The organism is Nostoc sp. NMS8, assembly GCF_017115045.1.
Classification (GTDB): Bacteria; Cyanobacteriota; Cyanobacteriia; order Cyanobacteriales; family Nostocaceae; genus Nostoc.
In genome coordinates, this window is sequence record NZ_JABXKK010000039.1 from 12,940 (window position 1) to 67,305 (window position 54,366).

Sequence of the window (54,366 nt, forward strand, 5' to 3'; positions counted from 1 at the left end):
CTTGGTTGCCAACAGATTCATGCACCGACTGAACTATTTTTGCAGAATCCTCTTTTATGGTTGGATTGGATAGAGCAGTATCAAGCCACGAATACTTGGGCACCTAACTTTGCTTATGGGCTAATTAACGACCGGGCGCAAGAAATAAGCAAGCGCAGTTGGGATCTCTCTTCCATGCGATTTATTGTCAATGGTGGCGAGGCAATTGTAGCCAAACACGCCCGTAAGTTTTTGCAGTTGCTTGCCCCTCATCGGTTGTCTGCAACTACCATGCATCCAGCTTGGGGTATGTCTGAAACCAGTTCCGGCGTGATTTTTTCTCATAACTTTTCTTTAGACTCAACCACAGATGATGATTCATTTGTGGAAATAGGAGCGCCGATTCCTGGGTTTGAGGTGCGGATTGTAGATACACACCAACAACTTGAAAAAGAGCAAAGAATTGGAAGCGTACAGGTTAAAGGAACTTGCCTTACCTGTGGTTACTATCAAAACCCAAAAGCTAATCAAGAAACTTTCACCGACGACGGTTGGTTTAATACGGGAGACTTGGGATTTTTAGACCAAGGGCGTTTGTCGATTACTGGTCGTCAGAAAGATGTAATTATCATAAATGGTATTAACTACTACAGCCATGAAATCGAAGCAATAGTTGAAGAGCTATCTGGTGTAGAAGTTTCATATACTGCTGCCGTTGCAGTGCGTGGTGCTTTTGATAACACTGATAAATTAGCAATCTTTTTCAGTTCAGTTATTGCTGATCGAGCAAACCTTGTTAAACTCACTGGGGAAATTCGTAGCCAGGTTGTAGAAAAGATTGGCATCAATCCTGATTATCTGATTCCTGTTGAAAAAGAACAAATACCTAAAACTTCTATTGGCAAAATCCAGCGATCGCAACTGAAAAATTCCTTTGAAGCTGGTGAATTCCATCATATCCTGAAACAACTTGATATTTTACTCGCTAATGCCAACACCATTCCTGACTGGTTCTACCAAAAAGTTTGGCGCTGTAAAAAAGCTACGATATTGAATCCTAACCCTTGGACAAACCTGACTCTAGTATTTCTCGATGAATTAGGATTAGGGATTTTCTTATGCCAGCAACTAAAACAACAAAATCTGCCTTATGTGTGTGTTTCCTTGGGTTCAGATTTTGCTCAAGTCAGCGCCAACCATTATACTTTAGCTCCCGAAAATCCAGATCATTATCAGCGTTTGCTCTCGACCTTAAAAGCAGATAATCTAGCGATCGGACAGATTATTCACTTGTGGAATTATCAGGAATATAGTGGTGAAATCAACAGTTTAGAAGCGCTTGAGGTGATACAAGACTTAGGAATTTATAGCTTGTTGTTCCTCGTTCAAGCCTTAGCAAAAATTCAGGGTTCTGAACATACAGTTAAATTGTTGTTTGTTTCCAGCTACACCCAGTCCACACAGCCAACAGACAAAGTAGCTTATGAAAAATCGCCAGTTTTAGGTGTCGTTAAAACCATTCCCCAAGAAATATCTTGGTTGAACTGTCGTCATCTCGATTTACAGCCAAACCAGGTAGAAGAAAATGGCAATTTTATCCTGCAAGAACTCCAGATTGTATCAAAAGAACAAGAAATTGCTTACCGTGATGGAAAGCGTTTAATTGCAGGTTTGGAAAAAGTAGATTTCCAAAAGCACTCAAAGCAAGAACTTGTCTTCAAACAAGGAGGAATGTATTTAATCACTGGCGGACTTGGAGGCGTTGGCGTTGAAATTGCTAAATATTTGATTAAGTCTTTTAACGCCAAATTGCTTTTAGTCGGTCGGACTCCTCTACCTGAGCAAAACCTTGTATCCAACATCTCTACAGCCATATCGGCAAAAATTCAGGCTTATCAAGAATTAAAACAGCTTGGGGACGCAGTGATTTATGAAGCAGTGGATATCTGCGATCTCAGCAAATTACAACAAGTGGTAGAACAGACCAAGTTACGGTGGGGATGCAAGTTGGATGGGGTAATCCATTTAGCAGGAGTTTATCACGAGCATTTACTCTTAGATGAAACGCGGCAGAGTTTAACCGCTATGCTTCGTCCCAAAGTATTCGGTACTTGGGTACTACATCAGATGTTGGTTAACCAAAAACAAGGAGTTTTCATTAGCTTTTCATCTTTGATGAGTTTCTTTGGTGGAGCTACTATTGGCGGTTACACTGCTGCTAATACTTTTCTAGAAAGCTTGAACCAATACCAGCGCAGTGTTGGTTTATTGCAGAGTTATTGCTTCGCTTGGACAATTTGGCGAGAAATAGGGATTAACAAAGGTTATCAAAGGCAAGACCTAACCCGCGCTCAAGGTTACTATGACATGAAACCTCAGCAAGGAGTGTATTCTTTAATAGCTGGTTTATGCCATGACCAAACACCGCTGTTTGTCGGTTTAGACGGCAGCAATCGCAAAATTCGCCGCTTTTCTGCGGAGTTTAGTGAGTTAGAGAAATTAACTGCCTATTACACTAGCAGCAACGATTTAGAAGTTCTGCGTATATCAGATGTGATGGTGCAAGATCGCTTCCAAGCAACCGTCGAATGTGACTTTGTGCGAATCCCAGAAATGCCACTGACTGCAAGCGGGGAAATCGATCGCAACTTACTGACTAAAGGCATAACTCACACAGGTGACGGTTTAGGCACAAAAGAATTTGTCGCTCCTATAAACGAGATGGAACGACAGATTGCTCAAAGCTGGCAAGAAGTTTTAGGAATTGAGCAAATCAGCATTCACGACAACTTCTTTGAACTGGGGGGAAATTCATTGCTTGCCTTCCAAGTTATTGCTCGTTTGCGCGAGTCTTTCTCTATAGAGGTGTCCGTAAATCGTTTTTTTGCATCTCCTACTGTATTTGATTTGCAACAGAGCATTGAAGCGTTGCGAATTGCAGCTCAAGAGTGGAATGTATCTATTGACTACGCAGAAGAAAACATAGAAGAAGGAGTCCTATAAATGACAACTCTAGAATTTGTTTCTTACTTGAATAGTTTAGGCATCAAACTTTCCCTTGAAGGAAATCAGCTAAGTTATCGCGCTCCCAAGGGAGTGATGAACCAAGACCTGAAAAAAGAACTGTTGGGGCGCAAAACAGAAATTATTGCCTTTCTCGAAGAAGCGAAGAATGCAATACCCTGCAATGTTGAGCCGATAGTGCGTGTGGAGCGATCGCGCGGTTTACCTTTATCCTTTGCCCAAGAAAGAATGTGGTTTGTCTCTCAAGCAGAGAACAAGACATCATATTATAACACTAATTTCGGGTTAAATTTTCAAGGTGCGTTGAATATTCCAGCTTTAGAGTGGAGTCTCAACGAAATTATTCGCCGTCACGAAAGTTTGCGGACTACATATCCTGCAAAAGATGGTAAACCTGTGCAAGTGATTGCCGAAGACTTCAAAATTACCTTGCCAGTGATGGATATGCAAGGTTTACCAGCAGCAAAGCTGCAAGAAATCATTGACGAAGAAGTTAATCAGGTTTTTGACTTAAGTAACGGCCCTTTGTTGAGAGCTAAATTGCTGCGCTTAGGATCGCAATCTCATACGCTGATTTTGACTATGCACCACATCATTATAGATGGCTGGTCAATGTCGATATTCTTTAAGGAACTGTCTACCTTTTATCGCAGCTTCATAGAAGGAAATCCTGTATCCCTGCCTGAATTATCCATCCAATACGCTGATTTTGCAGTTTGGCAGCGACAGTGGTTGACTGGGGAAGTATTAGAAAAACAACTAAACTACTGGAAACAACAGTTAGCTGGTGCTACACCCTCCATAGAAATACTCCCAGACAAACCACGCCCTTCAGTCAAGACTTACCAAGGTGATAGCAAGCAATTTGAAATTGATCGCAATTTGACCGAGCAACTCAATAGCTTAAGCCAAAAACTAGGAGTATCTTTATATCAGATATTACTTAGTGCTTACGTAATATTACTTTATCGTTATAGCGGACAAGAAGATATATCTGTTGGCTGTGCGATCGCTAACCGCAATCATCGGGTTTTTGAACCAATTGTCGGCTTTTTTGCCAACACTTTGGTACTACGTAACCAGATTCAAGGAAACCCTACTTATTCTCAGTTCCTCACTCAGCTACGGCAAGTTGCAATGTCTGCTTATGCTCACCAGGATGTTTCGTTTCAACAAGTAGTAACAGCCTTGCAACCAAAACGTTCTCTAAGCTACGATCCTCTCTTCCAAACCATGTTTGTCTTAGAGAATTTCTCACTAGATGCATTGGAGTTAGCTGATGTCACTTTGACTCCGCAAATGCTAGATTCTGCAACATCTGGCAGCGATTTGGGCTTGTTAATTTGGGAAACAAAAAACGGACTGCTGGGTTTGTGGCAATATAGCAGCGGTTTGTTTGAGGCAGATACCATTGCCAGGATGGTAAATAATTACCAGACTTTACTTGCAGCTATTGTTGCTAATCCCGACCAACCTATTGGTGAATTACCTTTGCTAACAGAGAAAGAACAGCATCAACTGTTAGTAAAATGGAATCTTCAACTAAATGAATTTACGGCAAATCAATGTATCCATGAGTTATTTGAAAAGCAAGCACAACTCCAACCCAATGCAGTAGCAGTAGTTTGGCAAGACCAGCAATTTACCTACCAAGAGTTAAACGCCAAGGCAAATCAACTCGCGCACTATTTGCGAAAACTAGGGGTTGGCCCAGAAGCTTTAGTTGGCATTTGTGTAGAGCGATCGCTTTTAACGATCATCGGGTTGTTGGGTATTCTCAAGGCAGGAGGTGCATACGTGCCTTTAGACCCATCTGAGCCAAACGAGCGATCGCGATTGATTTTAGGAGAAACTCAGTTATCAGTGTTGTTGACTCAAGAGCATCTAGTACAACATCTTCCAGAACATCAGGCGCAGGTAATTTGCTTAGACTCACACTGGGAGGTGATTGCACAACAAAGCGAGGAAAACGTGCCTCATCAAACAACACCCGCAAACCTTGCCTATGTCATATACTCGTCAAAGCGAGGGATTTTAGTAGAACATGGCGCAGTTAGTCAACGTCTGAATTGGCTGCAAAAAACCTTTGCTTTGTCACAGTCTGATGTAGTGCTGCACAAAGCTCCTTTAACTCAGGATACCGCCGTTAGGGAAATCTTTTGGCCTTTGGTTGTGGGAGGACGTTTGCTCATTGCTGCCAACAATCAAGACAATCCAACAGACTTACAGCATTTGATTGTTAGTCAACAAGTGAGTGTAATTAATTTTGTTCCCGCTGCGCTATCAGCTTTGATTACCTACTTGAGTAAAGAGAAAGTAGAATTGCGATCGCTACGTTTAGTGTTGTGCAGTGGCGAACCCTTGCAACAATCGGTAGTTGAAGCGTTCAGAGGGCATTTCACAGCTGAGTTACACAATCTTTATAGCTTACCTGAAACTGCGGGAGAATTGACAAGCTTAAAAGTTCAATCCCTCGGCACACAACCAACTCTGCCCATTGGTCATCCCACTTACAGGTCTGTTTACATTTTGGATCGGTACTTGCAACCAGTACCAATCGGGGTGAAAGGGGAAATTTATGTCGGCGGCACAAATTTAGCTAGAGGTTATCTCAACGCTGATGAAGAAATAGGGCAACGCTTGATCAAAAATCCCTTGGAACAAACCTCTGAGCAGTGGTTGTTCAAAACAGGTGAATTGGCACGCCGTCTTAACGATGGAACCTTAGAACTACTAGGGAGCATAGAGAGGCAGACTTGGATTAAAGGTTATCGGGTAGAACTTTCAGAAGTAGAAACAGCCTTATTAGCGTCTCCTGCCGTAGATGATGCTTGGGTGCTGGTGCAGGAAACAGAAACAGCAGGGCCACAACTAATAGCCTACGTAGTTTTGTCAGGAGCTTTCTTTCCAGAGCAACTACAATCCCACTTGCAAACTATTTTACCGACTCACTTACTCCCCTCTGCCTATGTACCGATATCTGCTCTACCCCTCACACAAACTGGACAAGTAGATGAACAAGCTTTATCCCGTCTAGAAGTTATTGACTTTGATTTGGTGCAAAGATGGGAAGAAAAACTGCAAGCATTGCCGGAAATAGATAAAGTAGCAGTGGTGGTTCAACAGCAGGTTCCTTCCCTCCTACCGCTCCATTTGTCTGATTTGCTTCTTGATAATCAAGTTACCACCCGCGAAAAAAGCGATCGGCAAGTCCTCACGTCAGCGTATCTAAAGGAGGTGAGCAACAATAAATCAGGGTCAAACAGACTAGCTATTAGTCATGGTGAACCACTACATCTAGATGAAAATGTCCCAACTTTACTACAAGCCCTACACCGAGCAGCTAAAGATAACCCAACCAAAGGAATTGTTTACATCCAATCAGATGGCAACCAACGCAGTCAATCATATGGGGATTTGCTCTTGGAGGCGCAGCGAATTCTCGCAGGTTTGAGAAAGCTGGGTTTAAAGCCTCAAGACAAAGTAATTTTCCAGTTAGAGGAAAATCAAGATTTCATCTCAGCGTTCTGGGCTTGCGTGTTGGGGGGCTTTGTGCCAGTACCGATCGCGATCGCTCCAACTTATGAGCGAGGTAGCACCAACATTAGTAAGCTGGAAAATGCTTGGCAGATGCTAGGACGACCAACGGTGCTGACTACAGCAAAGCTAGCTTCAGCAATTCGTTCTTGGTCAAAGGTATTAAACTTAGAAAACTTTCAAATTGAAGCTATCGATGAATTACGCCGTTATCAACCCGACCAGAATTGGCATGTTAGCCAGCCAGAAGATTTAGCAATCTTGCTGTTGACTTCTGGCAGTACGGGCATTCCCAAAGCAGTCATGCAGAGCCATCATGCTTTGTTAAGCCGTTCAGCTGCTACCGCGATCATGAATAATTTTAGTGGTAATGATGTCTCCTTGAATTGGTTAGCACTAGACCATGTAGGAGGTTTGGTGATGTTCCATATTCGGGATGTCTACCTTGGTTGCCAACAGATTCATGCACCGACTGAACTATTTTTGCAGAATCCTCTTTTATGGTTGGATTGGATAAAGCAGTATCGAGCCACGATTACTTGGGCACCTAACTTTGCTTATGGGCTAATTAACGATCGCGCACAAGAAATAAGCAAGCGTAGTTGGGATCTCTCTTCCATGCGATTTATTCTCAATGGCGGCGAGGCAATTGTAGCCAAACACGCCAGAAAGTTTTTGGACTTGCTTGCCCCTCATAAGCTCTGTGCAACTGCTATGCATCCATCATGGGGTATGTCTGAAACCAGTTCCGGCGTGGTTTTCTCTCACAACTTTTCCCTGTCCTCAACCACAGATGATGATTCGTTTGTGGAAGTGGGAGCGCCTATTCCTAGTTTTCAGGTGCGGATTGTAGATGCACAGGAGCAGGTTGTGGAAGAGGAAACAATTGGACGTGTGCAGGTCAAAGGAGCTTCAGTGACTTGTGGTTATTATCAAAACCCGGAAGCTAACCAAGAAGCTTTCACTGAGGATGGTTGGTTTAATACGGGAGACTTAGGATTTTTACACCAAGGGCGTTTGTCCATTACTGGTCGCCAGAAGGATGTAATTATCATTAATGGTATTAACTACTACAGTCATGAAATCGAATCAACAGTTGAAGAGCTTTCTGGCATTGAAGTTTCATATACTGCTGCCGTTGCTGTCCGTAGTGCCTTTGACAACACTGATAAATTAGCAATCTTTTTCAGTCCAGTTATTGCTAATGAAGCAAATGTTGTCAAGTTGACTCAGGAAATGCGTAGCCAGGTTATTGAAAATATTGGCGTTAATCCAGATTATCTGATTCCCGTTGAAAAACAGATTATTCCTAAGACTACCATTGGCAAGATTCAACGTTCCCAACTCAAAGAGCGTTTTCAAGTCGGTGAATTCAAAGACATTCTCAAACGGCTTGACATCCTCAAAGGCAACGCCAACACACTTCCAGACTGGTTTTACCGCAAGATTTGGCAATCCAAGCAAGTAGTAAAGAATAGCGATCGCCTTCAGTCAGGTTCTTACCTAGTTTTCCTCGATCGCTTGGGATTAGGGCAATTGATTTGTAGAGAACTGAATCAACCTTGTGTTTGTGTGGAAGCTGGTTCAAAATTTGCCAAACTGAATAGTGAGGTGGGAGGCGATCGCATCCTTCACTATTGCATTAATCCTGATGAACCCGATGACTATCGCCTTTTACTAGAATCTTTAGCAGCCGATAACTTCCACATCGCCCAAATTCTGCACCTATGGACTTATGACGAGTATGCCGGAGAAGTTTCTACCTTAGAATCCCTGGAACAAGCCCAAAAGCAGGGAATCTACAGTTTGCTATTTTTGGTGCAAGCTCTAGCTAAAATTCAAGGTTCTGAACATTCGGTTAAGTTGCAAGTTATTTCCAGCCATGCACAGTTTACCTCAGGTGCCGATAAAATTGCTTATGAAAAATCTACTCTCATTGGATTTTTGAAGACAATTCCTCTGGAGTTGTCTTGGTTGCAATGTCGCCACATCGACTTAGAAGTTGAATCTGTGGAAGTGAATGCACAGCATATTCTGCGAGAACTTCACGTTTCTAGCAGTGATACAGAAATTGCCTATCGTCACAATCGGCGTTTGGTATCATCTCTTGCCAAAGTAGATATGTGTCAGCAACCAACTCAGGAGATTCCCCTGAAGCAGGGCGGAACTTATTTGGTAACAGGGGGATTGGGTGGAATAGGTACATATCTGTGCCAATTTTTAATCAAGGAGTACTCTGCAAAACTGATTATTGTAGGTAGAACAGAGTTACCAAATCGAAGTGAATGGTCGAAGTATATTGGCCAACAAACACATATTGGGAAGCGGATTAAAAATTATCAAGCAATTGAAGAGTCTGGTGGTGAATTTATTTACCAAGCTATCGATATATGTGATTTGGATGGGTTACAAAAAGCTGTTGCCCAAGCTGAGACAAAGTGGAATCAACCGCTCTCAGGGATTATCCATTTAGCAGGTGAAGGTAATTTAGAATACCACTGGAAAGTCATTGATAACCACTACATCACAGTGGAAACTTTGCAGACCTTTGATTCTATGTTGCGACCCAAAGTTCATGGTACTTGGACACTCTATCAACTAATTAAGAATCACCCTCAAACGGTTTTTATTTCTTTCTCTTCAATAAATAGTGTATTTGGAGGGGCTAGTTTTAGTGCATATTCTGCTGCCAATAGCTTTTTAGATAGTTGTTCTTTGTATCAGCGCTCTCATTTTCATCCTCAGACCTACTGTTTAAACTGGACAATGTGGGATGAGGTCGGTATGAGTCAGGGAAATCCAGTATATGCAAGAGATGCTGCTCGTAGTATGGGGTATCATATCATCTCCAAAGAGCAGGCATTAACTTCCTTAATCGCTGCTTTATATCGTAATCAGACACAGTTGATTGTCGGTTTAGATAGCAGCAATCGCAACATTCGACGCTACACGCACAACGAATTTTATAGCATTCAGAAATTAGCTGCTTACTTTACCAGCGATCGCAATGATTCCTCTATTGATAGCTTCTCAGAAATTGTAGTGCGCGATCGCTTTGGCACTAAAAGCATCTGCGATTTTGTAGAGCTTGAAGAAATGCCATTAACCGAAACAGGAACAATTGACCGAGAGCAACTGCTGACTTTAAGCACTCAGGCTAGTCAACAACCTAGTAAATGGGTAGCACCCCGGACAGAAATTGAACGTCAGCTTGCTAGTATCTGGCAACAAATTCTTAGTGTCCCACTCATCAGCATTCACGATAATTTCTTTGAATTGGGGGGACACTCCTTACTGGCGACTCAGCTAATCTCTCGCGTGCAAGATGTCTTCCAGTTGCAGTTACCACTAGGCAGCTTATTTGAGAATCCAACAGTGGCACAACTGTCTAGTGTCATAGTACAAAAACTAGCTGAACAAACAGATGATGATATCTGGGCACAGTTAGAACAACTTAATGAAGAGCAAGTAAAAGTAATGCTTACAGCCGTAAATACTTGAGCCTTCCTTCAAACAAATAAGACTTACACACATTCTACAATTCTTCTCCTTTGGAAACGCTAGCGCGAACGAGACGCTGCGTGTTGGTGTTCCCTGCGTCTTCTTTGCGAGAGGAAAGTGTTGGCAGAAGCTTCTCGTAGAGAATGCGTAAGTCCTGACAATAATCCAACAGACAACAATACTTTAGTATTTTGACTTTTTCGCCAATCTTTGAATTCACAGAGGATACTCACTTGACCAATATCTCTAAAAAAATTGCAGAGTTATCTCCAGAGAAATTAGAACTTCTCTTAAAACTACGTGACAAAAAACAAGAAAACTCACAAAAAAAAGGAATAACCCCTCAAAGCAGAGAAACCGGCTTATTTCCTCTATCCTTTGCTCAACAACGCTTGTGGTTCATAGACCAGTTGATACCGGTTAACCCGTTCTACAACATACCTTTTGCATTTCGTCTTGTTGGGAGCTTAGATATCTTAGCTCTCAAGCGCAGCTTTAATGAAATCATTCGTCGTCACGAAACCTTGCGTACCTGCTTTCAGACAATTGAAGCAAAGCCGAGGCAGCTAATAGCCTCCACCTTGGAGTTAACACTTGCCACTATCGACCTGCAAGATTTACCTCAAGGAAAACGCGAGGATGAAGTCCGCAAACTGGCAACCATTGAAGCCTCCCAACCGTTTGATTTAACTCAGCTACCCTTGCTGCGTGTGAAGTTGTTGCGCCTAGCACCCACTGAGCATGTGTTGCTGTTGGTCATGCACCATATCATATCAGACGGCTGGTCAATAGGAGTGTTCAGTCACGAACTCGCTGTACTCTACGAAGCCTTTGTAACTGGCAAGCCTTCACCCTTACCAGAACTTCCCATCCAGTATGCTGATTTTAGCGTGTGGCAGCAGCAGGGTTTACAACAACAAGTACAAACTGAACAACTGCAATACTGGCGCAAACAGTTAGCAGATATTACTGTACTACAGTTGCCCACCGACTACCCGCGATCGCCTGTACAGTCTTTTGCTGGTGGCATAAAAATTCTGGAACTCCCCCAAAATCTGAAACAGGCGCTAGTGCAACTCAGCCAGCAACATGATGTGACTCTTTTCATGACCTTGCTTGCTGCTTTCAAAGTCTTATTGCATCGCTACACGGGTCAAACAGATATTGTAGTGGGTTCGCCAATTGCCAACCGTAATCATAGTCAAATAGAAGGGCTAATTGGTTTTTTTGTCAATTCTCTAGTGATGCGAACCGACCTTGACGGCAACCCTAGCTTCAGCGATTTGCTTACCAGAGTGCGGAAAATAGCTTTAGATGCCTATGCTCATCAGGATTTACCATTTGAAAAACTGGTGGAGGAACTGCAACCTGAGCGCCATCTGAGTCAAAATCCATTGTTTCAGGTGACATTTGCAGTACAGAATGTACCAGCCCAAGAGTTACAACTAAAAGGGTTGCAATTAAGTCGGGTAGAGTTCGAGTACAACATGACGCGTTTAGACCTAGAATGGCACATTTTAGAGCATTCTCAAGGGCTTCAGATCATGGTAGCTTACTCAACAGATTTGTTTGCTCCAGAAACTATTGATCGCATGACGGGGCATTTTCAGACATTACTTGAAGGAATTGTTGCCAACACACAGCAGCAAATTTCGCAATTGCTCCTGTTAACCACAGTTGAGCAACGACAGTTACTTGTCAATTGGAATGATACTCAGGTGGACTTTCCTCAGGATAAGTGTATTCATCAGTTGTTTGAGGAGCAGGTTCAACGCACCCCGGATGCGGTGGCAGTGGTGTATGAGAATCAACAACTCACCTACTATCAGTTGAATTGCCGCGCTAATCAATTGGCGCACTACCTGAAATCTGTGGGTGTGAAAGCCGATGTGCTGGTAGGTATTTGCGTCGAGCGTTCTTTAGAAATGGTTGTAGGACTAATTGGCATTCTCAAGACTGGTGGTGCTTATGTGCCAGTTGATCCCGATTATCCTCAAGACCGCTTGAGCTTCATCCTAGAAGACACTCAAGTTTCAGTGCTGTTGACCCAACAGCGACTCGTTGAGAGGCTACCAGAGTCTGGAGTGCAGCTTGTCTGTTTGGATACTGATTGGCAAATCATTTCCCAGTCGAGTCAGGACAATCCAATCACTGCTGTGCAAGCTAGTAACTTGGCTTACGTGATTTATACTTCCGGTTCTACAGGTCAGCCGAAAGGAGTGATGCTCTCTCACCACAGCCTTTGCAACCATATGTTCTGGATGCAAGCAACATTCCCCCTGACTCAAACAGATAAAGTGCTACAGAAAACTCCCTTTAGCTTTGATGCGTCAGTTTGGGAATTCTATGCCCCCTTGTTGGTGGGTGGACAGTTGCTAGTGGCTAAACCAGGAGGTCATCAAGATACTACTTACCTGTTAAAGCTAATTTCTGAAGAGAAAGTCACCACTGTTCAATTTGTCCCATCCTTGCTGCAAATGCTTTTAGAACAGGGAGGAATCGAAACTTGCCACTTTCTCAAACAAGTCTTCTGCGGAGGTGAAGCCTTACCTGTTGCTCTGCAAGAGGGCTTGTTCAGCAAACTAAATGTGAATTTGCACAATCTCTACGGGCCGACGGAAGCTTGTATTGATGTAACCTTCTGGACTTGCAAACAGGGGATTAATCGACAACTTGTCCCCATTGGGCGGGCGATCGCTAACACGCAGATCTACATCCTAGACCAATACCTGCAACCAGTGCCGATTGGTGTACCAGGAGAGTTACACATCGGTGGTGCTGGGTTAGCACGAGGCTACCTCAACCGCCCAGAATTAACACAAGAGAAATTCATCCCCAACCCCTTCAGCACTGACCCGGATTCCCGGCTTTACAAAACTGGGGATTTAGCACGCTACTTAAGTGACGGCAATATCGAATACCTAGGACGTATCGACCATCAAGTTAAGGTGCGGGGCTTCCGCATCGAATTAGGTGAAATAGAAGCACTACTGAATCAAAATGGCGATGTGCAGGCATCTTGTGTTATTGCTCGTGAAGATACCCCAGGAGAGAAGCGCTTAGTTGCCTACGTGGTGCCGCATCAGCACTGTACACCCCCAATCAGCGAACTACGTCACTCCCTAAAGGAAAAACTCCCAGAGTACATGGTGCCAAATGCTTTTGTCATGTTGGAGTCCCTGCCATTAACTCCCAATGGGAAAGTAGACCGCCGTGCATTAAGACCACCAGATATAGACAGCGAACTCAAAAACAAATATATAGCCCCGCGCACCCCCTTTGAAGAAATACTGGTACAAATTTGGGGACAAGTTCTAAAAGTAGAGCAAGTGGGAATTCATGATAACTTCTTTGAACTTGGGGGACACTCACTACTAGCAACGCAATTGGTTTCACGCATTGGCAACATTTTCAAAGTAGAACTACCGTTGCGTGAGTTGTTTGCCACAGCGACAGTTGCCGAATTGGCGCGATCGATTCAGCAGTTGCAGCAACAAAACTTAGAACTGACATCCGTGCCCATTTTACCAAGGGCAAGGGATGCAGAATTACCACTGTCATTTGCCCAAAATAGGCTGTGGTTTTTAGATCAGTTCGAGTCGAACAGTGCCTTATACAACATACCTTTAGCTTTCTGTCTAGTAGGAACTCTTAATGTTGCAGCCTTAGAACAAAGCTTACAAGAAATTATTCATCGCCACGAAGCGTTACGCACCAATTTAATTACAGTTGATGGAAAACCTTCTCAAATCATTCAAACACAAACGAATTGGACACTATCAATTGTTGACTTGAAGCATTTATCTACAACTGAACAAGAAATTGCTTCTAAGCTTTTAGCGCAACAACAAGCTATTCAACCTTTTGGTCTGGCAACGGAAGCATTAGTTAGAGCGACATTAGTTGTGCTTAATAACACAGAACACGTGTTGTTAGTTTCTATGCATCATGTTGTCTCTGATGGTTGGTCAATGAGTGTGTTTGTGCAAGAATTATCAGCCCTGTATAATGCTTATTCTCAAGGTCAGCCCTCTCCGTTAGCGCCACTGCCAATTCAGTATGCAGATTTCGCCATTTGGCAGCGACACTGGTTACAAGGAGATGTACTGCAAAGCCAACTGAGTTACTGGCAACAACAACTGGCAGATGCACCAGCTTTATTGTCGCTCCCCACAGACCGGCCCAGACCATCTGTGCAGACTTTCACCGGGGCATATCAAGAGTTTGCACTCTCTGTTGAGCTAACTAATGGATTAACACAACTTAGTCAGCAGCAAGGAGCCACTTTGTTCATGACACTGTTGGCAGCGTTTGATACATTACTTTACCGCTACACAGGACAATCAGACATTCTGGTTGGATCTCCCATTGCTAACCGCAATCGTAGTGAAATTGAAGGGTTAATTGGCTTTTTTGTCAACACCTTAGTTCTGCGTACAGACTTATCAGGCAATCCTAGCTTTAGCGAATTACTCACTCGTATTCGAGAAATGGCAATGGATGCATACTCTCATCAAGACTTACCATTTGAAATGTTGGTGGAAACATTACAACCACAACGATACCTCAGCCATACACCACTGTTTCAGGTAATGTTTGTCCTCCAGAATGCTCCCATATCGACCATAGAGTTAACTGGGTTAACTGTCAGTTTATTGCCAACAGAAAGCGCAACTGCAAAGTTTGATCTTAGCTTGGCAATGCAGAACACTGCTACCGGACTAGTGGGAGTGTGGGAGTATAATACTGATTTGTTTGATGCAGGCACTATTGAGCGAATGACAGGTCATTTTGTGACACTGCTTGAGGGAATTGTGGCCAATCCACAGCAGCCCATTTCCCAATTGCCCCTACTGACAGAATTTGAGCAACAGCAGTTATTAGTTGAGTGGAATGATACTCAGGTAGATTATCCTCAAGATCAGTGTATCCATCAGTTGTTTGAAAAGCAGGTTGAGCGTACCCCTGATGCAGTGGCAGTCGTATTTGAAAATCAACAACTGACTTACTATGAATTGAACTGTCGCGCTAACCAGTTGGCGCACTACCTGAAGTCTTTAGGTGTGAAAGCCGATGTGCTGGTAGGTATTTGCGTCGAGCGTTCTTTAGAAATGGTTGTGGGACTGTTGGGCATTCTCAAGGCTGATGGTGCTTATGTGCCACTTGACCCAGAGTATCCAAGTGAACGTTTGCGCTTTATGCTTGAAGACGCTCAAGTTCAAGTACTGCTGACTCAACAGCGACTCCTTGATAAACTACCTGAGCTTCAAGCAAACTTTGTCTGTTTGGATACTGATGCTCAAGTGATTTCTCAGTCAAGCCAAGAGAATCTAATCACTGCGACGAAAGCTAGTAACTTAGCTTATGTCATTTATACCTCTGGTTCTACAGGTCAGCCAAAGGGAGTATTAGTTGCCCATCATGGACTGCTAAATCTAGTGTTCTGGCATCAACGTGCTTTTGAAATCACTTCATTAGACAAAGCCACTCAGTTAGCCGGAACAGCATTTGATGCTGCTGTATGGGAATTGTGGCCTTACCTAACCGCAGGAGCAAGTATTTATTTAGTCAAACCTGAAATCCTTGTGTCTCCAGTGGATTTGCAAGATTGGTTGAAATCGAAAAAGGTCACTATCAGTTTTCTGCCAACACCGGTGGCAGAGCAATTATTGTCTCTGGAATGGACAGAAACTACAGCGTTGCGAACTATACTAACTGGGGGAGATAAGCTTCATCGATATCCGTCAAGGTTAGTCCCTTTCCAGATAGTGAATAATTATGGCCCAACTGAAAATACTGTTGTCACAACTTCAGGGATAGTAGTTTCTTATGGACAGGATAATAATATCTCGCCACCTATCGGTCGTCCCATAGCCAACACACAAATCTACATTCTAGATAAGTATTTACGACCAGTTCCCATTGGTGTACCAGGAGAGTTACACATCGGTGGTGCTGGGTTAGCACGAGGCTACCTCAACCGCCCAGAATTAACACAAGAGAAATTTATCCCCAACCCCTTCAGCACTGACCCGGATTCCCGGCTTTACAAAACCGGGGACTTAGCACGCTACTTAAGTGATGGTAGTATCGAGTACCTAGTACGTATAGACCATCAAGTTAAGGTGCGGGGCTTCCGCATCGAATTGGGTGAAATAGAAGCACTACTGAGTCAACACCCTCAAATCCACTCAGCTGTCGTCACAGCCAGAGTAGATACTGTCGGAGATCAACGCTTAGTCGCCTACATTGTGCCACAACACCAAGCAACACCCACAACTAGCGAATTGCGGCACTTTCTCAAGCAGAAGTTGCCAGAATATATGCTGCCAAACGCTTTTGTTATCCTGGACTCTCTACCCCTGACACCCAACGGCAAAGTAGACCGCCGCGCCTTACCAGCACCAGATTTGGAAGTCAATCGCTTGGTCAGCTTTGTCCCACCTCGTGACACAACAGAACTGCAACTAACACAAATCTGGTCAGAGGTTCTAGAAGTTGACTGCATGGGATTACAGGACAACTTTTTTGAGGTTGGTGGTCATTCCCTTTTGGCCGTTCGCTTGATGGCTAAGATTCAGCAGCAGTTTGGGAAAAATCTCCCTTTAGCAACTTTGTTCCAAGCCCCGACGATTGAGCAGTTAGCAGCTATTCTTCGACAGGATTTAGATTTCTCTGATTCCTCTGTCTCGTCATCTTTGGTAGCGATTCAACCAGGCGGTTCAAAGCAGCCTTTCTTCTGCGTACCTGGAGCCAATGGAAATGTCATTTATTTATATGATTTGGCACGTTATCTTGGCCCAGACCAACCATTTTACGGTTTACAAGCACCAGGCCTTGATGACGGAAAGTTCTACACCAGAATTGAGGACATAGCACTGCATTACATTGAAGAAATACAGGCTGTTCAACCCCAAGGCCCCTATTTGTTAGGAGGTCATTCATTTGGGGGTAAGGTAGCCTTTGAGATGGCAATTCAGTTGCAAAAGCAAGGACATGAGGTGGGTCTACTTGCCATTTTCGACACCAAAGCACCGATTGTTGGCTCCAGTAAACTAGTAACCGATGATTGGGATGATGCTCAATGGTTGACTCAGTTTTCAAAAGCGGCAGAACTTCTATTCAAAAAGAACCTGAAAGTGTCTTACGCTGATCTCCAGCCCCTTGATTTAGATGAGCAATTCAAGTATCTCCTAGAACAGTTTGAAATGGCTAAGGCTTTACCACTAGGAACGGACATCAGGCAATTTCGCAATTGGGTACAAGTTTTCAAAGCTAATTGTCAAATTGATTATGTTTCAGAAGAAGTCTATCCAAACCGAATTACTCTCTTTCGCGCCAGCGAGATGATTACTGACGAGACTACTAGTGAGATGACTTTCGATATTGTAGAAGATTTAGCGTGGGGTTGGGACAAACTTTCTGCCCAACCTGTGGATATTCATTTCGTTCCAGGTAATCATATTACGATGGTGGATAAGCCTCATGTCCAAGTCCTAGCTGAACTATTGACAAAGACCGCAACGGTTAACGGATGGCTAAGTAGTGGGACTTAGACAAAAAACACTCGAAAAATAGCCTCAAATTGCCAATACTTTAGCTGTATCTGGCAATACATTGACCATCTCATCAAACGTATGTTTTTGCACTCCAACCAAAGGTTTGAACTGCCGATTTGATAACTTTTTTGTGAGTTCGTATCGCATAATTAGATCGATTCAACGGACAAAACCCCCAAACATAACACAAAATAATTTTGCAAGAGATCTATTGGATATTTTTTCAGTCCCTAAGTGGAGTGAGTGGCGTTGGTTAGGCGGATTTATTAACAAGTGCCTAAAATCACAGCCAACCACTTTTTAAACAATCTTTGAAAGCGGATGCAGTATTGTTAAATGAAAACTATGCCTGGTTTCAGTTTTCAGATACCGTTCTTGCAAAGGTTGCCATTGTTGCCACGACTGGTAACGATTTTCAGTTAACAAAGTAGCAAGGGTGGGCAACTGAGTCTGAATTTCTGACTTGAAAACATCTGTAAGCCAGTCAGTTAAAACCGCACTATCTTGCATCGTACCCAAAATTTCTTGGATACTTTTTACTTCTTCAATATAAGCTGCGTAAGACTCACCATATAATTCACTAAATAGCTCCATTTGGTAGCGTACACGTTTAGCTTCTTTTCGCAAACTATGAAGAATTTCGCCTTCTGTCATCAATTGTTGTTCTATTTTTTCTGGTTCCCAACTTTTCTGGATTTTAACTTCGGAGTTGACAAATTGGGTGCCAACTAGCCAACCCGGATGCAATAATAAGTTACTCACTTCTGGTAAAAGTAAGTCTGGTAGTACTTGCTGAATCGTGACAGATCCCAAAGTTTGATAAGTGGGTTTCTCTAACCATTTATCTAAGGCATCTTTTAGAGATTTGTAAGATTCATCTTTTAACGTTTTCTGTACACTCGATAGTACATCTTCACGTTGTTTAGCTAAAGCTGTGAAAGCTGTTTGCAAAGATTCTTGCTCTTTGCGGGGCAACTTTGGTTTGTAATTGTTTTCCAAACTTTCTTTGAGTACATCTAAATCTCGCAGATTACCAAGACGACGCGCTATTTTACCAATATTTTTATCGCTGATTGGTTTGGATACATCCACCGCGAGTTCAAAGCGAGTTACGGCTGTCCGTAAGCGGCGCATTCCCACTCGCATTTGATGCAGCGCTTCTGGATCTTCATCTTTCTTCACTGATTTTTCCCACTTAAAGGTTTTCTTAAAGTGTTTTTGAATCGCTTGGTAGGCGTAGTCTCCTAGAGTTTTTACTGTGGGTTGTGTGGCTAATTTCATAATTTATCTGAATGACTACCTCATGAGGTTATTGCATAATAACATTAGTTAAAAATTAGCATCTGTTTTTGATATCTTTTTATGCAATTAGAATTTCTAAGTAATATTTATGACTATTAATAATTGTATAGTCTTTGATAAAGAAGCATTATCTATCAAAGGCCATAAGATCAGAGTTTACCTTGCCTCAACTATTGAGCATCTATTTAGTACAGCATGGCGTAAAGAAACATATCATTTCAAATGGCGCAAGAGCTTGGAATACAATTCTTTTGACTTTTGACTTCCGCCTTGCGGTACTAGCTTTAGTTGATACTGATGAATTTACAGAGCATGAATAATTTCGAGTAGCAGAATTGATCAATTTTGGATTGGTAATAAATTAGGACGGGTTATCATTCCTGGTGTATATGGTAATCTCAAATGTTAGTAGAAATTGCTTGTACGGGACAGCTAGGAATACACTGTTCGCAGACGATGCAGCGCGATCGCGTGAATGTCAATTTGTACGTCTCTGGGTGGAGGGTGAGGGCTTCGGTAGGACAAACCCCAGTACACAAGCCACAGTGGACACATACATCTGGGTCGATCGCAATTTCGCCTAGTGTAGAAGATACGTTAACATGGCGCGATCGCATCCACTCAATAGCCGCATCTAATTGATCGATATCTCCCGATAGCTCTACTACTAGTTTACCAATTTGATTTGGAGCAACTTGGGCGCGGATAATATTGGCAGCGACGTTGAACTCTTTAGCCAGCACATAAGTGACTGGCATTTGCACAGCGCGTTTCGGGAAGGTAAGCGTGACTCGTTTTTTCACAGGTTTAGCAGAAGGTTTTTTCTGTTGAAGCGTATTGAAAGTTTTATGATTAATTTAATTGATGTTGCAATTTAAGCTTATCGTAAATTAAAGGGTTTAAGAACCTGCAATCTACATGTAGTACCCATTTAATTCGGGGTTTAAATCCCCGTAGAATTAGCTGCTGAAGTCGCCGTAGCCCTGGGCTGGCGTCTGGAAAAGTAAGCTAAACAGCCCTTTTATTATCTATTTGAATCACAATTATTTGTAGGGGTGCATAGCTAGCTGGTAATAGTTTTGATCTTAGTAACAGCAAGCTGAATTTAACTATATCCATAAACAATTGTATTATTTTCGGATTTATGTTACGGCGGTTTCCAGGTGCATGAATTAGATATCAAAACCTCAACCACAACCTCTCTGTTTACTAAAAAAAGAGGAGATAAAGCACAGTTTTATCAGGATGAGGTTAAGCTGTACCTCGCTAGATTAGGAAACGCTATATCAACTTTAAAATATTGTTTTCTAGATGAAAAAATATATTAAGTGTATATCTAAAGAAGTAAATTATTAAAAATATATTATTAAAAAAATAGCGTCTAGAATATCACAATTTAATTTAACATCAGACTAGACTTTAGGGAGAAGGACTAGGAAACTAATTCAGTTAAATTGTTAATTAAATAACAACGTTCCTCTCAATACTTTTGATTTAGATCATTAGTCTTAGTTGAAAAATAGAAAAAACTTTTTCTAGATTTCAGCAACTTGCTTAGTGGGATAAGAAGCATTTAACTTTCAACTCAAACTCAGGAGATACCAATGAACGTAAACCACAGTAAAAATTTGCTCAAAATGCTTGCTAGCCTTGTGGGAGTTGCTAGTACTGGTGCTTTAATAAGTCTTCCGGTATATGCTGCTATACCTCAATCCAACGCTCGAAATTTGGAAACTAGTCAAGCCCCGATAGGTAATAGATTGTACTCTCAAGCAGGACAATCTATAGGTGATTCGACCAACGGAACGGAGCAGTCCCCAAATAATGCCAATAATGATTCTACTGGAACGCAGCAGAATCTAAATAACGGCACTAATGGAACAAGTAATGGTACTACTGGAACACAGCAGAATCTAAATAACGGTACTAGTGGAACAAGTAATGGTACTACTGGAACGCAGCAGTATCCAATTAACGGCACTAATGGAACAAGTAATGGTACTACTGGAACACAGCAGTATCCAATTAACGGCACTACCGGAACGCAGGACACTACAGGTGGTAGCAACACTACCGGAACGCAGGACACTACAGGTGGTAGCAACACTACAGGTGGTAGCAGCACTACAGGTGGTGGCAACACTGGTGGAGGTGTCAGAGCGCTATGGTAATTTACTAGCCCTACACAGACTAGCGAGTTTCTTAAGCTTGCTACCTCTAGTTAATAGCGGTTCCCGCTTGAGTGAGGTACAAGAACCCTACCCCCAATTCCCTAAGAGCAAGCGACGAGGCGACTACGATCTACCTTGTATGATGTGATTAGGAAACGCTGTATCAATATTAAATGCAGTAGAAAAGATGAGATGCGCTGTCAATTGATTCGATTTCTACTGCAACTTATTTTAAGAATTTTATTTTACCTTCCTCACCAAATCACTCTTGATATAGTGCTTAAAATCTTCTAGACATTAAGAATAATTACTAAAATAGCTACACTAAAGTAGAAACTCAAAAAACAAATAATTGATGATTAATTGGATATTTAAGTATTGATGGCAAGAATTCTAAAATTTAAAATGTTCAAGCAATTAGATAAGTTAGTTATTTTTATTTTTGCATCTGGATTAAATTTTAATCCGGTTATGTCGTTAGCTTCTGAGCTAAAAGTGACTCCTCATACTCCAACCAATAATTTAGTCTCTCAAGCGACTAATATTAATAATTTAATTATTCAACCTCTTCACCTAGAAATAAGTCTTCGCAACCGTCGAGTTACCCTGTATCGAGGAAAAACCCGCATTAAAAGTTATCCCATAGCAGTAGGTCGTCAAGGCTGGGACAGTCCAGTTGGTAATTTTCGAGTTCGTACAATGTTGGAAAACCCTACTTGGATAAATCCTTTTACAAATAAGGCTATCCCCGGAGGAGACCCGGAAAACCCACTTGGCAAATACTGGATTGGATTTTGGACTAACGGTAAAAATTGGGTTGGCTTACACGGTACGCCTAATCCTGATTCAGTTGGTAAGGCTGCGTCACACGGTTGTATTCGGATGTACAACAACGATGTGAAAGAATTATTCGATCAGGTCAGTCTGGGAACACCAATTATTGTAGTGCGATAGCTAATACCCCTTACTCGTTTTTCCATTGCTCACGAGGTGGTAAGGCATCATGGTTAGATTGAAATGCGCCCGCAGGAGCATAAATATCACTACTCAAAGTCTCTCCCGTCTCAGCGTCGATAATCGTTGTAATGGTAGCGCGATCAAAGTGACCGACGCGGGGAATTGTAAAATCTGTTAATTCTGTAATCAATTCGTACACTAATCGATTGCTGGATATCTCTGGATTTTCTGACTCTACACCAACCACTTTTTTACGGGTGGCTAGATGTTCACCAAAATGCACAAGTTTGATAGATTTGATGACAGCTTTTTTGTTGACCCTGGCAATAATTTTAGCTTGGGGAATCAATTTGTCAGCAGTCAAGGTACTGTTGTCTCTCAGCCTAATAGTAGTTGCTTTAGGAGTAGTTACAGGTTTAACTGGTTGTCTGGATGGTACGGGTTGAGCTAGTGTGTATCCCACAGGAATCAAAAGTGTTAACAAACTGCTAATTACAAATTTATTCATGAAACCACCTTGTAATCAATAAACTGCAATTTGGGTAAAGCTAGCACTGTTGTTGTCTGGCTGAATACAAGTCAATTGCATTCCAAACTTTTCCTTGTTCTGCACATTTTGATACGTTTTATATTTTATGGAATTACTAATGACTAATTAGCGGAATCCAAAGAGATAGCTAAGAGATTTAATGACGCTTAAATAAAAATTACCTTCTCTTTCGCGGAATAGTTCAAAGATAGAACCAGGTGTGCCAAAAAACGGTCTGAGAGTCCATCCTAACTGACTGCCTACGAAAGCATAAAGAAATAGCCAAAATTGTAAAATCTTCTGGCGGGTTTTACTACCTTCATCATCTTGTTCTAAAACTAAACTTGTGGCTTGATATAAAGACGAAATACCAATAAATCCAGTGATTGCAAAGATAAAGACATTTAACAAAATCAAAAATTGGTAATTGTTGGTGGTGATTAAGAAAAATAGTGTGATTGGTGCAAAGCTAAATAAAAGTACGCTTGTGACTGAAACCGCAGTTAAGACTAATGCTAAATGCTGTCCAAAAGTCCGTTTGGAACCAAAAATAATGTTAGCAAAATATAACGTCGGGATACAAATCAACAGTGTGATTAAATAGAGGGCTGGGAGTTTAATTGCAGAAGATATAGCCTGCATCCAGCTATGGTATGCACCAATGATTCCGCCATAAGCAGCGATAAATAAAGAACTGCAAACTAATAGTGAAATGATTTTATTTGGTAATCTTATCCCTTGACGAACTTCCTCTAGAAATCCTTGACGATCGCGCAGGAATCCAATCAGCACTGCAAAGTATTTGATTCCTGAAGATTTCCGTTCCATCATGTTATCCTCACACAGGTAAAATTCTAAGTTTCATCTTCCTTGATCACCGCCAGAACCATACTTCCAAGCATCAATCAAACGATGCCAATAATATTGTTGTTCTTTTGGTTGATTCTTAATCCATGTTTCTAGCATTGGACTTAACCAAAACAAGGCAGTGTACACACCTAAATTACTGTAATGTAACATCCAATCTAACAAACTTGTCAAACCTACTTGTGGAATTATCTTGGCAACTATTCCAGGATGATATAAACCTGTTTTTAACAGTGTTTGCGTTAGTGCCGAAAACTGCACTATATCTTGTAAAAATGGTTTTAGCACTGGTGTACCCAACTGTTGCATTTCCTGAAATACTGCTGAGAGTAGTTGGTTAATTTGATCTGGAGCAATTTTCTGATTTACACCAACACTCATCGCCTTTTGAAACAACCAGGTGACAGTCAAACTTGGCTGATAGGGTTGTAGCTGTACTAAGGCTTGTGCAGATAATTGTTCTGTTTCCAGCGCTTCGGAAATGCCATAAGTTAAACGCTTCAGGTGACGCACCATTGCCCCAAAACCACCAAAACTCAAGGGAGATTGATTACCACTGCTATCTCCGGCTGGTAGAATGCGATTCCAAGGAGTTTTTAAGGGACTTTGGCGATAGGTGGGAAAGAAACCAAATAGCGCCCGTTGAAATTTCAGTTTGCTCAACTCCACTCCCTGATATTCTGGTAAAAAACGCAGATATTCCTCAAATAGAGCTTCTAAACTCAAACGTTGAGGTTCTGCATCCATATAGGTAAAGAGGTAAGTGGTTCTGCCATCCCTAGCTGGAAAGGCTTCCCAGAAGTACTGACATTGATTTTGCAAAGATGTGAATGATAATAACAAATCGCCTGAGTTATTTTCTGGAAAACCTTGAGCGCAACTTCCCACAACCAAGCACAGCGCATCTGGTTTTTTGCCTTGGCGTGCTTGTTGAGTGATGGGTGAAAAATGTCCCATCGCGTCGATTAATAACCGAGTTTTGAATTGGTTATTTACCATCACCCCATCTGGATGAACCACGGCTTCGGTAAAAGGTGTGTTTTCTAACAACTTTCCACCGACGGCGAGAAATCGAGTTTTCAAGGTAGCGAGTAGATAAACTGGATCTACGCCGATATTTAAGACATCCTCTACCCAAACTTCTGTACCGCCAGCAAAACTAACTCGCGCTGGGTTATATTGAGTGGCGATCGCACTCTCTAATTCTTCCTCAGTCAGCAAGTTCAATTCCACAAATACATCTAATTCTTTGCGAGAAATATTCCACTCTTGTTCCCTCCCCCGCAAAATTCCCCGTTCCAGCAATGCTACCTGCAATCCCTTCACCGCTAAGGCGCAACCAATTAAAATGCCTAAAGTGCCACCGCAGATAATTACATCGAAGTCTACAGCGTCTAAAGTTTGTTGACTTTCTTTAACTAAGGTTGGTATAGGTGCGGTGTTTTCTCTCAGGGATGTGAGGATGCGATCGCTTTGGCGCAATCCTCCTAAAACATCGCCGGGTAATTGGGAAAGAATTTCTTCAGTTAAAGACATTTTGGAAAAATTCAACTCTACATTCCAAAACTACCTGAGAATGAAGAAAGTAGATGCGATCGTGGCCGAGTAAATCGCAATTGGAACAGGACTTACGCAAGAGAGATCCCCCCTAACCCCCCTTTTTAAGGGGGGAACCGAAATCAAAGTCCCCCTTTTTAAGGGGGATTTAGGGGGATCTAAAACGTTTTGCTACCGACCAAAGAACTTTTAAAACATCCTTTTAAGGATTTTTTATTTAAAAGACCTCACGTTAAATTATCCCAAACCGAATAGTTTTGCGATCGCAGGCAATAATTTATTAGTCGCCTCCACCAGAGAAGCAACAGCAGGTAAGCCTGTAAATATCCCTTTCAACATGGTGATTGCAGTTTTTGCCGTCTTTTGCTTGGTCGGTTCTTGAGGATTTTTGCCCACTTCTGCTAAAGTGTTCACCTGTTCTAGCGCTTCGGTTTTGTCTTCTTCTGACAAATATGTGGATTGTACGATCGCATCTTGCAATTGCGACAATAATTCTTTGATTCCTGGTTTCTCGGCATCGGTTGCATCAGGTAACTGATTGAGGGCAATACTCACATTTCCGCTAATGGTTCCTAGATTAGCAATAGAATTATTGCCAGCGATACCGCTAACATTACTGCTGCCTTCAATATTGATGCCACTGATATCAGACATATTTGTATCTCCTTGAGTATAAAATTTCGGCTGCTTGAGAGCAGTTTCTACCATATTTTCTAAACTAATAATGCGTTTATCTTTTTCTACCAGCAATAATTGCTGACTCTGCGATAAAGCTTTGAGTTGATTATAGTCATCAAAATATTCTGCACTCAGTTGAGATTTATCGCTACCTGCGGCGGTTTTGGCTCTGAGCAAGATTTTATCATCGCCGCGTTTCTCCATTGCCACGATTTCTAACTCGGCTTCGGGATGGTTTTCGACAAGGTTTTTGAAAGCTATGGCAACGGCGCGAGGGTCAACGCCTTGATTGTGGTAAAGGTCGAGGGTGTCAAAAATTGGCTGGATAAATTCGGCAAAATCCTTGTCTGCAAATACCTCTTGTTTATTATCAGGTTTGCGGAGGGGATCGGGGTCTTCTTTGGTGGGTAAGCGCATAAAGACATATTCACACCTTACCCCATGCAATTTAGTTGTATTTGTAATGCCCCAATCTTCAATGTACGCGCCGGTGAGTGTTGCACCTGTTAAATCTGTGCCGTCTAGTTGCGTTTGCTTTAGCTTTGCTCTTGACAAATCCGCATCTTGCAAGTTGGCTTCACTGAGATCAGCGCCTATAAAGCTGGCATCTGCTAAATTTGCTTTTTGTAAGTTGATACCTCGCAGATTTTCACGGTAAAAATTCTTATCCTGTCCCTGTCCTGTAACCAGGAGTTGACGTATTTGTGAATTTTGCAGATAAGTTGAGCCAGGACGAACACGGTCAAGCATTTTGGCTTGATGCCAACGGCTACAGATAAGAATAGTGTTTCGCAAATCTGTACTTTTGAGTGTGGCTTGGGTGAAATCAGCATTGGTTAAATTAGCGCCACGAAAACTTGTACCTCCTGTAGCTGCAAAAGCGATTGCAATATTACGAATCAAGGAGTGTTTTTCGTCTCCTTTCATGGCTCGCCAGCTGATGTAGATACTAAATAACGTTCCGGCTACGGCTACAGCTCCGGCTCCGGCTCCCGCGAAGGCTCCGGCTAAGGCTACGGTGAAGGCGAAGGCGAAGGCTAAGGCTCCGGCTACGGCAAAGGCTCCGGCTAAGGCTACGGTGAAGGCGAAGGCTAGGGCGAAGGCTAGGGCTAAGGCTCCGGCTACGAGGAAGCCTCCGGCTCCAGCTACGGCTCCGGCTAAGACGAAAGCGAAGGCGAAAGCGAAGGCGAAGGTGAAAGCTAAGGCTCCAGCTACTGCTGCTATTCCTTGGCGAATTGTGACGAAGAAAAAGGCAATTAATACGATTAGGGCAAGCCAGCCGCTAATCTGATTCTCTAAGCCGGAAGTATTAAATATTAGTGACACAAGATAACCATTCAAAGCCCATAAAAACCCTGATATTCCCGACAACAGCCACGAGACAAGGACTAAGAAAATTGCCCAACGGCGTTGCAGTCCAGCTTTGGCATGACTGAAGTTTGCCCCTGTTAAATTAGCATTAGTGAAATTTGCCCCTCGGATGTCGGCATAGCTAAAGTTTGCACCGGCAAGGTCTTGTCTACCTTTGAAATTGCGTCCTCGGAGATTTTGACCGGAGAAGTCTAAAGCCATGTTCCACTTTACGGAGGTGAGCAAATTTTACTACACGCTCACCCCTGTAAATTCAAGAATGGTTAGATATATTTGTTAGTTGAGCTTCAAAGGTGCAACTTCGAGGCTCAGAAGGTCAACTTTGAGGCTCAAAGGCTCAACGTCGAGGCTCAAAGGCTCAACGTCGAGGTTCAGAGGCTCAACGTCGAGGCTCAAAGGCTCAACGTCGAGGTTCAGAGGCTCAACGTCGAGGCTCAAAGGCTCAACGTCGAGGTTCAGAGGCTCAACGTCGAGGTTCAGAGGCTCAATGTCGAGGCTCAAAGGCTCAATGTCGAGGCTCAAAGGCTCAATGTCGAGGCTAAAAGGCTCATTTTTACACGTTTTTATTAAAAGCGACTTAAATGATTTACCGCTGTTTGATGCGTGACAAGTTCAAGATTTTTGCGGTTTGTCAAGAGTTAAAACTAGGTAACTAGCTGAAAGCTCATACCTACACAATACGGTTTGGTTAACATGTTTGTCTCTCGAAGATCCCCCCAACCCCCCTTAAAAAGGGGGGCTTTTTTTGATATTTACCCCCTTTTTAAGGGGGTCGCCGCAGGCGGGGGGATCTTATCCGAACCGTATTGCATACCCAGATGGGTGAAGAAAGCATCTGCGGTTTTGCAATTTAATTCTTACTCAAAATTCTATAACGGTTTACAGGTGCGATTTCTGCTATTTTAGCGATCGCATCGTCAAGTGTGTCATGTGTTTCTCAAGTATTAATGTAGAGATAGGCACAGCGCAATAACTTGCATTACAGGAAATATTGATGGAACGTTCAAAAATAATTGCTATTCTTACAGGTGCGATTTCGGTGATTTTAGCGATCGCTTACCTCATCGTAGTCCAACTCTTAGACTACCGAGATATGAAACCCGCCCCCATTAGCCAAGTTGACTCACCACCTGCCATTATTATCTCTCAATGGCAGGTTGACAAAATCACCCAAATATAAATTATCTTTAGTTGATTTGTAGAGACGCGATTGATTGCGTCTCTTGTCATTTATATCAATTGATAAAACTAATGATAACTATTGATTTATCCCTCATTTGATGTATAGATAAGAATAAATACCTATTATTACTTGCTAAAATAGTTGATTATATAAGAAATAATTAGAGTTATTATCCTAAATTTATTTAATTAGCTAATTCCATTTTGACAGATATAACGGTAAGCTGTTTCTAACAAAATTAAATAAACATAAATTTGTATGTTCTGCGTAGGCGTTGCCCGTCGTGGATCATCGCGGGGTTAACTGGGATCAACGCCAGTTGACTCAAAACCCATAATTTTTGATGACAAATTTAGAGGTAAATTAATGGCTCAGTTTCTACTAGAGACTGTTTGGCTAGTTCCGTGCTATGCCTTAATAGGTGGCTTGTTAGCCGTGCCTTGGTCGCCAGGGATCATTCGGAAAACAGGGCCAAGACCGGCGGGTTACGTAAATTTGGTAATGACATTTTTGGCGTTTGTACATAGTGCGATCGCTTTACAAGCAACTTGGAATCACCCAGCCCAAGAAGTATTTATTCCTTGGTTATCTACTGCTGGTTTAGACCTGACAATTGCTTTGGAAATATCCTCAGTGAGTGTCGGCGCTTTAGTTGTGATTACAGGCTTGAATTTGCTGGCGCAGATTTATGCCATCGGCTACATGGAAATGGATTGGGGTTGGGGACGCTTCTATTCTTTATTAGGATTATTTGAAGCGGGATTATGTGCCCTTGCTTTGTGTAATAACTTGTTTTTCAGCTATGTAATTTTGGAAGTCCTCACGCTAGGAACCTATCTACTAGTCGGCTTATGGTTTAGCCAGCCGTTGGTAGTTTCAGGTGCAAGAGACGCTTTCTTAACCAAGCGGGTGGGAGACTTATTCTTGCTAATGGGCGTGTTGGCATTGTGGCCTCTCGCCGGAACTTGGAGTTATCCAGAACTAGCCCAGTGGGCGGCTACAGCTAACGTCAACCCGACAACAATGGCACTGGTAGGTTTAGCCTTAATTGCCGGGCCGATGGGTAAGTGTGCCCAGTTTCCCCTGCATCTGTGGTTAGATGAAGCGATGGAAGGCCCGGTTCCCAGTACCATTTTGCGGAATTCGGTAGTAGTCGCTAGTGGTGCATGGGTGCTGATTAAATTGCAACCTGTGTTAACCATTTCGCCCATAGTTTCCTCAGCGATGGTGGGAATTGGAGTCGTGACAGCGTTGGGTGCTTCATTAATTGCGATCGCTCAAATCGATCTCAAACGCTGCCAATCCTATTCTGTCAGTGCATACATGGGTTTAGTATTCATCGCTGTGGGAGTCCAACAATACGAAGCTGCACTATTGTTAGTACTCACCCATGCCATATCCGCAGCCCTGTTGGTGATGAGTACCGGAGGAATTATCTGGAATAGTATCACCCAAGATGTTACCCAATTAGGCGGATTGTGGACACGTCGCCCAATTTCTGCGATCGCTTTTATCGTCGGCACATTGGGATTAATTGGTTTCCCACCACTGGGTAGCTTTTGGGCACTGATGAAACTAGCAGATAGTTTGTGGGAAACGCAACCTTGGTTAGTGGGAGTAGTGATTGTGGTAAATGCTTTAACAGCCGTGAGTTTAACCAGAGAATTCGGCTTAATTTTTGGTGGTAAAGCCACACAAATGAGTCAGCGATCGCCTGAAGCCCACTGGCCGATGATTTTGCCAATGATGATTTTACTTGGTGTCAGTCTACATCTTCCTTTAGTGTTGCAAAGCTTATCACTTTTACCCGATTGGGCAAGTCTCAATAAAGATGTCGCACTGCTGTTAATTTGGTCGAGTATTTTCGGTTGCAGCATCACCGGCGTGATTTACTTAGGCAATATTCCTAAACCGATTCGCCTCCCTTGGCAAGGATTACAAGATTTATTTGCATACGACTTTTACACCCCCAAACTCTATAAAATGACCATCATTTTTGGAGTTGCCAAAATTTCCCAACTTGCCGATATGATTGACCGATTTGTAGTCGATGGCATCGTTAATTTCGTTGGTTTATTTTCGCTTTTAGGTGGCGAAGGTCTTAAATATAGCACCTCTGGGCAAACCCAGTTTTATGCACTCACTGTTCTTCTAGGAGTGAGTCTTTTGGGAATGTGGGTAACTTGGCCATATTGGGGAATACAGTTTTTAAATTTGGTTTTTCAAATCTCGACAATTGGATAGCAGTAACTATCCTACAAAAAGTTAACAGTTTAATATTGTGAGGAGAATTTAATGAGCATACAACATCCCCAAATCAATCTTTCCAGAAGAGGTTTATTGAAGTTTGGTGCAGGTGCGATCGGTACAGGTGTATTGACAGCCGGACTTGGTTCAAACTTGCTTGCAGTAGAAAAAAAACCAGTACAAGAAGATATTACGCCCGATAAAGCACTGCAAGAGCTATTAGATGGAAATGAAAGATTTGCTAAAAGAAAACGTCGTAATCCCGACCAAACATATTCACGTTTAGTCGAAGTTGCCAAAGGTCAAAAACCCTTCGCTTCTATTTTAGGTTGTGCAGATTCACGAGTTCCTTCAGAGATTGTTTTTGACCAAGGACTTGGAGATTTATTTGTCTGCCGGATAGCTGGTAATATTGCCACGACACAGCAAATTGGTAGCTTAGAATTTGGTAGCTTAGTATTAGGTTCCAAAGTTATCATGGTCGTGGGGCATGAAAGATGCGGTGCAGTAGAGGCCGCAATTAAAGGTGCTGAAGTCCCAGGGCAAATTGGAAGTTTGCTTGAAGCTATTAAACCAAGTGTAGAAAGCTCAAAAAATAAATCAGGAGATAAGTTAGCAAATGCTTGTAAAGCAAATGTTTTAGCGCAAGTTGAAAAATTGAAATCATCGACAGTTTTATCTGAGTTAATCAAGGCTGAGAAGCTGAAAATAGTCGGTGGCTATTACGATTTAGATACTGGAGAAATCAGTTTAGTAAGTTAGATTTTTTGTCCTTTGTCATTAGTCATTGGTCATTGGCTAAGAGTAAGTCATACAGGACAAAAGACAAAGGACAAATAACCAAGAACAAAGGACAAAATTACCATGTTAAGTGTCTTGATTTGGCTGCCGATATTCGCTGCTCTTTTCATAGCAATATTACCGATAAGTATCCCTAAATATCGCATTCGTTTAATAGCATTAATCTTTTCAGGCATAGTTCTCTTTTGGAACCTGTTTATCCTGCTAAAATTTGATATCAGCAATCCAGGAATGCAATTTAAAGAGTATTTACCCTGGAATGAAACTCTTGGCTTGAGCTATCAAATAGGTGTTGATGGACTTTCAATCTTGATGTTGGTCTTAAATAGCCTCCTCACCTGGATTGCTATTTACAGCAGTAGTAAAGAAACTGAACGCCCCCGGCTGTTCTACTCCATGATTTTATTAGTTAGTGGTGGAGTTGCAGGTGCTTTCCTTGCTGAAAATCTGCTGCTATTCTTCCTATTCTACGAACTAGAATTAATCCCCTTTTATTTACTAATTTCCATTTGGGGAGGAACAAAACGGGGTTATGCTGGGATGAAATTCCTGATTTATACTGCTGTATCGGGAGCATTAATTCTGGCGACATTCTTAGGTATGGTGTGGCTGAGTGGTTCTACCAATTTTGCTTTTGATGCAGTCTCTATAGAAAATCTTTCAACAGCGAAGCAAATTCTTTTACTAGCGGGAATAGTATTAGGTTTTGGGATTAAAATTCCTTTAATTCCCTTCCATACTTGGCTACCCGATGCTTATGTTGAGGCTTCAGCACCAATTGCCATTCTTCTCGGTGGCGTGTTAGCAAAACTGGGAACTTATGGATTGCTGCGATTTGGATTGGGTATGTTTCCCCATGCTTGGAGTATTATTGCACCGACTCTCGCAATTTGGGGAGCAATCAGCGCTATTTATGGGGCAGTAGTTGCGATCGCTCAAAAAGACATCAAGCGCATGGTAGCATACAGTTCCGTCGGTCACATGGGCTATATCTTGCTAGCTGGTGCTGCTAGTACTCCCTTAGCACTCGTCGGTGCAGTCGCCCAAATGTTCAGCCACGGTATCATCTTGGCAATTCTCTTCCACTTGGTGGGAGTCGTAGAAGCCAAAGTCGGTACCCGCGAGTTAGATAAACTCAATGGTTTAATGAGTCCCATACGCGGTTTACCTCTAATTAGCGCCTTACTAGTTTTAAGTGGGATGGCTAGCGCAGGTATTCCCGGTTTAACAGGATTTATCGCGGAATTTATCGTCTTTCAAGGTAGTTTCTCTGCCTTCCCCATCCCGACAATTTTGTGTATAGTGGCTAGTGGATTAACCGCAGTTTATTTTCTCATCCTCCTCAACCGCACCTGTTTTGGCAGACTCGATAACATCGCCTACTATCCCAAAGTTCTTTGGTCTGAGAAAATCCCAGCTTTAATTTTGGCAGCCTTCATCATCTTTTTGGGAGTACAACCAACTTGGTTAGTGCGTTGGAGTGAATCCACAACTACAACAATGGTGGCTGCAATTCCCCCCTTAGAAAAAACCGTAATCTCTGAAGTAGCGTTGAAATAGAAAATACATCAAAACACTTGTAGAGACGGCGATTTATCGCGTCTCAAAATCTATCCCCCCACACGCAATAAATTACCTCTCAAAATCTATACTCCCAGACGCGATAAATCGCGTCTCTACAAATTTACGATTACCATGACAGCAATTAAAACAGCAATTAAATTACCTCCTTCTACTCACGAATTTGCCGAAGTAATTCACCGTTTAGAAGCAGGCGGTGCAATGTTACCCGATACCCCAGAAAATTTAATGCAAATCATCGGTTTGTACAAAGCTTATGCTGTACCGATGGATTTTTACTGGCGTGACCTACTTTACATTGCCGAACGCGAATTTTTAAACCCGTTACCATTCTTTAAATACTTCTTACCCAAAGAGTATTTAGAACTGCATAATCATTACGCTGGTGATGATGCCGATTTACGAATTTGGCGCGGTGAAGCTACTGCACATCCCGAACTTTTGGCATTTATTGAGAAGGGTGAAACTTTCAAAATGCCAAAGTTGTTGCATCACTTGTTCCACGATCGCATTAACATGGAATTTGCAGAAGCTTGTATGCGGGCGATGTTGTGGCACAGAGGGATGGGTGGGCAATTTGACCCTTACCTAGATTCAGACGAATACAAAGCCAACGCTGACCGAGCAATTAAAGCTTACTTCCAAGGGAACCCCGTCATGCTGGGACTTTACAAGCTGTTCCCCGATCTGTTTTTGGAACAGTGCCGCCAGATGTCATACTACGCTAATCTGGGCTTATTCTGGGAAATCATGGCCCCAGTATTCTTTGAAATGTCAGACCGCTATGACGAAGGTACTATTACCAGCGTTCCAGAGGCGATGAGCTTCATAGTTAATGGTATATTTGCGATCGCAGGTCGTCCGATTTACCATCACGTTTATATTCGTGGCGAATGCTACGAAATTGTCCCTAAATCCAAGGGTTTCATGTGGCTATATGAAGCGGCATTACCTTATGTAGAAGCTGTTTTTTACCGCACCGCACCCTTCCGGGGGACAAAATCCTATAATGCTCAAGCGCGTCAAGTACCAGAAGACCAGAAAGACTTTCACTATGGCATTCTTTACGCTGATGTATTTCCAGTGGGTACTGCTGGCATTCCCCCGACATTATTAATGCAAGATATGTTGCATTTTTTGCCACCTTATCTTGTTGATTACTACAGCCAACATTGCCGGGGTGAAGAAGATATGTTGATTCAGTTGGGAGTTAGCTTTCAACGGTCGATGTACTGTGTCACTTCTGCGGTAATTCAAGCCTTGCGAACGGCACTTTTATATCCATTAGATGATCAAAACCCCAAACATTTGCAAGCCAATCGAGATTTTTTTGAAATGCAGCTAAATCGCTTTACTCGACCTGAGTATAACATTCGTGATGCTGCTCGTTTAGGGAGTATTCAAAGTCAAGATTATAGATAACCGTTTCCCGACAAGCGTGAGGTACACCCGTAGGGACACAGCAATGCCCATACGTCTCAATACTGCTCGGATAAGCAGGGGAGGCAAAACTCTCCCCCTGTCCCCCTGCTCCCTGCTCCCTGCCCCTTTTCCTCTTCTTTGACAGCTTAACCTTCACTAATCAGCTGTAACAAGGCTTCCGTTGATATCTTGCCACTCATCTCAGTACCTTCCAACAGGCTGTCTGCCAAATCTCGCTTGTGGTGATGCAATTCCACAATTTTTTCTTCAATAGTATCCTTTGCTACCAATCTATAAATGGTAACAGGGCGTTGTTGCCCAATCCGATGAGCGCGGTCTGAGACTGCGGGATTCCACCAAGGGTCTGTATGGATGACATAATCAGCCGCAGTTAGATTAAGTCCTGTCCCCCCTGCTTTGAGACTAATGAGAAATACATCCCCTGAACCAGCTTGGAACGCATCGACCCGTTTTTTGCGCTCTGCCACGGAAGTGCTGCCATCTAGATATTGATAATTAATACCTTGCTGCTCCAGATAATCGCGGATGATGTGCAAATGGTCAACAAACTGACTAAACCTAACGCTTTATGACGATTTTCTAGCAGTTCACCCAGCACCTCACCAAAAAGTTGCAACTTGGAACTGGGTAATTCCGTGCCAGGCATCACTAAACTAGGATTACAGCAAGCGCGACGCAGTTTCATAATCTCAGCCAAAACTTGCAAATGTTTCTTTCCTGCTTCTGCATCACTTTCGGTGAGTTTAGATATGGCTTGACGACGCAACGCTTCATAGAATGCCTTTTCCTCTCGACTTAACTCTACATGAAGGAGAATTTCGGTACGAGATGGCAACTCTTCCAGTACTTGATTTTTGTTCGCCGCAACAGAAATGGTTGAATAAGTTTTTTGAGTTTATTACGTGCAAGTTTATCTTGATATTTTTCAATGGGGGTAGCAAAGCGTTGATTGAAGTTTTCAAAAGAACCCATGAGCCGCTTCTAGTTGTGAGCGATAAGCAAACCATTCAGCTTTTTGTCCAAGTTGAAGATACGCAGCTTTTACTTTTTTGAGCCAATTAACCGCAGCGTCATAACGGTCAGCTTTTCCTTGTTCCATTATTGGTTATGCCCGTCTGCGAGCGTTATCAATTACCCAATCAGGACGATGGGAAACTACTACATCCATGACTCGATGAACCAGTTTTGAATCATAGTAAGTATCTCTTTCTACTGTTTTAATTGCATCATCAATTAATCCTTCATGGAGGAAAATATCAACTTGAGCTTCTTGTATTCCCCAATCTGGCTGATCTCGTAGTGTTTGCAGTAAATCTTGTTTGAGCGTCAACCAAGTTTCTCCTGCATAGTCTTGAATCTTACCATAGTCTCGAAACGATGGTCTGATTTTAAAAGCAATGATGCTGGCAGTTAACGCAGTGGCATTATCTTCTAATCTTTGGGCTAAATCACTTGTCCAAGTAGCAAATTCATATAAACAGTTACCTGTTAAATTTATACCTGCAATACATATTTCTAACGCTTCAACTAAATACCCATCTTCCCGCAATATTTTTGCTAGGCCAAAACCCTCTTCTGCTCTTTCCATGAGGATTTTAGCCGCAGACATGGCCTCTTCTACTCTTCCCAAAGCTGCTAATTGCTTCAGAAATTCCTGGAATCGACATATTACCAGCACCCAAGTCTTTTATTTTCAGCTTACGCTTAAACTGCGTTTATTTTCTTTTGGGTCTGTATCCTAGTGATGAATCGTCGTCTCTACAAAAGACTGATTATTGTAAGCATTATTTCACTTCATTTAACTTCCTATCATATCATGTCCGGTTAAACACTTGTCATTGCGAACGAAGTGAAGCAATCGCAGAGGCTTTGTGATTGCTTCACTTCGTTCGCAATGACATATCGTAAGCGATTACCTGGACATGATATCAGATGGAGTCGCCACAGGGGACAACTCAGAGTGCAGCACAGTGCTACCTCCGGTGGTGACTCACTAACTAATATCTTTACTTCCTCTACCGCAACGGATAAAGTCACAGTCTCGCCCACAATATTAGACAATATTGGATAATTTATTTATTGGAGTTTTCTAAGCAGGGTTACTTTACTTTTTATTTTCGATCAATTTTTGGTTTTTATCTTGAATTTCTAAGAGTTCAGGGATAGTAACAAAGCGATATCCCTGATTGCGAAAGTTGTTAATAATTTCTGGTAAAGCTTGTACAGTTCTAGAACGATTACCACCACCATCATGCATTAACACAATTCCACCAGATTTTGCCTCTCTGAATATATTACTGATTAATCTGGGAACCGGAGGACGGGAATAGTCTACAGAGTCAGATGACCACATAATAATAGCGTATTTACTATTTCTAGCATAGTCAACTACCCCATTATGCATGACTCCTCCAGGTGGTCGAAATAAATTTGTTTTTAAGCCTGTAATTTTAAAAATGAGATCGGAAGTGTGGTCAATTTCATAAGCAGCGGCTTGTGGATTCAAGAATTGATACCAATGATGCCAAGTGTGGTTGCCAATAACATGACCTTCAGCAATTTCCTGCTTGAGTAAGTTGGGATAATTTTTTACATTCTCTCCAACTACAAAAAACGTCCCTTTAATCTGATTTTTTTTCAGGATATCTAATACTTCTGCTGTACTTTCAGGCCAAGGGCCATCATCGAAGGTGAGAGCAATGACTTTCTCAGATGGAGAGAGTTTTGCTGAGTCAATTATTGCACCTTGAAAACTTGATGGAATAGAATCAGAAAACCCCTTTACTTGTGCTTCCCCTTGCCAACTTTTGAGCATCGCTGTCTTTAATTCCTCAACTCGCTGTTGAGTTCCGACATTTGCCGCTACGTTATTTACATTTATAGTCTGTTTTGAATCAAACTGAAACAGATTGATTTTCCTAAAGATGATTAAACCCAGACTAAAGCCACCACATAATAAGATAAGCAGCCCAACTAATTTACCTGGAGTCCAAAGACTCTCTTTATTATTGATCACGTCAACTTCCTGCAATAGTCAAACAATCAGTCACCCTATTGATAGTAAGTTTAGACTAGCGATCTACTTACTTTCAGAGAAAGTATAACTATCTATTGAGAGATTGCCAAGAGTGCGATCGCTTATCCGCGCCATTTAATTGTTCACAGTTGATGCTTGGAAGTGCAATCAGATAAATCAAACATACTTTCGTCATAATTTTGTAATATCTTTATCAAGAAAGTATGTAATAATCTTGAGTTTAAATTTCAGATTATTTGTCGATTATTTAGATAACAAGATAATCAATTAAAATCTTGACATTGTAAATAAATATAACTACAATCTTGTCAAATTAAAGGTACACTACATAAATTGTCCAAAAAACTGTCTAATTAAATTAAGCTATCACGGAAATAAATCAATGAGATTACGCTGGTTTTTACTACCTATTTTTAGTATTTTGTTACTAACATCGCCCAGTTTGGCAGCAAGATTAAAATTTCAAAAAATTGACTCAACTCAGAATTATCTAGAGTCAACAAGAGATTGGAAGTATTTATTGGCTAATTTTGAAAGTACCGGAACTGTGCAAAAAAAGTTGATTCCTCAACTCAATAAACCGGAAATTTTCAGTAAGACAAACGATACTTCTTTATTTGGTGGAATTATTCCATTAGGAAAAGAAATACCAGAGCTAAAGTCTCAAGTTAAAGCATTAATGGCTCGTTACAGTTTTCTCAAGCCGGGAATGTTTTTTTTAGATATAGAAACAGGTAATTATTTGAATATTGATGGTGAAAAGATATTTCCGGCAGCTAGCACTATTAAGTATCCAATTTTAATTGCTTTATTTGAACAAGTAGATGCTGGGAACATCAAACTTGATGAAAAGCTAGTGATGCGACGTGACTTAGTAGCGAGTGGTTCCGGAGATTTACAGTATAAACGAGCAGGAATCAAACTGAGTGTAATAGAAACTGTTAACAAAATGATTACGATTAGTGATAATACTGCTAGTAACATGATTATCGATCGTCTAGGCGGAAAAGCAAAACTTAATCAGCGTTTCCACAGTTGGGGACTAAAAAACACAGTGATTCGCAATATGTTAGGAGACTTTAAAGGCACTAATACCACTAGTCCGGCAGATTTAGTCCGGTTGTCAGCCTTGGTTGACCAACATAAGTTGATTTCAGAGGGTAGTCAAGGACAAGTTTTAGATATCTTGCGTCATTGTCATAATAATAAGTTACTGGCGGCTGGTGTGGGTAAAGGTGGAACTATTGCTCATAAAACTGGAGATATTGGATTTTTGGTTGGGGATGCAGGAATTATTAGTTTGCCAAATGGTAAGCATTACTTGGCAGGTATTTTTGTGATTAGACCCCATGATGATGAGCGAGGAAGAGAGTTTGTACGCCAAGTTTCTCATCTAGTTTATCAGTATTTAGATCAACCAAAATTATCTCAGAAGTATTAATTTCATGTTATTTAGCATTAATGGTACTTAAAGCTACGCCCTGATAATAATGCCCTAAAATTTGCAGATAGTTTACTCCTCTTTTAGCTAAATTGTATGCGCCCCATTGACTCATACCTAAAGCATGACCATATCCAAGTCCTTGAAGTACAAAACTACCATCTGCGGATTTGGTAAGAATAAAGTGGGTACTTTTAATCTTTAGGGCTGTACGTACTTTTTCGCCAATCAGTACAATGGTAGCTTTGTCACCAACGATTTTTAAGGCTTTAACACTACCAAAAGGTGAGTATGTTTGTACAATCATCTCTTTAACATTGCCGACATCAGAAATTCTGGCGCTAATTTCTCTAGGGGAGAAAGTTTTCACCCATTTGCACTCGCTAACATTTTGATCGTAATCTTCAACGGCACGCAAGTAAGGCTCGTGGCTTCCCCAAACGTCTTCGACATTTTCAGTATGTCCTCCAGAACAATCATGAAAAACTGAGAGAATAACGCTGTCTTTATAAGTTAGTACTTGTTTATCAGTTGCATCGACGGCGGCATAAGTACTAGGAGTTTCATTGATTACTCCTTTATAATTCTGCCAATGATCTGGACTATCGCCTAAATCGTAAACAGGATTATTGCGTTGTTTTTCTCGCTCATAGAGAGCAAAAGTCCGGGCGGCAACTGCTTGTGCTTTCAAAGCTTCAGCAGGCCACTCAGTATCCATTTCGCCACCAACAACACTGTAGAGATATTCTTCATCATCAACCCAGTTAACGGCGGTTAGTCCTTTGTCTGTTGGGACAACGAGAGTTCTGCCTCGATACCAGCGTTCGCCAATGTAAACGAATCCCTTGCCTGTGGGTTCAATCCAAAATAGACCAGACTGCCATTTATCTAAAGCTACACCGCCTGGAACTGCTTGGGCATAAAATGAACTCATTGCTGGTAATTTTCCGAGAGTATGACCAGTACCATCTTTAACCAACGCAGTTGTAGAACTGCCAACTGTTACCTGATTAACTCCTCTCTCAATTGCGATTCGCAAGATTACAGATGCAATGCTAGGGGTAGCTAAAGTCATCCATAATAAGACACTGATCCACCAATGCCCTGCTTTCATCTGTGCGAACAAGGCGTTTAGTAAAAATTGACATTTCATATCTAGCATTTTATCCACAGTGTTCAATTTCCAGAAAATGCGATCGCTAATACTGTGTGCGTATAGGGTTTCTCCCACAAAGCTGACATACGCGATCGCGGACTTACCTTTATATAGGAAGGCGATCGCACAAAGGTACTGTGCAGAGTGCAATTATGTCAAATATCGCCAGTGCTTTAAATTACAAAGCGTGATCGCACGGACTCCAACCAGAAATAACAAAACCTTATATCCTGTGAATAGACTGCTGAGGCTGCTATTAAAGTGTGATGTTAAAAGTGGCATAAATAAGTTGACTTTTGATTTGCAATTCCTTTTGTGCTGTACTATAGCAATCCTAAATGAGTTGTGAAAATCGAGAGACTTAGATCCCCGACTTCTCAAAGAAGTCGGGGATCTTATTGTTCAGTGTTAAACTTGTATCAAGATTTAATTATCTAAGAAAATTGTTAGAAAAACTAGTGTTGAGGGAAAAATTAAAAGAAGGAACTATGCTTTAAGTATTGATTAGTTCGCTACTAATTCTTAGAGGAGTAAAACTGTGAATTCTTTTTGGAATACGAGTTTCTACGGAATATTTTGGCTCTGGAACTTGGCATTTTTAATGTTAGTTTATATAGGAATATTACCTTATGTAGGTGTGCCATTGTTTCAAGCAACCTTAACAGGTGATATCCCAACTGAATTTTCCTTGACTCTAGTTACCTTAATTGCCATTCCCACATTTTCTAGTATTATCGGTGGCTGGAAATTTCTTAAACAACCCTTGAAAGTAGTTCGCCTATTTTATGGTATAGAAGCACCGCTATTTGTATTGTGTTTGTTGCGGTTATTTGTGATTCGAGAACTGACACCAGCCAGTAGCCAAATTCTGATCATAACTGGCGTATGTATAGCTGCTTTTGCTGGAGAATTATTTTGGGGTTATGCTGACCGACGCAAAAGTGGTTTGCAATGGTTACAAATGTTAGCCCATACATTAATGCTGGTATTTGGCATTTATGCAGGCGCAATTTTATTATTTTATGCCTTGCCTTTAGCAGTATTTCTGTTGCAAGAATTTATCAAATTTGCATGGTTAAAACCATTATGGTCTTTACTATATCACTCAGCTTTTCTCGGAGGGGTATTCGTGATTCTCATTTGGCTGGCTCTTATTGGTTTTAGTGCCACCTTGTTTATTGCTATGCCATCGATGCTAACAGCAATGTATGTAAATTCGGGAGCAAAAATTTTAAAAGCTTTTGCTTCAGAGCATGGTAAGAATAAAACATTTGCTGGTGCAAGTGCAGTTGTTGTGGCGTTTGCAGTTACTTTTGTATCTTTACAACAACAACCCCAAGTATTAGCTTTTTCACTCTTAGCTAATGCACCTAAAAATGATGGCGAACGCCAAACACTTGTAGCCAAGTCAGAACAAATCCGTACAGGATTAGTTAATGCTTATTTATCTTCTTACCGCTACCTTAGCAGCAAGCAAGAAAATAATCACATTAGTGCTATGTATCATCATGTATTAGGCTTAGATAAATCGGCTACTGATGGATTGCAAGCAACTTATAACTTTCTCATGTCGCCATTTTTATATAATGGTTCTGACAAAGATCCCGCCAAGGCAGAAAAACTTTACGCCAATTTTTTTGATACACCTCTACAAAAAGCAGAAAAAACAGCAGTTAGCCACGCAGTACAATCTACTTTTAATGAAGAAGAAGTTAAAGCAGGTTTATTGAATATTAATGAAAAAAAAGTTTTAATGATATCACAACAAGTCACAGTTAAAGAACATGGTGATTGGGCTGATGTGGAATTGCACGAAGTTTATAAAAACCAAACACAAGAAGTTCAGGAAATTTTTTACTCCTTTTCTTTGCCAGAAAGCGCTGTAATTACTGGCTTATGGTTGGGAGATACTAATAAATTAGACCAACGTTTCCCTTTTGTTGTCTCTCCTCGCGGTGCTGCCCAGAAAGTTTATAATTCTCAAGTTAGACGTTCACGGCCTATAGATCCAGCTTTGTTGGAACAAGTAGGCCCGAGACATTATCGCTTACGGGCTTTTCCTATTCCTCCTAACAATGTACAACAAAGACAAAGGCAAGTAGCACTGCCCACAGAAATGCACTTATGGTTAACTTACAAAGTACTAGGACAAGACTTGGGTTGGGAAATGCCCGATTTAGGTGAAAGACGTAATATATTCTGGACTAATCAAACCAAGCGTATCCGCAACGGCAAAGAAATCGGTTTGAAAGACGATACTTGGTTAGAAAAATACATCCCTGCGAGTGAAAAAATTCAGCCTGTATTGCATGAAGTAAATTTAGAAGAAGGCTACAAAATATTAGCTAAACCCTTATCTCATCAAGATTACACTTTACCCAAAAACCAGCGAGTTGCTGTAGTTATCGATACTTCTCGTAGTATGGGGAAACATATTAAAGAATTAGTGCAAACATTATCATGGTTGAAAAAATACGGCTTTGCAGATAATGATTTAACAAACAATTATGCAGATTTATATCTCAGTGTTTCTCCAGAAGCTACACCCAAACGGTTAGATGATCTCCAGCAATTCCAACCGGAAAAAGCTACCTTTTACGGCACAATTCAACCCCAAGAAATGCTGACACAATTTAATAATTTGCGTGGAGATACAGCTTATGATGTCGTTTTGCTGTTGAGTGATGAAGGTAGTTATGAATTATCAAAGAACAATAAAACCGTTACCGATTCGCCTGCACCTTTGTGGATGGTACATTTAGGTGGATTACCTGGGGCTTATAACGATAGCATTATTAAATCATTGCAAGATAGCGGTGGTGGAGTTGGTGTTGATATTTCTGAGGTGCTACAACGAATTGCCACTAAATCAATTTTGAGTAATTCTATTGTGAGTGTTGTTAATGGTTATGCTTGGTATCTGCAAACATTAGACACAGCAATTGTAACTAACAACCAACAAGATGATTTATTGCCATTAGCAGCCAGACAATTAATTTTAGGGTTGAGTAAAAAAATTAAGTTAGACAACCTCAAAGGTTTGGATGCGATTCATGCCGTAGCCAAAAAGTACAAGATTGTCAGCCCTTATTCTTCGATGTTGGTATTAGTTAACGATGAGCAAAGACAGTTACTCAAAGCAGCAGAAGCTCAAGGCGATCGCTTTGATCGGAAAGTTGAGAATGGAAAGGAAAATCTTTCTAAACCCAGTAATCCCTTGAAAGTTAGCGTCCCTGAAGCATCAGGGGGATGGCTTTTAGGTGTGAGTGCGATCGCCCTATTCATCCTTGTGAAGCGTCGGCGTTAATTAGACATCTGGTAAAAATGACGTAGGGGCAATTCATGTAGGTATAAATTTCATACGACTGGGTGATAGCAAAGACGTTGGCGAGTCCACAAGCGTCTGAATATCATGTTGAAGTACCCAAATATCGTTTTGAAGTACCCAAATATCGTTTTGAAGTACCCAAATATCGTTTTAAAGTACCCAAATATCGTTTTGAAGTACCTAAATATCGTTTTGAAGTACCTAAATATCGTTTTGAAGTACCCAAATATCGTTTTGAAGTACCTAAATATCGTGTTGAAGTACCTGCGTTGCTTTTATGAAAAGTAAAATCAAATTGACGCTGATTAAAATTATTCACACGTTGATATGGGTATTCTTCAACTTTGTGATTTTCTATATGCTTTATGCCGCGTAGGCGTAGCCCGTCGTAGACATCGCAATTTTGTAATTGGCACGATAGCAAATGCCATACAGCATAGGTTTTTCGTGCATGGCGGTAAGCGTAGCCATGCTGTCAGACTTATCGCGCTGACGGTTTTGAGTCCGTCAAATTTTAGCTAAAATGTTCTAGTGCCGTCATTTATTAGCGATCGTTCAAGTTCCTCAACGCAATCTATAATATGGCAAAAGATTTGTATCACGAGCAAGTTAAACGCGCTCTTAAAAAAGACGGATGGCAAATAACTCACGATCCATACGAATTGCGTATAGGTGGAGTTGAAATGTATATAGACATTGGGGCGGAACAGATTATTGGTGCCCAAAGGGAAAATGATAAAATTGCGGTTGAGGTAAAAAGTTTTATTAGTCCCTCAAGGATTTCTGATTTTCATTTAGCGCATGGACAGTTTTTAGATTATCGGTATGCTTTAGAAGATAAAGATCCAGAGCGGATTTTATATTTAGCAGTACCTCGTTTTGTTTATCAAACCTTTTTTAACTTAGCTTTTATTAATAGTGTGGTACAACGCAGTCAAATTAAGCTTTTAGTTTATGACTTAGAAAAGGAGACGATTGAGCAATGGATAAAGTAGCTCTATACAGGCAATATATTCAACAAATAATCCAAGCAAAAGCCGATCGCTCGATGAAATCGGCAAAAGATGTTGAGGCTCAACCTATTTTTGATACGGAGCGAGATCACTATCAATTAGTATATGTGGGTTGGAAGCAAAACGATATCAGGGATTATGGATGTTTGCTACATTTGGATATTAAAAATGGCAAGATTTGGATTCAATATGATGGTACGGAAGATGGAATTGCCTATGATTTATTAAAATTAGGTGTACCACATGAAGATATAGTTTTGGGTTTTCAACCTCCTAGGGTGCGCTCTGATACTGAGTTTGCTGTAGGTTAGGTTTAAATATTGATTGATGAATTGCGATCGCTAGTTCAATTTTTATCAAATTAAAGGCGGATATGATTTCAATCTATGCGATGGTCGCTTTGCAAACCGGCGAAGCCATCGCGCCATTCACAACTAATTTTATAGCATACAAAAGGTTTTGAGTCTGCCAAATTTTAGCTAAAATGTTCTAGTACCGTGATTTATTAGCGATCGCTCATGTTACTCAACGCAACCCATTATGTTACAAACAATTCAAGGAATATACAGAAACGGCAAAATCGAATTAGCTGAAGTCCCACAAAACATTACTGAAAGCCAAGTTTTTGTAACTTTTTTAACTTCTAAATCAGTCAGTTTAGATAGTCAACTTATGTCTTTTGGTATGTTTTCAGGTTCTCAGCAATCCACTGAGTCTGATTTCAAAGATGCTGAGTTTCATGGCGATGCTGACGAAGCTCTGAGTTAGACATGAATTTATCAACATGAAATATATACTTGATACCCATGCTCTAATCTGGTTTTTAGAAGGTAATTCTCGTTTAAGCCCTATTGTAAAAGCTATTCTTTCCGATGCAACCAGTGAATTAATTTTGCCTGCGATCGCCTTGGCGGAGTCGGTATGGATCGTTAGTCGTGGTAAAACTTCGATTCCTTCTGTTGATGCCTTGTTAAAGGTTGTTAAGAATGATAAACGAGTTTTTATACATCCACTGGATTATGATGTCATTGAAAAAAGTGTAGAACTAACCTCTATCAATGAAATGCACGATCGCCAAATTGTATCAACAGCTTTAGTTGTAGAGAGTCAAGGAAATCAAGTAGCTTTATTAACTTGCGATCAAAATATTTGTGCTGCAAAGTTGGTAAAAATTATTTGGTAATTATTTGGCTTTGCGATCGCTAGTACAACACGACGTAAATAAACCACCTATTTAAAATACTCAAAAAGCTTACAAAATAAGCATTCTTTCTTTTTACTTTTGCCTTTTTACTTTTGCCTTCTTGTACTAGTTCCATTTTCATCAAATTAAAGGCGGGTATCATTTCAATCTATGCGATCGCCTCTGGAGTTAGAAAAGTCTATTTAACAGGGGGAAGCTTTAGTTCTATGCCTACTTTCTGACCTATTTCCAGAACATTGTTTGTAAAGTCTGTCATAGCTGCGATCGGGGCAGCGACTACAGTAGCAGCAGTTAGTAAAGCTACTAGACGCTTTTTGAGTTTGGGTAAATTGCGTTCTTTTTCTGGCTTTTGAATTTCTACTTGTACATTATCAATATCGATGATAATGTCGTCGTGGGTTTCTGGTGGAAATTGGGCAGCAGTTTGGCGTAAATTGCCGATCAGTTGCATTAGTTCTGCTACGCTTGCGCCGCTTGTTTGGTTGAAGTTAGAGGCTTGCTGACTGGCGTTGTCTTTGACTTGGTTGGCAAGGTTGGCGATGTTTGCGCCTTGATTATTGTTTGTGAATTGAGAATTTTCTGACATAGTATTTGCCTCGGCTTTATTATTAATTTTAATTTTTCTGCTCACAGCTAGTTTAGCAATATCTCGCATATCTTCGTATGCAGTCCTATCATCTAAATCATTATCTCCTTTTTGTGATTTTCGACGCGATTCTAGTGATTCATACCCATCAAGTAGTTGACGTAAATCGAGTTTTAATTTTAGTTTGCCGATGGTGATTGTGCTTTCACCCATTGATTCAAGTCCCAGAAGTTCTTGGTAGTCGAGGGGTGGATGGTTGGGATGGCCGGGAACGGGAACCCATTCGGTGATTTCGAGATTGGGGAGACTTTTGTGGATTTTTTGGAAGACATCGCGGAGAATGCCGAGAAATAAGCGGCGGGTTTCTTTGCGTCCGCTAATGGTGATGAAGATTGTTTTGTCTTCGGGATCGGCTTTAATCCGAGCAATGTTGTAGGTTTCGTTGTTTTCTTGATATTGCAGCATTACGCCACTGCGCCAATAGATTTGGTTATGGATTTTTTCGTGGGTATTGACGATGAACCGGGAGATGATGCTTTCGGAGAGAACTTTGTAATGGTATTGAAATTCCAGGGTTTCGCCTTGGAGTTCTGTTTTGTCTGGTTGGTCTTTAGGCAGAAGTCCCGCAATCAGAAATTGTGGTGGATAACATTCTAGTGCAAAGCCAAGCTCGAATTCCTTCATTAGTTCGATCAGATAACCATGACACTCGGTCGGGTAGCGCTCTGGATTGAGGATGCGGGTGAGATCGGCAGGGGTGAAAATGCCTTTGGTTTTAGTTTTGAGGGTTTCATCGCTCAGGAGCGCGTAAATGCCTTCTGTCACCCAGTTGGGTTTGAGGACGTTGGTATTTTTGAGGATGGGGTGATCGCGGAAGTTGAGAACTAAGCCGAGTCGATGGAGGAGATCGATCAGTTGCTCTTGGTTTTGTTCTTCAGGAATTTTGTTTTCGTGGCAGATGCCGATGTAGCGGTTGTAGCTGATGAAATCTTGGGGCATGGATTCGAGTTGTTGTTTAACCTCAAACCATGTCAGGGGTAGAAGGTCGTAGACTTCTTTGAGGTTGCCGACTTGCTGGAAAATGGCGGTGCGAAGTTCATCAATGCCGATATTGTCTTGGCAGGAGGTTTCGATAATGGCTTGGATGTTAGGATATTTTTCGCGTAACGCCTTGCGGTTGATGTCGAGGGGTTGTTCGTCTTTTTTGTTGCCAACAATAATTACGGGGGACTGTCCGCCGAAGCTTTCGATTAGTTTAAGCCAATATTCGATGCGGTTTTCTTCTTCGCTGGTACGACAATTACAAACGAGGAGATAGAGGCTGCGCTTAGTCAGAAAAAACTGATGGGTGGCATGATAAATTTCCTGTCCGCCAAAGTCCCAAACATTGAGGCGGATGTCTTTGCTATTGACCGGCACGTTCCAAGTTTCTACATTGAGTCCGTCCGTTTGAGGTTGATTTTTATCATATTTATTGCGGATTAGTCGCTCAATGAGGGATGTTTTGCCGACGCTGCCTTGTCCGATGAGCAAGAGTTTGGCTTCGTGTAATGGTCGAGTTTCACTTGTGTGAATTTGCCTCAAGTAATTAGAAATCTCTTTTGCATCTTTTGAATTCAGAATTTCTAATGGAATATTGGTAATTGAATTGCCACTGAGGTTAAGATGTCTCAGATTGGTTAATTTAGCTAGTGCCTCTGGTATCTCAGTTATTTGGTTGTTATGGAGGGCAAGCAGGCTCAGATTGGTTAATTTAGCTAGTGCCTCTGGTATCTCGGTTATTTGGTTGCTACTGAGGCCAAGCTGCATCAGATTGGTTAATTTAGCTAGTGCCTCTGGTATCTCGGTTATTTGGTTGATACCGAGGTAAAGCAGCCTCAGATTGGTTAATTGCGCCAGCGCCTCTGGTATCTCGGTTATTTGGTTGTTACTGAGGTCAAGCAGCCTCAGATTGGTTAATTGCGCCAGCGCCTCTGGTATCTCGGTTATTTGGTTGTTACTGAGGTCAAGCAGCCTCAGATTGGTTAATTGCGCCAGCGCCTCTGGTATCTCGGTTATTTGGTTGTTACTGAGGTGAAGATGTGCCAGATTGGTTAATTTAGCTAGTGCCTCTGATATCTCAGTTATTTGGTTGATACTGAGGTAAAGCTGTGTCAGATTGGTTAATTTAGCTAGTGCCTCTGGTATCTCGGTTATTTGGTTGTTACCGAGGTAAAGCTGTGTCAGATTGGTTAATTTAGCTAGTGCCTCTGGTATCTCGGTTATTTGGTTGTTACCGAGGTAAAGCTGTGTCAGATTGGTTAATTTAGCTAGTGCCTCTGGTATCTCGGTTATTTGGTTGGAATTGAGGTCAAGCAGTTTCAGATTGGTTAATTTAGCGATCGCCTCTGGAATCTGGGTTATTTGGTTGCAACGGAGGTAAAGCAGCGTCAGATTGGTTAAATTAGTGATCACCTCTGGAATCTGGGTTATTTGGTTGTCACTGAGGTGAAGCAGCGTCAGATTGGTTAATTTCGCGATCGCCTCTGGAATCTGGGTTATTTGGTTGTCACTGAGGTGAAGCTGGGTCAGATTAGTTAATTTGGCAATCGCCTCTGGTATCTGGGTTAGCTCTACTCGAATTAAGATAAGTTCCTCTAAATGTAGTATTTGCGTTACCACATCGGGAATGCTCTCTAAAGGATTGCCACTGATATCCAACTTACGCAAATTAGGCAAACCCAATAGTTCGAGTGGAAGCGTTTTTAAATTGTTACCTGAAACCTTGTTGAGATAGCGGTCTCCTACTTTTTCATAACCTTCAACCTTCTTTCCCAAAATCAAAGACTCAAGCTGCTGCAACTTACCAATTTCCACAGGTAACTCAGTCAACTCTTGCCCCGACAAGTCTAACTCTCGCCAACCCTCAGCCACGGCGCGATCTATCAGTACCAATAACTCATCCTGCGTCATAATTCCAAGGAGAAGGGTAAAAGGAAAGAAGATTGATGAAGATTATCTTAACTGATTAGAGAAAATGCTAAACCATCACTTTTTGGTGATCTGTCAGTTTGCTGTTTGGGATATTGCAGATTTAGGCGATGCCTGCGGCAGGCTACGCCTACGCGCCTTGAGATGATGGGAAAAGGCGAGATCGCAAAACATAATAGCCATCATTACCAATGCTCTATAACCAATCCATCCACATAATCAAAATCTGAATCATCGGTCACAAGCACCCAACCATTTTCCAGACAATGCGCTGCAATCCAAACATCATTCATAGGAATTGGTCGTCCTTTGCGCTTCAAAGCCGAACGAGTCTGAGCATAGATAACTGCCGTTCTCTTTTCCACAGGCACAACCGTACAAACTTCCATAAACTCGAAATATCGAGGAAGATTTTTCAACGGTCGAGTTGAGTTCTCAGCCCCAAACAGTAACTCTCCCGCTACTACCACCGACAAAAATATTTCTGGTAACGCCAACACCCTTGAAACAACATCAGGATCACCATTCAAAAAACGTATTGCAACAGAAGTATCTAATGCAATCTCACCACTCATTTAAATCAACCTGACGACAATCAGCTTGAATTGCTTCTTGTAAATTAGCCGCCTCATCATCACTCAAAATACCAGCAAATTTCGCTAGAGGATGATGACTACGCGTTGTCTGAACGCGATGCAAAAAATCTAACATTACTTTGACTAACTCATCTGGAAGCTCTGCAATTTCTTGGATAAGCTGCTCGCGGCTAGTCATACATTTGCCCTTTTTAGCAAAGTTTACCGTCAATATTATAACGAATCAGTGAATCAGTCTCAAAATCAATTACACAGGTTTAGCGTAGGCGTAGCCCGTCGCAGACATCGCAAAAATTTGACTAGCCAAATACTCATGGCGGAGTTCGCTTTTACTTTCTGCTTCTAAACATTCGGCAATCGAGAAAACGGGAATCGGCGATCGCATAACTTTAAATCGGGTTTCTGGCTATCTCTGTTATTAGAGGATGTTTGAAAAGTTCTCTTATCGGTATCAAAAGTTTTAGATCCCCCTAAATCCCCCTTAAAAAGGGGGACTTTGATTCCGGTTCCCCCCTTTTTAAGGGGGGTTAGGGGGGATCAACAAGTGCCTAAAATCACAGCCAAAGACTTTTAAAACATCCTCTTAGACGCGCATCAGCTTATCACTTTTTCAATGCTTAATTACCGCAGATAAAGGCTAAAATGATGCGTAAATTTAACCAGAGTATTCTGGCCATGAAAAAATGAATTTATATGCATAGACGAGCGCCCTTATCTTTGTTTTTAGGAGTATTAACGAGTTCTAGCTGTTTTATCTTCAGCGTAGTAGCCCAAGTCCCATCTAATTCGCAGCAGTCCTCAACTCGGAATGAAACTGAAACTGCTAGTTGGTTTGAAGCCCATCGCGCCCAACCAGCTGCTTTACGAGCATTTGTACAGCGAATGCCGAAGGGAGGAGATATTCACAGTCATCTAAGCGGGGCTGTGTACGCAGAACACTATCTAGAGTGGGCTGCCAGCGATGGGTATTGTGTGAATCCAAAGGCGGAGGTTTTAGTTGAACCTAAAGCTTGCGGGCAGGACAGTAGCTATTTTCCTGCCTCAGAATTGTTCAACCGAACATCTGTTTATGATTCCCTAATAAATCGTTGGTCTACTCGTAACCTCCGATTTGCGGGAAAATCTGGACATGACCAATTTTTTGAGGCTTTTAGTGGTTTTGGGACAATATCAGACTCTATGACCCGTCGGGATGATATGGTTGCAGAAGTAGCAAATCGGGCAGCTTCGCAACATATTACCTATCTAGAGTTAATGCTTACCGTTCAGGGCAGCGAGGTTCGACAGCTAGGGCGTGAAGTTGGTTGGAATAAAGATTTCCAAGAAATGCACCGTCAATTGCTCAAACGAGGATTAACCAAGCTAGTGACACTCGGCAGCCAGCAACTTGCACAGTTAGAGGGCGAAGTCTCGAAAACACTCGGTTGCGGCACTCCATCAGCACAGCCTGGATGTGCAGTGAAAGTGAGCTATTTGCAGCAAACGACAAGAACAAAGTCGCCCGTTGAAGTGTTTGCTCAGTTAGCTTATGCCTTTGCACTAGATTCATCAGATTCGCGGGTAGTTGGCATCAATCTCGTCGCCCCAGAAGACAACCCGATTGCACTGCGCGACTACACCCTGCAAATGCAAATGCTGCAATTTCTCAAACGCCAATATCCCAATGTCAAGGTCGCACTCCATGCCGGAGAGTTAACCCTGGGTTTGGTGACTACCGAGAATTTACGTTTTCATATTCGGCAAGCTGTAGAAGTGGCACAGGCATCTCGCATTGGACATGGTGTGGATATTCTTTTTGAGGAGCGTCCCTTCGAGTTAATGGAGGAAATGCGGCGACTCGGCGTGTTGGTCGAAATCTGCCTGACCAGTAATGAGGTTATTTTAAATGTCCAGGGAGATCAGCATCCTTTTATGGAGTATTGGAAGGCTGGAGTACCAATGACTCTTGCTTCCGATGATGAAGGCATTTCCCGCATCGATTTAAGTCATGAGTATCTGTTAGCGGCAACAAGATATAAGCTGGGATATAAAGACCTCAAGCGACTGGCTCGCAATAGCTTAGAATATAGTTTCGCTCCGGGAAATAGTCTCTGGGAGTCGCCTGAGTTTAAGGCAATGGTTTCAGCTTGTGCAAGCGATACCCCTGGTAAAACCTCTGTTTCTCAAGGGTGCAGTGCTTTTTTGCAAAAGAGCGATCGCGCCCGGATTCAATGGCAGCTAGAGTCGGAATTTGCTCGGTTTGAGTCATTACAGAACTGGCTTTGATTGACTGTCATAAAAATGTAGAGCAACAAATTATCTGACCGCAGGGACAAATTAGAAATCAAGTTTTTCATACTTGCAAGCTTTACTTAGGGACTTCCAACAAATAACTTATTCAATCTTGTGGGGCGGGCATCTAGCCATTGGATACAATGCAGCGTGTGACACAAAAAAATGAGAGGATAATTGTGGTTGTTAGACCATATATCCACTCAAAATTCACTGTATTAGGGTTACAACAAAAGACCCCACGAGATGATTAAAACTTAGGAGAATTCAAATCAATTAACGTGACTCAGTTCCTTGATTGGGACTACCTGCTACAGAATCTTCTCCTGGTGCTTCTGGAGTAGCAGTAGGTTTAGCATCACTCTTTTCAGCATCGCCAGTTTTGCGAATACTTTCGTCGATAGGGGTTTGGTAGCCACCAGAAGCGGTAGGCGTACTTTCTTGATTGTTAGATTTTTCTTGTTGTTCAGCCATGATTACATTCCTGATTATTTATCGTTTGGACTATCTTAAAAAATTAGGCGTGTGAGTGCATCTATCCAAAATCTAGTTATGGCTGATTCTTTCCTCTATCGTAAGTATTGTTTTTTTTAATTTGGTGGTGGGTAAGAGCAAGCACCATAATTTTTCGATTTTACACCTAGTCCCCAATTCCTAATCCCCAGTCTCCTTTACAACATTCTCTAAGTAAATAAAGTTAATAATATGATGTGATGATTGCGATCCCAACTATCAAAGTATAATTAATGAACCAGAGCAATCTATCGTTACCATCTGGATGTGTCCTTCGTAAGGCAACCTCTGCCGATCGGTGGTCAATTCGATTGCTGGTATTCTCAGCAAGACTCGATCCAACTCAATTAAATTGGCAACAATTTTGGATAATTGAATGCAATGAGAATCTTATAGCTTGTGGACAGCTACGTAACTTTTCAGGGGCGCAAGAACTTGGTAGTTTAATTGTTGCATCAGCTTGGAGAGGTCGCGGTTTAGGTACTTTCTTAACGCAGCATTTGATTAATACAGCAACGCAACCACTTTATCTGGAATGTTTAGGTCAACGACTAGCGCAGTTTTACAGTCGCTTTGACTTTGTGCCAATATCTTTTGAAGACTTGTCACAATTTCCCAAAACAAGGGGATTATCTACGCTCAAGGGAAAATTTAGATTCTCGCAACTAGCTAAAAGATTACTCAGAGTTCCTGTGGTGTTTATGGAGTATCAAGGTTAAGCTAATTCGTAATTCGTAATGACGCTCTCTACGAGACGCTAAAAGCGTATCTTACTTCCCTGTAAGGGTACGAATACTCGCTACCGCTACGTAATTCGTAATTCGTAATTTTAAGGTATGCAGAATAAAGATTGATACAAGATGTTTCCAACCCTTTACTCTCCCTTATTTCCCATTAGACATTTTCCAATCGGAGGTTTCGCAAAAATTGTTAGCAAGACAGACCCTAGTAAATAATGGTGATTCAAACACAATAACCCAGCAGAGGAGCCAAGAAGTTGACGTTGATTAGGGCTGTAGAGTCTAATTCCACGGGGAGAAACTGGCAATAATTGAGGTTCTATCTCTTTTTTAGAAGTAATGTCAACTAAATAAAAGCGTCCACCAGGAGAAAGTACCCGTGCTATCTCACTAAGCACCTGTTTTGGTTCCAAATAGTGCAAGAAGCTGATAGTGCTAAAAACAGCATCAAATTGACTATCGGCAAAGGGAAGAGACTCAGCTATGGGTGCATCCCAGTTTTTATTATTCAAAAACAAATAAATAACAGGGAAGGATTGTTACAGAAAACGGAAGTCAGGAAGTAAGGGGACATCAGGAAGGGATAATAAAGTCATCAAGACTAGGTGTATCAATGACTCCTGAAGAAGAGCAACAGATAAAAGAATATTCTCGTGCAATAGCAAAGATACTGTACAAAAGTACTACGGGTGAACAACTCACAAGTTTGGCAAAAATAGAAGAAATAGTACGCTCTCAAATGCAGGAATATGTCATGCCAGAAGTAGGGGTTTTTTTATCGAAAATGCCACAGGAGAAAGCAGCGGATACAAACGAAAAATAAAAAGTATTATTGGAGAACTGCCAATTACAAACTCTCAAGCACAAAAGCTAGAAATTAAATCCCATAATCAATTGAGTCCATATCTAGAAGCTTGTTGTTTACGAATCAGCGCGTCGGATCGTATCATTGAGTCTACTGTCAAACAGATTGACCGTCGAACCAAAATTTCTGGCGCACAATGGAAATCTGATAACGTTCCTCAAGTCTTAGCTCAACGCCAGAGCTTATCTCAATGGATTAATCTTTGCTCGCTAAATAAAAACTGGGATGCTCCCCAGTAGCAGCAGCTAGCAAACCAGTTTCTTAAATGTTGAGGATTTATTAAATCGAGTGCAGATGAGATTAGTTTATCAACCATTTCTGTTGTAGTTGGAGCAAAACTGCGTAAAAAAGATTTAAGT

Annotated in this window: 36 protein-coding genes and 4 pseudogenes; 22 read left to right on the forward strand and 18 right to left on the reverse strand. The window is 41.6% G+C overall.

Annotated features, from left to right (window positions below; all coding sequences use genetic code 11):
• Together HWQ39_RS05935 and HWQ39_RS05940 are read left to right on the forward strand one after the other, a co-directional pair.
• Positions 1–2,982, forward strand: a 2,982-nt coding sequence (locus HWQ39_RS05935) for a non-ribosomal peptide synthetase (RefSeq protein ID WP_292842576.1), incomplete at its 5' end; no start/stop codon positions are given.
• Positions 2,983–10,041 (forward strand): non-ribosomal peptide synthetase, encoded by a 7,059-nt coding sequence (locus HWQ39_RS05940; protein WP_292842578.1) that lies wholly within the window; start codon positions 2,983–2,985, stop codon positions 10,039–10,041.
• Between the two features lie 34 nt (positions 10,042–10,075).
• On the opposite strand, the gene HWQ39_RS05945 is transcribed toward HWQ39_RS05940, so the two are convergent.
• On the reverse strand, positions 10,076–10,261 hold the full coding sequence (locus HWQ39_RS05945) for a hypothetical protein (protein ID WP_292842580.1): 186 nt from the start codon (positions 10,259–10,261) through the stop codon (positions 10,076–10,078).
• A gap of 22 nt (positions 10,262–10,283) precedes the next feature.
• Here HWQ39_RS05945 and HWQ39_RS05950 point away from each other — a divergent pair.
• A pseudogene (locus tag HWQ39_RS05950) lies at positions 10,284–17,597 on the forward strand (amino acid adenylation domain-containing protein); the annotation flags it as partial.
• A gap of 303 nt (positions 17,598–17,900) precedes the next feature.
• Here HWQ39_RS05950 and HWQ39_RS05955 read toward each other — a convergent pair.
• Both HWQ39_RS05955 and HWQ39_RS05960 read right to left on the reverse strand, forming a co-directional pair.
• The gene (locus tag HWQ39_RS05955) at positions 17,901–18,881 is read right to left on the reverse strand and encodes a CHAD domain-containing protein (RefSeq protein ID WP_292842582.1); all 981 of its coding nucleotides are present in this window, start codon (positions 18,879–18,881) and stop codon (positions 17,901–17,903) included.
• Positions 18,882–19,300: 419 nt separating this feature from the next.
• Complete coding sequence (locus tag HWQ39_RS05960; protein ID WP_292842584.1) at positions 19,301–19,705, reverse strand: NIL domain-containing protein; 405 nt, start codon at positions 19,703–19,705, stop codon at positions 19,301–19,303.
• A gap of 801 nt (positions 19,706–20,506) precedes the next feature.
• On the opposite strand from HWQ39_RS05960, the gene HWQ39_RS05965 reads away from it, so the two are divergent.
• Both HWQ39_RS05965 and HWQ39_RS05970 read left to right on the forward strand, forming a co-directional pair.
• The gene (locus HWQ39_RS05965; RefSeq protein WP_292842586.1) at positions 20,507–21,073 is read left to right on the forward strand and encodes a hypothetical protein; all 567 of its coding nucleotides are present in this window, start codon (positions 20,507–20,509) and stop codon (positions 21,071–21,073) included.
• Between the two features lie 405 nt (positions 21,074–21,478).
• Complete coding sequence (locus HWQ39_RS05970; protein WP_292842588.1) at positions 21,479–22,027, forward strand: L,D-transpeptidase; 549 nt, start codon at positions 21,479–21,481, stop codon at positions 22,025–22,027.
• A gap of 10 nt (positions 22,028–22,037) precedes the next feature.
• Here the strand turns inward: HWQ39_RS05970 and HWQ39_RS05975 are convergent, their stop codons facing one another.
• From HWQ39_RS05975 to HWQ39_RS05990, 4 genes are all read right to left on the reverse strand, one after another.
• Complete coding sequence (locus HWQ39_RS05975; RefSeq protein ID WP_292842590.1) at positions 22,038–22,538, reverse strand: hypothetical protein; 501 nt, start codon at positions 22,536–22,538, stop codon at positions 22,038–22,040.
• Positions 22,539–22,685: 147 nt separating this feature from the next.
• Positions 22,686–23,390 carry an actin-binding WH2 domain-containing protein gene (locus tag HWQ39_RS05980; RefSeq protein ID WP_292842592.1) on the reverse strand — a complete coding sequence of 235 codons (705 nt, stop codon included), beginning with the start codon at positions 23,388–23,390 and terminating at the stop codon, positions 22,686–22,688.
• A gap of 30 nt (positions 23,391–23,420) precedes the next feature.
• Positions 23,421–24,962: an FAD-binding oxidoreductase gene (locus HWQ39_RS05985; protein WP_292842594.1), complete on the reverse strand. Its 1,542-nt coding sequence runs from the start codon at positions 24,960–24,962 to the stop codon at positions 23,421–23,423.
• A gap of 258 nt (positions 24,963–25,220) precedes the next feature.
• Positions 25,221–27,233, reverse strand: a complete 2,013-nt coding sequence (locus HWQ39_RS05990; protein ID WP_292842596.1) for a pentapeptide repeat-containing protein — start codon at positions 27,231–27,233, stop codon at positions 25,221–25,223.
• 72 nt (positions 27,234–27,305) lie between these two features.
• Here HWQ39_RS05990 and HWQ39_RS05995 point away from each other — a divergent pair, with 72 nt between their 5' ends.
• From HWQ39_RS05995 to HWQ39_RS06020, 6 genes are all read left to right on the forward strand, one after another.
• Positions 27,306–27,602: a hypothetical protein gene (locus HWQ39_RS05995; RefSeq protein WP_292842598.1), complete on the forward strand. Its 297-nt coding sequence runs from the start codon at positions 27,306–27,308 to the stop codon at positions 27,600–27,602.
• A gap of 424 nt (positions 27,603–28,026) precedes the next feature.
• Positions 28,027–28,212 (forward strand): hypothetical protein, encoded by a 186-nt coding sequence (locus tag HWQ39_RS06000; RefSeq protein WP_292842600.1) that lies wholly within the window; start codon positions 28,027–28,029, stop codon positions 28,210–28,212.
• A 369-nt stretch (positions 28,213–28,581) separates the two neighbouring features.
• Positions 28,582–30,459 carry an NAD(P)H-quinone oxidoreductase subunit F gene (locus tag HWQ39_RS06005; RefSeq protein ID WP_292842602.1) on the forward strand — a complete coding sequence of 626 codons (1,878 nt, stop codon included), beginning with the start codon at positions 28,582–28,584 and terminating at the stop codon, positions 30,457–30,459.
• Positions 30,460–30,510: 51 nt separating this feature from the next.
• Entirely contained in the window at positions 30,511–31,224 is a 714-nt protein-coding gene (locus HWQ39_RS06010) for a carbonic anhydrase (RefSeq protein WP_292842604.1), read from the forward strand.
• A 102-nt stretch (positions 31,225–31,326) separates the two neighbouring features.
• Positions 31,327–32,823 carry an NADH-quinone oxidoreductase subunit M gene (locus tag HWQ39_RS06015; protein ID WP_292842606.1) on the forward strand — a complete coding sequence of 499 codons (1,497 nt, stop codon included), beginning with the start codon at positions 31,327–31,329 and terminating at the stop codon, positions 32,821–32,823.
• Positions 32,824–32,958: 135 nt separating this feature from the next.
• Positions 32,959–34,266: a CO2 hydration protein gene (locus HWQ39_RS06020; RefSeq protein ID WP_292842608.1), complete on the forward strand. Its 1,308-nt coding sequence runs from the start codon at positions 32,959–32,961 to the stop codon at positions 34,264–34,266.
• Positions 34,267–34,412: 146 nt separating this feature from the next.
• On the opposite strand, the pseudogene HWQ39_RS06025 reads toward HWQ39_RS06020, so the two are convergent.
• The 3 genes and pseudogenes from HWQ39_RS06025 to HWQ39_RS06035 all read right to left on the reverse strand — a co-directional run.
• Positions 34,413–35,262, reverse strand: a pseudogene (locus tag HWQ39_RS06025) (DEAD/DEAH box helicase); the annotation flags it as partial.
• Positions 35,246–35,386 (reverse strand): hypothetical protein, encoded by a 141-nt coding sequence (locus tag HWQ39_RS06030; RefSeq protein WP_292842610.1) that lies wholly within the window; start codon positions 35,384–35,386, stop codon positions 35,246–35,248. The gene HWQ39_RS06030 and the pseudogene HWQ39_RS06025, both read right to left, overlap by 17 nt.
• A 6-nt stretch (positions 35,387–35,392) precedes the next feature.
• Positions 35,393–35,965 (reverse strand): hypothetical protein, encoded by a 573-nt coding sequence (locus HWQ39_RS06035; RefSeq protein ID WP_292842612.1) that lies wholly within the window; start codon positions 35,963–35,965, stop codon positions 35,393–35,395.
• A gap of 216 nt (positions 35,966–36,181) precedes the next feature.
• Between HWQ39_RS06035 and HWQ39_RS06040 the strand changes: the two genes are divergently transcribed.
• A complete protein-coding gene (locus HWQ39_RS06040; protein ID WP_292842614.1) occupies positions 36,182–36,358 on the forward strand; it encodes a hypothetical protein in 177 nt (58 codons plus the stop codon).
• 33 nt (positions 36,359–36,391) lie between these two features.
• On the opposite strand, the gene HWQ39_RS06045 is transcribed toward HWQ39_RS06040, so the two are convergent.
• Positions 36,392–37,303 carry a polysaccharide deacetylase family protein gene (locus HWQ39_RS06045; protein ID WP_292842616.1) on the reverse strand — a complete coding sequence of 304 codons (912 nt, stop codon included), beginning with the start codon at positions 37,301–37,303 and terminating at the stop codon, positions 36,392–36,394.
• 403 nt (positions 37,304–37,706) lie between these two features.
• Between HWQ39_RS06045 and HWQ39_RS06050 the strand changes: the two genes are divergently transcribed.
• Positions 37,707–38,765: a serine hydrolase gene (locus tag HWQ39_RS06050; RefSeq protein ID WP_292842618.1), complete on the forward strand. Its 1,059-nt coding sequence runs from the start codon at positions 37,707–37,709 to the stop codon at positions 38,763–38,765.
• Between the two features lie 7 nt (positions 38,766–38,772).
• Here HWQ39_RS06050 and HWQ39_RS06055 read toward each other — a convergent pair whose 3' ends face one another.
• Positions 38,773–39,918: a SpoIID/LytB domain-containing protein gene (locus tag HWQ39_RS06055; RefSeq protein ID WP_292842645.1), complete on the reverse strand. Its 1,146-nt coding sequence runs from the start codon at positions 39,916–39,918 to the stop codon at positions 38,773–38,775.
• Between the two features lie 541 nt (positions 39,919–40,459).
• Here HWQ39_RS06055 and HWQ39_RS06060 point away from each other — a divergent pair.
• The 6 genes from HWQ39_RS06060 to HWQ39_RS06085 all read left to right on the forward strand — a co-directional run bounded on the left by HWQ39_RS06060 (position 40,460) and on the right by HWQ39_RS06085 (position 45,445).
• Entirely contained in the window at positions 40,460–43,228 is a 2,769-nt protein-coding gene (locus HWQ39_RS06060; protein WP_292842620.1) for a TIGR02921 family PEP-CTERM protein, read from the forward strand.
• A 77-nt stretch (positions 43,229–43,305) separates the two neighbouring features.
• Positions 43,306–43,530 (forward strand): hypothetical protein, encoded by a 225-nt coding sequence (locus HWQ39_RS06065; protein WP_292842622.1) that lies wholly within the window; start codon positions 43,306–43,308, stop codon positions 43,528–43,530.
• A gap of 300 nt (positions 43,531–43,830) precedes the next feature.
• Positions 43,831–44,244, forward strand: a complete 414-nt coding sequence (locus HWQ39_RS06070; RefSeq protein ID WP_292842624.1) for a XisH family protein — start codon at positions 43,831–43,833, stop codon at positions 44,242–44,244.
• On the forward strand, positions 44,232–44,573 hold the full coding sequence (locus HWQ39_RS06075) for a XisI protein (RefSeq protein ID WP_292842626.1): 342 nt from the start codon (positions 44,232–44,234) through the stop codon (positions 44,571–44,573). Before HWQ39_RS06070 ends, HWQ39_RS06075 begins: the two co-directional genes overlap by 13 nt.
• 229 nt (positions 44,574–44,802) lie before the next feature.
• Positions 44,803–45,030, forward strand: a complete 228-nt coding sequence (locus tag HWQ39_RS06080) for a hypothetical protein (RefSeq protein ID WP_292803629.1) — start codon at positions 44,803–44,805, stop codon at positions 45,028–45,030.
• A 16-nt stretch (positions 45,031–45,046) separates the two neighbouring features.
• The gene (locus HWQ39_RS06085) at positions 45,047–45,445 is read left to right on the forward strand and encodes a PIN domain-containing protein (protein ID WP_292842628.1); all 399 of its coding nucleotides are present in this window, start codon (positions 45,047–45,049) and stop codon (positions 45,443–45,445) included.
• Positions 45,446–45,644: 199 nt separating this feature from the next.
• Here HWQ39_RS06085 and HWQ39_RS06090 read toward each other — a convergent pair whose 3' ends face one another.
• The 4 genes from HWQ39_RS06090 to HWQ39_RS06105 form a co-directional block, all read right to left on the reverse strand.
• Entirely contained in the window at positions 45,645–49,004 is a 3,360-nt protein-coding gene (locus HWQ39_RS06090) for a leucine-rich repeat domain-containing protein (protein WP_292842630.1), read from the reverse strand.
• Positions 49,005–49,207: 203 nt separating this feature from the next.
• The gene (locus HWQ39_RS06095; RefSeq protein ID WP_292842632.1) at positions 49,208–49,597 is read right to left on the reverse strand and encodes a type II toxin-antitoxin system VapC family toxin; all 390 of its coding nucleotides are present in this window, start codon (positions 49,595–49,597) and stop codon (positions 49,208–49,210) included.
• Positions 49,587–49,796 carry a hypothetical protein gene (locus HWQ39_RS06100; RefSeq protein ID WP_292842634.1) on the reverse strand — a complete coding sequence of 70 codons (210 nt, stop codon included), beginning with the start codon at positions 49,794–49,796 and terminating at the stop codon, positions 49,587–49,589. Before HWQ39_RS06100 ends, HWQ39_RS06095 begins: the two co-directional genes overlap by 11 nt.
• Positions 49,797–49,865: 69 nt before the next feature.
• Positions 49,866–50,003: a hypothetical protein gene (locus HWQ39_RS06105; protein ID WP_292842635.1), complete on the reverse strand. Its 138-nt coding sequence runs from the start codon at positions 50,001–50,003 to the stop codon at positions 49,866–49,868.
• A 308-nt stretch (positions 50,004–50,311) separates the two neighbouring features.
• Between HWQ39_RS06105 and HWQ39_RS06110 the strand changes: the two genes are divergently transcribed.
• Positions 50,312–51,883 carry an adenosine deaminase gene (locus HWQ39_RS06110; RefSeq protein ID WP_292842637.1) on the forward strand — a complete coding sequence of 524 codons (1,572 nt, stop codon included), beginning with the start codon at positions 50,312–50,314 and terminating at the stop codon, positions 51,881–51,883.
• A 282-nt stretch (positions 51,884–52,165) separates the two neighbouring features.
• Here HWQ39_RS06110 and HWQ39_RS06115 read toward each other — a convergent pair whose 3' ends face one another.
• Positions 52,166–52,363: a hypothetical protein gene (locus HWQ39_RS06115; protein ID WP_292842639.1), complete on the reverse strand. Its 198-nt coding sequence runs from the start codon at positions 52,361–52,363 to the stop codon at positions 52,166–52,168.
• A 272-nt stretch (positions 52,364–52,635) separates the two neighbouring features.
• Between HWQ39_RS06115 and HWQ39_RS06120 the strand changes: the two genes are divergently transcribed.
• Complete coding sequence (locus HWQ39_RS06120) at positions 52,636–53,121, forward strand: GNAT family N-acetyltransferase (protein WP_292842641.1); 486 nt, start codon at positions 52,636–52,638, stop codon at positions 53,119–53,121.
• A gap of 155 nt (positions 53,122–53,276) precedes the next feature.
• On the opposite strand, the pseudogene HWQ39_RS06125 reads toward HWQ39_RS06120, so the two are convergent.
• Positions 53,277–53,624, reverse strand: a pseudogene (locus tag HWQ39_RS06125) (class I SAM-dependent methyltransferase); the annotation flags it as partial.
• Between the two features lie 131 nt (positions 53,625–53,755).
• Here HWQ39_RS06125 and HWQ39_RS06130 point away from each other — a divergent pair.
• Positions 53,756–54,081: pseudogene (locus HWQ39_RS06130) on the forward strand (ISKra4 family transposase); the annotation flags it as partial.
• Between the last annotated feature and the right edge of the window lie 285 nt (positions 54,082–54,366).

Excerpts from the sequence above, each read along its gene's own strand:
- HWQ39_RS06015 (WP_292842606.1), top strand. The coding sequence starts at position 31,327 with ATGTTAAGTGTCTTGATTTGGCTGCCGATATTCGCTGCTCTTTTCATA.
- HWQ39_RS06055 (WP_292842645.1), bottom strand. The coding sequence starts at position 39,918 with ATGAAATGTCAATTTTTACTAAACGCCTTGTTCGCACAGATGAAAGCA.
- HWQ39_RS05985 (WP_292842594.1), bottom strand. The coding sequence starts at position 24,962 with ATGTCTTTAACTGAAGAAATTCTTTCCCAATTACCCGGCGATGTTTTA.
- HWQ39_RS06075 (WP_292842626.1), top strand. The coding sequence starts at position 44,232 with ATGGATAAAGTAGCTCTATACAGGCAATATATTCAACAAATAATCCAA.
- HWQ39_RS05980 (WP_292842592.1), bottom strand. The coding sequence starts at position 23,390 with ATGATGGAACGGAAATCTTCAGGAATCAAATACTTTGCAGTGCTGATT.
- HWQ39_RS05940 (WP_292842578.1), top strand. The coding sequence starts at position 2,983 with ATGACAACTCTAGAATTTGTTTCTTACTTGAATAGTTTAGGCATCAAA.
- HWQ39_RS06020 (WP_292842608.1), top strand. The coding sequence starts at position 32,959 with ATGACAGCAATTAAAACAGCAATTAAATTACCTCCTTCTACTCACGAA.
- HWQ39_RS05990 (WP_292842596.1), bottom strand. The coding sequence starts at position 27,233 with ATGGCTTTAGACTTCTCCGGTCAAAATCTCCGAGGACGCAATTTCAAA.
- HWQ39_RS06120 (WP_292842641.1), top strand. The coding sequence starts at position 52,636 with ATGAACCAGAGCAATCTATCGTTACCATCTGGATGTGTCCTTCGTAAG.
- HWQ39_RS06050 (WP_292842618.1), top strand. The coding sequence starts at position 37,707 with ATGAGATTACGCTGGTTTTTACTACCTATTTTTAGTATTTTGTTACTA.
- HWQ39_RS06040 (WP_292842614.1), top strand. The coding sequence starts at position 36,182 with ATGACATATCGTAAGCGATTACCTGGACATGATATCAGATGGAGTCGC.
- HWQ39_RS06105 (WP_292842635.1), bottom strand. The coding sequence starts at position 50,003 with ATGCGATCGCCGATTCCCGTTTTCTCGATTGCCGAATGTTTAGAAGCA.
- HWQ39_RS06030 (WP_292842610.1), bottom strand. The coding sequence starts at position 35,386 with ATGGAACAAGGAAAAGCTGACCGTTATGACGCTGCGGTTAATTGGCTC.
- HWQ39_RS06080 (WP_292803629.1), top strand. The coding sequence starts at position 44,803 with ATGTTACAAACAATTCAAGGAATATACAGAAACGGCAAAATCGAATTA.
- HWQ39_RS05965 (WP_292842586.1), top strand. The coding sequence starts at position 20,507 with ATGAACGTAAACCACAGTAAAAATTTGCTCAAAATGCTTGCTAGCCTT.
- HWQ39_RS06000 (WP_292842600.1), top strand. The coding sequence starts at position 28,027 with ATGGAACGTTCAAAAATAATTGCTATTCTTACAGGTGCGATTTCGGTG.
- HWQ39_RS05955 (WP_292842582.1), bottom strand. The coding sequence starts at position 18,881 with ATGAAATTAGCCACACAACCCACAGTAAAAACTCTAGGAGACTACGCC.
- HWQ39_RS06110 (WP_292842637.1), top strand. The coding sequence starts at position 50,312 with ATGCATAGACGAGCGCCCTTATCTTTGTTTTTAGGAGTATTAACGAGT.
- HWQ39_RS05970 (WP_292842588.1), top strand. The coding sequence starts at position 21,479 with ATGTTCAAGCAATTAGATAAGTTAGTTATTTTTATTTTTGCATCTGGA.
- HWQ39_RS06090 (WP_292842630.1), bottom strand. The coding sequence starts at position 49,004 with ATGACGCAGGATGAGTTATTGGTACTGATAGATCGCGCCGTGGCTGAG.
- HWQ39_RS06005 (WP_292842602.1), top strand. The coding sequence starts at position 28,582 with ATGGCTCAGTTTCTACTAGAGACTGTTTGGCTAGTTCCGTGCTATGCC.
- HWQ39_RS06115 (WP_292842639.1), bottom strand. The coding sequence starts at position 52,363 with ATGGCTGAACAACAAGAAAAATCTAACAATCAAGAAAGTACGCCTACC.
- HWQ39_RS06100 (WP_292842634.1), bottom strand. The coding sequence starts at position 49,796 with ATGACTAGCCGCGAGCAGCTTATCCAAGAAATTGCAGAGCTTCCAGAT.
- HWQ39_RS05975 (WP_292842590.1), bottom strand. The coding sequence starts at position 22,538 with ATGAATAAATTTGTAATTAGCAGTTTGTTAACACTTTTGATTCCTGTG.
- HWQ39_RS06085 (WP_292842628.1), top strand. The coding sequence starts at position 45,047 with ATGAAATATATACTTGATACCCATGCTCTAATCTGGTTTTTAGAAGGT.
- HWQ39_RS06010 (WP_292842604.1), top strand. The coding sequence starts at position 30,511 with ATGAGCATACAACATCCCCAAATCAATCTTTCCAGAAGAGGTTTATTG.
- HWQ39_RS06095 (WP_292842632.1), bottom strand. The coding sequence starts at position 49,597 with ATGAGTGGTGAGATTGCATTAGATACTTCTGTTGCAATACGTTTTTTG.
- HWQ39_RS06070 (WP_292842624.1), top strand. The coding sequence starts at position 43,831 with ATGGCAAAAGATTTGTATCACGAGCAAGTTAAACGCGCTCTTAAAAAA.